This is a genomic window from Paracoccus sp. (in: a-proteobacteria), assembly GCF_030604785.1.
Classification (GTDB): domain Bacteria; phylum Pseudomonadota; class Alphaproteobacteria; order Rhodobacterales; family Rhodobacteraceae; genus Paracoccus.
Genome location: NZ_JAUVVF010000020.1, coordinates 1 through 57,291 on the forward strand (window position 1 = coordinate 1; position 57,291 = coordinate 57,291).

A 57,291-nucleotide genomic window follows, 5' to 3' on the forward strand; every position below is an offset into this window, starting at 1 on the left:
GAGGCTCGATCGAGGACTACAACGACAACCACCCGCACTCAGGGCTGAGAATGCGCTCGCCCCGCGAGTTCATCGCAGCCCAAACCGCAACCGCCTGAGTGTCCGGTGAAACGGGGGCAAGACCACCTTCCGCTATAAGAGTCGCGGAAACACGGCTATCGTGGGCCGCCACGCGGCAGTTTTCGAACAGGGGCGTTTCAGGCTTCGGAGTTGGCCGGCCTGGATGCTATGGGCGATAATCCATGTCTATCTCCTGGTCGGGTTCCGGAACCGGTTCCTCGTCTCAGTGCAGTGGCTTTGGCGCTACCTCACCTTTGAACGCGGCGCTCGCCTGATTACGGAACACGTGAGTGGGACAATGGATTGCGCAACTCGATCTCTAGGTGATCGCGCGAACCCGCGCGCATGTTGCCAGATTGATGGTCGGGACAGTGATCATCAATGCAAGCGTCCCGAACCACACTAGTCTGTCGGGTCAGGGTGCTATGCCAAGTCCCCCAACCGGTACGTTGAGCGTTTTGCCTGCTAACGTGGCACAAAACTGGCGTCTGAAGCCTCTTCCGCGGAGATAAGATGCGTTAGCAGATGGTGCTTGTGCCGAGCCATCTATCAAAATGGATCCCTCGGACCAGTACCGCGCGCGTCAGGCACGGTGCAGATGCGCCACCAACCTTTCCGGCGCCTTTTGATCCGGCGGTGCATTCGCTCTGCAGCTCACATCCCCGAGGTGTCTCTGATGGTTGATTTGCAGGGAGCTCTGCAAATCAACCTTGAAGCTAAGTCACCCGATTCACCACAGTGTCTCTTCCCGGTCATAGTAGCGGCGCGAGGCGGCAGCGACGAAGCCCGCGGCATCCAGCGGCACGACCCCCGCGTCGCGCGTCACGCCCGCCGCCTCAAGCAGCGCGTCGGCAGTCTCGTCCGCGCCGATGGCCTTGGAATGGGCGAAGGCGTCCGAGACGAAGTCAATGGCCGGCTTGTAGCGGGACAGCGCCTCGGAATCCTCGGCCGACAGCGCCAGCGCCACCGCGTCGAAGAAGACCGAGGGTTGACCGGCCAGCTGTTCTTCCGCTCGGCCGCGCTGCTTGTGGATCAGCACGGCCTTTGCACCAGCCTCGGCGATTGCGGCACTCAGCGCCTCCAGCCGCGCCTCGTCCGGCGCGTCGCCGACGAGGATGCCGACCTTTCGGCCCTTCAGGCTGTGATGCGCCCGCTTGGCGATGGACAGCGCATCCGAGGGCTCCATGTTCACCGGCTCCTTTGCAGGGATTGCGGCGGCAGGCAGATCTTCGGCCAGGCCCTCGGCCACGGCCTCGGCCAGATCCTCGTCGATCACCCGCAGATGGGACAGAACGCGGCTGACGATATGCGGCAGCGTCACCTTGGACAGCTCGAAGGTGATGGCGTCCGCTATGTGGCGCTGCTCGGTCTGCGTCTGGCTGTGATAGAACAGCCGCGCCTGGCTGTAGTGATCGGCGAAGCTCTCGGCCCGGACGCGCAGCTTCTCGGTCGGCTCGTTGCCCAGCTCGGTCATGTGCCGGTAGGTCGCAAAGCCCTTCTCCGAGGCGCGGGGGCCGGGGTCCTCGCCTGCCTCGGCCAGGCTGTTCGGCTCGTAAGTGGCGCGGCCCCGCGGCACCGCCATCTGCATCATCCCGTCGCGCTGGAAATTGTGCATCGGGCATTTCGGCGCGTTCACCGGGATCTGGTGGAAGTTCGTCGTGCCGAGCCGCGACTTCTGCGTGTCGAGATAGCTGAAGAGGCGCCCCTGCAGCAGCGGGTCCTCGGTGAAGTCGATGCCGGGCACGACGTTCGAGGGCAGGAAGGCTACCTGCTCGGTCTCGGCGAAGAAATTGTCCGGGTTGCGGTCCAGGACCAGCCGACCGACGATGCGGACGGGGATGTCCTCCTCGGGGATCAGCTTGGTCGCGTCGAGGACGTCATAGGGCTGGGCGGCCGCCCAGTCCGCGTCAAAGGTCTGGATGCCCAGCTCCCATTCCGGGAAGTCGCCGGATTCGATGGCCTCCCACAGGTCGCGGCGGTGATAGTCGGGATCGGCGCCGGCGGTCTTGACCGCCTCGTTCCAGACCTGGCTTTGCAGGCCCAGCTTCGGCTTCCAGTGGAACTTGACGAAGGTCGAGCGGCCCTCGTCATTGACCAGCCGGAAGGTGTGGACGCCGAAGCCTTCGATCATCCGCAGGCTGCGCGGCAGGGTGCGATCCGACATCGCCCACATGATCATGTGCATGGATTCCGGCATCAGCGAGACGAAGTCCCAGAACGTGTCATGGGCGCTGGCGGCCTGCGGATAGCCGCGATCCGCCTCCATCTTCACCGCGTGGATCAGGTCGGGAAACTTCAGCGCGTCCTGGATGAAGAAGACGGGGATGTTGTTGCCGACGAGGTCCCAGTTGCCCTCGTCCGTGTAGAACTTGACCGCGAAACCGCGCACGTCGCGGGGCGTGTCGACGCTGCCCGCGCCGCCGGCGACGGTCGAGAAGCGCACGAAGACCTCGGTCCGGCCGGGCTTGGCCAGCACTCCGGCGCGCGTCAGTTCGGGGATGGGATTGGTGCATTCGAAATAGCCATGCGCCCCCGAGCCGCGGGCATGGACGATACGCTCGGGAATGCGCTCGTGGTCAAAGTGGAAAATCTTTTCCCGCAGCACGAAATCTTCCAGCAGCACCGGCCCCCGGGCTCCGGCCTTGAGGCTGTTCTGGTTGTCCGAGATCGGCACGCCGTGATTGGTGGTCAGCGCCTCGCCGCCCCGTTGCTGCGTCTCTCCGCCCTTGCCCTGCTTCTGGCTGATGTCGGTCATGTGCCTTTCCCCTGCTGGTGCCGGACCCCATGCCCGCGCGACCTAGCCGAACCCCTGCCGCGCCGTCGCGTTCCATCACAGCGGGAGATTAAATCCGCGAAAGACCGAGTTCCGACCATCAGGACAAGGCAGAGGATCCGCAGGGCTTTCGGCGGTTCTGCCGACGATGCATCTAGCTATAATTGGCGTCAGGATCCATTGCTCAGCATGAAGCTGTCCTTCTGGCGCGAGCCGAGCCCGCGGAACGACGGGGATGATGATGGAGCAACCTTTTCTGGCTGACCGACGCGTGGATGGAGCGGTTGAAGCCGATCTTTCCAAAGAGCCATGCCAAGCCAAGGGTTGCCGGCCGGCTGGTTCCAAGCAGGGTAATCTTCACCAATTCTGTCCGAAGACAGCCTCTGTCACCCGTCAGATATCAATGGGCATAACCATAACCCAACGACCCTTTGTGAACGCGTCCGCGACCAGCACCATCGGCGCCAGATCGACATCGGACGCGCCCGCACGCACCAGTTCCGCCATCCGGGCGTAAAGCGCCGGATATTCCTGCATGATGTCCTCCTGACCCTCTGCGGGCTGGCCGCCGATCTCGAGGACATTGCCCCCCATTCGCAGCGCCACAGGCCCGGCATCGGTCTCAAGCTCGATGTCCCAGGTCTGCGGGCCGGTCTGGAGGAAGTCGAAATCGGCCTCGATCCCGCCCGACAGGGTCAGCCGCGCCGCGATGGGCGCCTGGCGGTTCTCGGGGAAGTCCAGCTCGGCTGCTTGCAGATGGACGCGCGTGGGCAGAATCTCGGTCAGGATCGACAGGGCGTTGATGCCCGGATCGAAGACGCCCATGCCGCCCGACTCCAGAATCCAGTCTTGGCCCGGATGCCAGTGCCGGATATCCTCGCGCCAGGTGATCTTGCCGCTCTGGACCCGCTTGTCCGCCAGCCACTGCTTCGCCGCCGCCACGCCGAGCGCCATGCGCGAATGCCAGGTGGCGTAGATCGTCACCCCCGCCTCGCGCGCCATGGCTTCCAGTGCGTGGACCTCGGACAGGCTCGCGCCGGGGGGCTTCTCCAGCATCAGGTGACGGCCCGCGCGCAGCACCGCCTGCGCCGCCGCAAAGCGCGGCACGGGCGGCAGGCAGAGGCTGACCGCCTCCACATCCGGCCGCGCCGCCAGCATCGCCTCGATGTCGGTGAAGGCGTCCACCCCCTCCACCGTGCCGCGACGGGACACCGTCGCTGCCAGCTCCCAGTCCGGGCTGGCAGCCAGCGCCGGCACATGCTGGTCCAGCGCGATCTTCCCGATGCCGACGAGCGCGAGTTTCATCAGTGGCTGTCCTTCCCGACCGCGTTGCCCCGGCAGCCCTTGAGGAAGTCCATGTCGGCCCCGGTATCGGCGCCCATCACATGCTGCTGGTGCAGCCAGGCGTAGCCGCTGGCCGGCTGGTCGGGCAGCGGGCGCCATTCGGCCAGACGCGCGGCCAGCTCATCGGCCGGGATGTCCAGGTGCAGGCGGCGGTTCGGCACGTCCAGCTCGATCATGTCGCCGTTGCGGACCACCGCCAGAGGGCCCCCGGCCGCCGCCTCGGGCGAGGTGTGCAGCACGACGGTGCCGTAGGCCGTGCCCGACATGCGCGCGTCCGAGATCCGCACCATGTCCGTCACGCCCTTGCGCAGCACCTTGGGCGGCAGGCCCATGTTGCCGACCTCGGCCATGCCGGGATAGCCCTTGGGTCCGCAATTCTTCAGGACCATCACGCAGGTCTCGTCGATGTCGAGCGCCTCGTCGTTGATCTTGGCCTTGTAGTCGTCGATGTCCTCGAAGACGACCGCCCGACCCCGATGGACCAGCAGGTGCGGGCTGGCCGCCGAGGGTTTCAGCACCGCCCCGTTGGGCGACAGGTTGCCCTTCAGCACCGCGATGCCCCCTTGTGTTGTCAGCGGGTTGTCGACCGGCCGGATCACGTCCTCGTTCCAGTTGACGACGTCGCGGACCTCGTCCCAGATAGTCTGACCGCTGACGGTCAACGCGTCCTTGTGCAGCTGCCCCGCCTCGCCGAGCCGCTTGATGACGACCGGCAACCCGCCGGCATAGAAGAACTCCTCCATCAGATACTGGCCCGAGGGCATCAGGTTCACGATGGTCGCGACGTCCCGCCCGCAGCGGTCCCAATCGTCCAGCGTCAGGTCAATCCCGACGCGGCCCGCCATTGCCAGCATGTGAATAACCGCATTGGTGGACCCGCCGATGGCGCCGTTCACGCGGATCGCGTTCTCGAAGGCCTGCCTCGTCATGATGTCCGAGGGTTTCAGGTCGTCCTTGACCATCTGCACGATCCGCCGCCCCGACATCTGCGCCATGACGCGGCGGCGCGAGTCCACCGCCGGGATCGCGGCATTGCCCGACAGCGCCATGCCAAGCGCCTCGGCCATCGAGGCCATGGTACTGGCCGTGCCCATCGTGTTGCAGGTGCCGCTCGACCGGGACATGGACGCCTCGGCATCAAGGAACTCGTCCTGCGTCATCAGCCCGGCCTTCACCGCTTCCGAGAACCTCCACAGATGCGTGCCCGAGCCGACCCGCTCGCCGCGGAAATAGCCGTTCAGCATCGGCCCGCCCGTGACCACGATGGACGGGATGTCGCAAGACGCCGCCGCCATCATCAGCGAGGGCGTGGTCTTGTCGCAGCCGACCATCAGCACCGCGCCGTCCATCGGCTGGCCGCGGATGGTTTCCTCGATGGCCAGCGCCGCGAGGTTGCGGAACATCATCGCGCTCGGGCGGAAGGTGTTCTCGGAGGCGGAAAACACCGGCACCTCGACCGGGAAGCCCCCGGCCTCCCAGATCCCGGCCTTCACCTTCTCGGCCAGCTCGCGCAGATGGCCGTTGCAGGGAGTCAGGTCCGACCAGGTGTTCAGGATGCCGATGATCGGCCGCCCGTCGAACAGGTCATGCGGGTAGCCTTGGTTCTTCAGCCAGCCGCGGTGATAGATCGTGTCGCGCGACGTGCCGCCATACCATTCCTGGGATCGCAGCTTCCGGGGCCAGGGAGCGGGGGTGAAGGTCATGCGTGTCTCACAGCGCGAGGACGGGCACGGGCGCCGGATCGGCAGCCTCGACCGTCAGGGGGTTGGTCAGCGGCAGGCCGAAATCCGGGCAGGCGATGCGGAACCGGTCACCCGCCTCGGTGCTGATCCCGTCCGCGAAGCTGAGCGTCGCGGTGCCGAAGAAATGCACGTGCACGTCGCCCGGCCGGCGGAAGAGACCGTACTTGAAGTGGTGATGCTCCAGGTTCGCGAGGCTGTGCGACATGTTCGCCTCACCCGACAGGAACGGCTTTTCCCAGATGGTCTTGCCGCCGCGGATGAGGCTGCTGGTGCCCTCGACATGCTGGGGCAGATCGCCGACCAGCATCTCGGGGCCGTAGCTGGCGGGACGCAGCTTGGAATGGGCGAGCCACAGGTAATTCCCGCGCTCGGTCACGTGGTCCGAGAACTCGTTCGCCAGCGCAAAGCCGAGCCGCACCGGGCGGCCGTCCGGCGCCACGATGTAGAGGCCCGCGATCTCCGGCTCCTCGCCCGCATCCAGCGCGAAACCCGGCGAGGCCAGCGGCTGGCCCGGCGCGACGGCGTTGTAGCCGTTGCCCTTCCAGAACCATTCGGGCTGCGCACCGATGCGCCCCGCCTCGGGCTTGCCGCCTTCGAGGCCCATGCGGAACATCTTCATGCTGTCGGTCAGTTCGCCCGCGTCCATCGACTGGTGCATCTTGTCCCGCGCCGAGGCGCTGCCCAGATGCGTCAGCCCCGTCCCGGTCAGATGCAGATGCGCCGGGTCCTCGTGATCCAGCGGCAGCAGCAGCCGCCCCTCCTCCAGCGCGGCGGCCAAGTCGACCGAGATCCCGGCGCCGCGCGCCTCCACCTCGGCCTGAAGGCCCCGGCCTGCCTCCAGCGCGGCGAGCGCCAGCTGGCGGGTCGTCTCCACCCCCGGAACCAGATGGGCGGAGTTCCCGGTGCGGGCGGCGACGGCGCGGCGGCCGTCCTTCAGCGTCAGTTGCGACAACCACATGGCTCAGCCCTCACGGTTCTTGTTGTAGACATCGAAGAAGACGGCAGCCAGCAGCACCAGCCCCTTGATGACCTGTTGGTAGTCGATGCCGATCCCCATGATCGACATGCCGTTGTTCATCACGCCCATGATGAAGGCGCCCACGACCGCGCCGACGATCTTGCCGACGCCCCCCGACATCGAGGCGCCCCCGATGAAGACGGCCGCGATCACGTCCAGCTCGACCGCGAAGCCCGCGCGGGGGGTGGCGGTGTTCAGCCGCGCCGCGAAGACCAGCCCTGCCAGCGCCGCCAGCAGCCCCATGTTCACGAAGACGAGGAAGGTCAGCCGCTCGGTTCGGATGCCGCTGAGTTTCGCCGCCTTGGCGTTGCCGCCGGTGGCATAGACGCGGCGGCCGATGGTGGTCCGCTCGGTCAGGAAGACGTAGATCACCGTCAGCACGACCATGGACAGCAGCACGTTCGGCAGGCCCCGGAACCAGGCGAGCTTCCATGTCACGAACAGAAGCGCGGCGGCGATGATACCGTTGCGGACGAGGAACAGGGCGAAGGGCTCGTCCTCCATCCCGTAGCGCAGGTTGCGGGCGCGGGCGCGCAGGCCGATCCACAGGATCAGCAGGACCGACAGCACACCCACCGCCAGCGCGAGGCCGTTGGGGCGGTCAAAGCCGAAGGGGTCGGCGATGAAGCCGGTCGAAAGCTGCTGGAAGCTCTGCGGGAACGGCCCGACCGATTGCCCGGCCAGCAGCCACAGCGAGAGGCCCCGGAAGACCAGCATCCCCGCCAGCGTCACGATGAAGGAGGGGATCTTCCAATAGGCGATGAAATAGCCCTGCACCGCGCCAATCGCCATGCCCGTGACGATGCAGACCGCCATCGCCTGCCAGACCGGCATCTGGTTCTGCACGATCATCACGGCGGCCAGCGCCCCGATGAAGCCCATGACGGACCCGACCGACAGGTCGATATGGCCCGACACGATCACCAGCAGCATGCCGAGCGCCATGATGATGATGTAGCTGTTCTGCAGGAAGAGGTTGGTGATGTTCACCGGGCGCAGCAGCACGCCTCCGGTCACGATCTGGAAGAAGGCCATGATCGCGATCAGCGCGAACAGCAGCCCGTATTCGCGGATGTGCCGCGCCACATATTCGCCCAGACCCGTGCGGGGCCCGCTTTCGGTGCGTTCCACCACGCTGTCCTCCTATTCCCTGACGATCAGCGACATGATCGCTTCCTGACTGGCCTCTTCGGCCGTCAGCTCGCCCACGAAGCCGCCCTGGTTCATCACATAGATCCGGTCGCACATGCCCAGAAGCTCGGGCATCTCGGACGAGATCATGACGACGGCGCGGCCCTCGCGGCTCAGATCGTTGATGATGTTGTAGATTTCGTATTTCGCGCCGACGTCGATGCCACGCGTCGGCTCGTCCAGCACCAGAACGTCGGGCGCGGTAAAAAGCCACTTGGCCAGCACGACCTTCTGCTGGTTGCCGCCCGAGAGGTTCATGACCTTCTGAAAGACCGAGGGCGTCCTGATCCGCAGCGCGCTGCGGTATTTCTCGGCCACCTCGGTCTCGCGGCTTTCGTCGACGATACCGCGGGTCGAGACCCCTTCGAGATTCGCCAGGATCGTGTTGCGCCGGATCGTCTGTTCCAGGATCAGGCCAAGGGTCTTGCGGTCCTCGGTGACATAGGCCAGCCCCGCCTTGATCGCGCGGTCCACGGTCGAGACGTCCACCTCCTGCCCGCGCACGAAGGCCTGCCCGCTGATGTTCCGCCCATAGGAGCGGCCGAAGACGCTCATCGCCAGTTCCGTCCGGCCCGCACCCATGAGGCCCGCAATGCCCACGACCTCCCCCGCCCGCACGGTCATCGAGACATCACGGATCATCTGCCGCTCGCGCTGCTCGGGATGCCAGACATTCCAGTTCTTCAGCTCGAAGACGACCTCGCCCGCGCGCCGCTCGCGCTCGGGATAGCGGTGGGCCATGTCGCGGCCGACCATGTCGCGGACGATCTTGTCCTCGGTCAGGCCCTTGGCATCCAGCGTCGAGATCGTGGCGCCGTCCCGGATCACCGTCACCCGGTCGGCCACCCGGCGCACCTCGTTCAGCTTGTGGCTGATGATGATCGAGGTGACCCCCTGCCCTTTCAGCTCCAAGAGCAGGTCCAGCAGCGCCTGGCTGTCGCTTTCCGACAGCGCGGCGGTCGGCTCGTCCAGGATCAGCAGCCGCACGTTGCGCGACAGGGCCTTGGCGATCTCGACCAGCTGCTGCTTGCCGACGCCCAGCTTGCCGACGATGGTCCCGGGGGTCTCCTTCAGGCCGACCTTGGCCAATAGCGCCTCGGTCTGGCGGAAGGTCTCGGGCCAGTCGATGACGCCGCCTCTCGCGCGCTCGTTGCCCAGAAAGATGTTCTCGGCAATGGTCAGAAGCGGGATCAGCGCCAGCTCCTGATGGATGATGATGATGCCCTTCGCCTCGCTGTCGCGGATGCCCTTGAAGGCGACCGCCTCGCCGTCATAGGTGATCTGCCCGTCGTAGCTGCCGAAGGGATAGACACCCGACAGCACCTTCATCAGCGTGGACTTGCCGGCCCCGTTCTCGCCACAGATCGCGTGGATCTCGCCGGGGGCGACGTCGATGCTGACATTGTCCAATGCCTTTACGCCGGGAAAGGCCTTGGAGATGCTTTGCATTTGAAGAAGGGCGCTCATCGGGACGTTCCTTGCCTGGGCACACCTTCAGGGGGCGGCCGCAGGGCGACATGGACCGCCCGCTACCCGCACGGGTAGCGAGCGGCCAGCACTGTTACTGAAGCTGCTCGAGCGTGTAGTAGCCGCTGCCCACCAGAACCTCTTCCCAGTTCGAGGCATCCACGGGCACCGGCTCAAGCAGGAAAGCCGGCACGACCTTGACTCCGTTGTCGTAGGTCTCGGTGTCGTTGATCTCGGGCTCGGTTCCCTGAAGGACCGCGTTCACCATGCCGACCGTGACACGGGCCAGCTCGCGAGTGTCCTTGAAGATGGTCGAGAACTGCTCGCCCGCGATGATCGACTTGACCGATTGCACCTCGGCGTCCTGACCCGTCACGATTGGCCATTCCAGATCGCCCGAACCGTAGCCAACGCCTCGGAGCGACGACAGGATGCCGATCGAGATGCCGTCATAAGGCGACAGCACCCCGTGGATCTGTTCCTGCGTGTAGTTCGCCGAGAGCAGGTTATCCATCCGCGCCTGGGCGGCCGAGCCGTCCCATCGCAGCGTGCCGACCGTGGCCATGCCTTCCTGACCCGAGAGAATCTGGATCCTCCCCTCGTCGATCAGCGGCTGCAGGATCGACATGGCGCCGTCATAGAAGAAATAAGCATTGTTGTCGTCAGGGCTGCCGCCAAACAGTTCGACATGCCACGGGTTCACGTCGCCGAACCGCTCCTCCAGCCCCTGCACCAGGCTGGTCGCCTGCTGGACACCCACCTGGAAGTTGTCGAAGGTCGCATAATAGCTGACATCGGGTGAGTCGCGGATCAGGCGGTCATAGGCGATCACCGGGATGTCGGCGGCGGCGGCATTGGCCAGCGCATTCGACAGCGTGGTGCCGTCGATGGCGGCGATGACCAGCACATCGACCCCCTGGCTGATCATGTTCTCGACCTGCGCCAGCTGGTTCGGAATGTCGTCCTCGGCATATTGCAGGTTGGTTTCAAACCCTGCGGCCTCGAACTGCTCGACCATGTTGGCCCCGTCCGCGATCCAGCGGGCCGAAGATTGCGTGGGCATCGAGATGCCGACGGTCTGTGCCGAGGCCGCGACGGCCAGCATCGATACGCCGATCGCCAGCGCGGCGGTCTTGATGGTTGTCATGTCATCCTCCCCTGGGGCGCCCTCCCCGGCGCCGATAGATGCAAGGAAGACCCTAGCGCAGCCGGAAGATAACCGTAAAATGATATTACGGCACTTGGTCATAGCGGATTTGATATGTCATACCCCCTTACCCGGCTGCATCTGAAGCCCGCGCAGCTGCGCCTGATCCTGCGGATCGCCGAGACGGGCCGGTTGCAATCCGCCGCCGATGCCTGCGCGATGACCCAGCCCGCCGCCTCTCGCATGCTGGCCGAGACCGAGCGGCAGCTGGGCGCACCCCTGTTCCTGCGCCAGCCCTCGGGGATGCACCCGACCGAAATCGGCATCGCGGTTCTGCGGCGCGCCCGCACCATCCTGCGCGAGATGGGCAACATGGCGGCCGACGTCACCGCCCTGCGCGGCGGCCATGCGGGTTCCGTCCTCGTGGGCGCGGTGACGGGGCCGGCGGTCAGCCATCTGGTCCCCGCCATCCGCGAGATCAAGCACGAGATCCCCGAAGCCGACATCACCGTCGAGGTCCTGCCCTCGCGCGATCTGATGCAGCACCTGATCGCCGGCGAGATGGATTTCGCCCTGGCCCGGATCCTGCCCGAATTCGACAGCCGCGATTTCGAGATCCTGCCCATGCGCGACGAAAAGGTCGCCTTCTGCACCCGCGCGGGCCATCCGCTGGCCCGCGCGCCGATGGTCACGCTGACCGAGCTTTGCGAATACGAATGGATCATGCAGCAGCGCGGCGCCCCCATCCGCGAGGCGACGCTGGAAGCCTTTGCCTCGGTCGGCCTGCCCGAGCCGCGCAACATCGTCTCGTCGGCCTCGATCGTCTTCACCATGGCCTATCTGGCCGAAAGCAACGCGGTGGCCTCGGTCTCGGAAGAGGTCGGGCTGCTCTTGCGGCGGGCGCCGGTCGGGGCGGGCTTTGCCCTGCTGACCGTCCAGCGCGACATCCGCGTGGCGCCCTACTTCCTGCTGAACCTGCGCCACCGCCCGCTGTCGCAACTGGCGCAGCGCGTCCGGGCGAAGGTGATCGAAAAGACCGGGCTGTCGGGCTAGGGCCGCAAGGTCAGCACCGCCGGGATCAGCCCGCGCAGCGCGTTGCCCATCATCAGCCCAGGCCCCGTAAGATCGTCCCGCGTCAGGGTCTCTTCCCGCGCACGGCCGGCCGCGATCAGGCTGGCGCGCAGGACTCCCGGCAGAAGCCCGGCCGAAAGCGGCGGCGTCAGAAGCACATCGCCGCGGTCCAGAAACAGGCTGGTGATCGTCCCCTCGCAGGGCGCGCCCGACCGGTTCAGCAGGATCGCCTCGTCGATGCCCGGCGGCAGGTCGGCGCGGGCGGCTTCATAGACCGGGCGGTGCGAGGATTTGACGCCAAGCCAAGGGTCGCCCGCATCCAGCCTGTGATCCGAGATCATCACGCGCCATGCGGCCGGGTTCGGCGGCAGGGGCGCATGCGTCAGGGACAGCGCGCCCGCCGCATCGACGGCCAGCCGCGCGCGCAGCACCTGCCCGCGCGGCAGCCCCGCCAGCGCGGCCATGACGCGCGGCTCGTCGAGCGGAAAGCCCAGGGCCGCACAGCCGCGCCGCAGCCGCGCCAGATGCAGCGGCCACAGCGCGATGCGGCCATCGGCCTCTGCGCGCATCGTCTCGAAGACGGTCAGCCCGTCGGGAAATGGCCCAGGAATGCGGATTTGCACAGAGCCTCCTCCCATTCGGACCCGGCCTCGCTGTCATGGACGATGCCGCCGCCCACATTCAGCCGCAAGCGGTCCGGCGCGCTGAACCAGGGCGAGCGGATCGCCACGTTGAAGCGCATCGGCCCGGCCGGATCGACCCAGCCCACCGCCCCGCAATAGACCTCGCGCGCGGCGCCCTCGAGTTCGGCGATGATCTCCATCGAGCGGATCTTGGGCGCCCCGGTGATCGAGCCGCAGGGAAACAGCGCGCCCAGGATCTGTGCTAGGCCCACGCCGGACAGCAGCCGCCCCTCGACGGTGGAAACCATCTGATGGACCGTGGCATAGGTCTCGATGGTGAACAGGTCCGGCACGCGCACGCTACCCGGATGGCAGATGCGGCTGATGTCGTTGCGCAGAAGATCGACGATCATCAGGTTCTCGGCGCGGTTCTTGTCGGACAGGCGCAGGCCTTCGGCGCTGGCATGGTCGCTGGCCGGATCCTCGCCCCGCCGCGCGGTGCCCTTCATCGGCCGCGTCCGGATCGTGCCCGCGTGATCGACGGCAAAGAACAATTCGGGCGAGCGAGACAGCACGACCGGCCCGCCCAGATCGACAAAGGCCCCCTCGCCCACCGGCTGGCGCGCGGCCAGCGCCGCATAGACGGCCAGCGGATCGCCGCTGACCTCGGCCTCCAGCGGGAAGGTCAGGTTGATCTGGTAGGTGTCGCCCGCCTCGATATAGCGATGCACCGCGCCCAGCGCCCGGTCATAGCGCGCCCGGTCCCAGAGCGGTTTCGGCACACCGATCCGGACGCCATCCGGCGCAGGCAGGGGCGGCGCCGGCCGGGGCGCGTCGAAGACCCCCATCAGGATCAGCGGCATCCGCCGGTCGGTGGGCATCAGATCGAACAGGCGCGGCGTCAGCGCATGACCCAGCTCATAGGAGAGATAACCCGCCAGCCAGCGCCCGCGCGCCGTCGCGGCCTGCATCGCGGCCAGGGCCGGGCCGACCCCTTCGGGCGTGTCGGCGCGGATTACCGCCTCGGGGGCTGCGAACAGCGTGCCGTCCCCAAGCGGGCCGGTATCGAAGCGGATCAGACCGGCGCTCATCCCTTGGCCTTTCCGGCGGCGCGGCCTTCGCGGATCTTGGCGGCCAGATCGCGGGCCACGGCGAAGGCGCCCTTGATCCGGTCGGCATCGGTGGCGAAGTCGCGTTTCAGCACAACCTTGTTGTCGATGACCTTCGCATTGCCGCGCTCGTCCGACAGGTATTCGACCAGCCCGGCCGGGTTCGGGAACTTGTCCATGTGGAACTGGACCGTGACGCCCTTGGGGCCGACATCCAGTTTCGAGATGTTGGCGCGCTTGGCCATCGCCTTGATGCGGATGACCAGAAGCAGCGTGTTCACCTCGCGCGGCAGCGGGCCGAAGCGGTCGATCAGCTCGGCCGCGAAGCCCTCGAGCTCGACCTTGGTGGTCAGCTCGGCCAGACGCCGGTAGAGGCCAAGCCGCACATCCAGATCGGGTATGTAGCTCTCCGGGATCGTGACCGGCACGCCCAGGTTCAGCTGCGGCGCCCATTCGTCCTCGGGCGTGCCCTCGATCTCGCCCGATTTCAGCTTGGCGATCGTCTCCTCCAGCATCTGCTGGTAGAGCTCGAAGCCGACCTCCTTGATGTGGCCCGACTGCTCCTCGCCCAGAAGGTTGCCGGCGCCGCGCAGGTCGAGGTCCTGACTGGCGAGGTTGAAGCCCGCGCCGAGCCCGTCGATGGACCCCAGGAACTTGAGCCGCCGCATCGCCTGCGGCGTCAGCGGCACGCGCGGCTTGGTGGTCAGATAGCAATAGGCCCGGGCCTTGGACCGGCCGACGCGCCCCCGGATCTGGTAGAGCTGCGCGAGGCCGAACATGTCCGCGCGCCAGACGATCATCGTGTTGGCGGTGGGGATGTCGAGGCCCGATTCCACGATGGTCGTCGCCAGCAGGACGTCATGGCTGCCGTCGTAGAAGGCGTTCATCCGCGCGTCCAGATCGCCCGCCGCCAGCTGGCCGTGGGCGACGATGTAGTTCAGCTCGGGCATGTTCTCCTGAAGCCAGTGCTCGACATCCGGCAGGTCCGTCAGGCGCGGGACGACGAAGAAGCTCTGCCCGCCGCGATACTTCTCGCGCAGCAGCGCCTCGCGGATGGTGACGCTGTCGAATTCCGACACGTAGGTGCGGATGGCGAGGCGGTCCACCGGCGGCGTGCCGATGACCGACAGATCGCGGACCCCGGTCAGCGACAGCTGCAGCGTGCGCGGGATCGGCGTCGCGGTCAGGGTCAGCACGTGGATGTCCGAGCGCAGCTCCTTCAGGCGCTCCTTGTGGGCGACGCCGAAATGCTGCTCCTCGTCGATGATCAGCAGGCCGAGGTTCTTGAAGCGCACGCCCTTGGCGAGGACCGCGTGGGTGCCGACGACGATGTCCACGCTGCCGTCCGACAGGCCGGTGCGGGTGGCCGCCGCGTCCTTGGCGCTGACGAAGCGCGACAGCGGCCGGACGTTGATCGCGGTGCCGCGGAAGCGTTCGGCGAAGGTCTTGAAGTGCTGGCGCGCCAGCAGCGTGGTCGGCGCGACCACCGCGACCTGCATCCCCTGGCTGGCGGCGATGAAGGCCGCGCGCATCGCGACCTCGGTCTTGCCGAAGCCCACGTCGCCCACGACCAGCCGGTCCATCGGGCGGCCGGCGGCGAGATCCTCGGCCACGTCCTCGATGGCCGACAGCTGGTCGTCCGTCTCGCTGTAGGGGAAGCGGGCGGCGAATTGCTGCCATTCGTGATCGTCGGGCTCGAGCACCGGGGCGGGCCGCAGCAACCGCTCGGCCGCGACGCGCATCAGCTTGTCGGCGATCAGCTTGATGCGTTCCTTGAGCCGCGCCTTGCGCGCCTGCCAGGCGCCGCCGCCCAGACGGTCCAGCAGGCCTTCCTCGTGGCCATAGCGGGACAGAAGCTCGATATTCTCGACCGGCAGGAACAGGCGGTCGCCTCCGGCATATTCCAGCGCCACGCAGTCGTGCGGCACCTTCATCGCCATGATGGTCTCGATGCCCATGTAGCGACCGATGCCGTGTTCGACATGGACGACCAGATCGCCGGGGCTGAGCGTGGTCGTGTCCTTGAGGAAATTCTCGGCCTTGCGGCGCTTCTTCGCGCCCCGGATCAGGCGGTCGCCCAGCACGTCCTGTTCCGAGATGACGGCGATCCGGCCTAGGGCGCTGCCATCGGCCACGAACCCCTCGTCCAGGGGCCAGACGGCCAGGCCGATGGAACCCGGCCGGTCGGGCAGGTCGCGCAGATCGGCGATGGCGGTCGCGCCCGCCAGCCCCTCATCGGCCAGAAGACCCGACAGGCGTTCGCGCGCCCCGTCCGAGAAGCTGGCGATCACCACCCGATGATCGCGGGCCAGATGGCGGACATGGTCGGCCAAGGCCGAGAACAGGTTGATCTGCTCGGCCTGCCGCTCGGGCGCGAAGTTTCGGCCGACGCGCCCCCCCGCATCCAGCACGCCCGGCCCCGGAGGCCGGTTCAGCACCGACAGCCGCAGCACCCGATGCGCGTCCAGCCAGCCCTGCCACTCCGCCGGCGTGGGGAACATCGCGTCGGGCGGAACGGGTTTATAGACGCTGTCGGCGCGGCCCTTGGCGGCCATGGCGGCGCGGCGGGCCTCGAACTGCTCGTCGATCATGCGGCGGCGCGCCTCGGCCACCTGTGCCAGATGGTCGTCCAGCATCAGGGATGCGCCGGGCAGATAGTCGAACAGGCTCTCCATCCGCTCATGGAACCAGGGCAGCCAATGCTCGGCCCCGGCCGTCTTTCGGCCCGCGCTGACGCTTTCGTAAAGCGGGTCGTTCTGACCGCCGCCATATTCGGCCCGGTAATTCTGGCGGAACCGCGTGATCGATGGCTCGTCGAGGATCACCTCGGACATGGGAGCCAGTTCGACGCGGGTCAGCGTCTCGGTGCTGCGCTGCGTCTCGGGGTCGAAGCGGCGCGCGCCGTCCAGCACGTCGCCCCAGAGGTCCAGCCGCACCGGCCCGGCGCCGCCCGGCGGGAAGATGTCGATGATCCCGCCCCGGATCGCGTAATCGCCCGGCTCGGTCACGGTCGGGCTTTGCTGAAAGCCCATCCGCACGAGGAAGTCGCGCAAGGCGGCCTCGTCCACGCGGCTGCCCACGCTGGCCGAAAAGGCGGTGGCGCGGACCAGATCGCGGGGCGGCACGCGCTGCATCACCGCGCTGAGCGTTGTCAGCAGGACGAATGGCCCCTTGATCCGCCCCTGCGCCAAAGCCGCCAGAAGACCCATCCGCGCCGCCTGGATCTCTGGCTGGGGCGAGACGCGGTCATAGGGCGTCGTGTCCCAGGCCGGAAAATCCAGCACCGGCAGGCCGGGCGCCAGAAAGGCCAGGGCCGCGCGCATCGCGGCCATGCGACGGTCGTCGCGGGCGATGTGGATGACGGGCGCGCCGCCGTTTTCGGGGCGGGCGGCCTCGCGGGCCAGAAGCGCCGCGTCATAGCCCTCGGGGGCGCCGGACAGGATGATCTGCTGGGTCATGCGCGCTGACCTAAGGGGCGGGTTGGCGGTGTCAAGGCGTCCTCAGAAACCGAAAGGCCGGATCAGCATCCACAGCATGCCCCAAAGCAGCGTGACAAGCACCGCCGCGACCGACAGCGCCATGTGCAGGATGCGGTGGCGGACCATATGCCGCACCGCCCCGCTGACCGCTTCGGGCAGGGGAAGGCTGCCTTCCTGCGCGTCCGAGAGGATCGGGGCAAGCCGGCGGGCCAGCCGCACACGCAGCCAGAACAGCAGCCAGAAGGGCACCGCCACCAGCGTCAATGCCTGCGCCAGTTCCAAACCGAAGCCGAAGCCCAGCACTGCCAGCGAGGTCAGCCCGAAACTGGTCACACCCAGAAACACCACGCCTTCACGCGGGCCGAGCCGCCAGCGCGGCAGGGTCAGCGACAGCCAGTCCATCAGCGTGATCGCCTCGGGGCCGTCGGGGGCGTCGCGGCGCAGGGCGGTGCGCGCGCGGGCCAGAACCTCGACCGGGACGCCCAGCACGGTGCGCCCGGCCGCCGACCACATGCCGATCAGAGCCAGCCAGAACCAGATCGTGCTGAAGGACCGGCTGGCTAGCACCCCGATCAGGCTGTCGAATGGCGGCAAGAGGCTGTTCCTTGTCCTTGGGCGCCCGTGACCTTAGAACGGGTTTCGGCCGAGGAAAAGCGCCCTGCCGCACCCGCGCGCCGCGTCGAGAAGCCGCCACCAGCAGCAAGGAAGTCCCATGGCCAGCCCGATCATCGCCCCCTTCCCCGCCACGCGCCTGCGCCGGCTGCGCCGCACCCCCAATATCCGCGCCATGGTGGCGGAAACGAACCTGACCCCCGCCAACCTGATCTGGCCGATCTTCGTGACCGAGGTGGCGGGCGCCGAGGGCGAGATCGCCTCGATGCCGGGCGTCGAGCGGCTGACGCTGGACGGTGCGCGCCGCGCGGCGGAACGGGCGGCGCGCCTGAACATTCCCGCCATCTGCATCTTTCCCCATTCCGACCAGGCGCTGAAGACCGAGGGCTGCGAACGCGCCTGGGACCCCGACAATATCGGCAACCTCGCCATCCGCGCCGTCAAGGAGGTGGCGCCGGATCTGGTCGTGATGACCGACATCGCGCTGGACCCCTACAACGCCAACGGCCATGACGGGCTGGTCGTCGATGGCGAGATCCTGAACGACGAGACGGTCGAGGCGCTGGTCCGCATGGCGCTGGTCCAGGCCGAATGCGGCGCCGACGTGCTGGGGCCTTCCGACATGATGGACGGCCGCATCGGCGCCCTGCGCCGCGCGCTGGAGGAAGCGGGCCACAAGCATGTCTCGATCCTGTCCTATGCCGCAAAGTTCGCCAGCGCCTTCTACGGCCCGTTCCGCGATGCGGTCGGGGCCTCGGGGCGGCTGGTGGGCGACAAGAAGACCTATCAGATCAACCCGGCGAACCGGGGCGAGGCGATCCGCTGCGTCGCCCGCGATCTGGCCGAAGGCGCCGACATGGTCATGGTCAAGCCCGGCATGCCCTATCTGGACATCTGCCGAGCGGTCAAGGACGAGTTCGGCGCCCCCACCTTCGCCTATCAGGTCAGCGGCGAATACGCGATGCTGGAACAGGCGATCCGCAACGGCTGGCTCTCGCGCGAGGCGATGCTGGAAAGCCTTCTGGGCTTCCGCCGGGCGGGCTGCGACGGGGTGCTGAGCTATTTCGCGCCCACCGTCGCCGAGATGCTGGCGTGATCCCTCGGCAATCGCTATCCTTTCGCGCCAAGGGGGCCGGCCAGAGCCTCCGCAACCAGAGAGGCGACAGATGAGCCATTCCCCCACCCTGAGCCGCCGGGGCCTTCTGGCCGGTGGCGGCGCGGCGCTGATGCTGGCGGGCTGCACCAACGCGGTCGGCAGCAACGCTGCGGCGCAGCTGGATGCGCGGGTCGACCAGACGCACCAGTTCCTGATCTCGAACTATCCTGCGGCCGCGCCCCTGGTCCAGCAGGCGCGCGGCGTGCTCTACATGCCGCTGATGACCGAGGCCGCGCTTGGCTTCGGCGGCGCCTATGGCCAGGGCGCGCTGCGCATCAACGGGCAGACGGTCGACTACTATTCGGCCACCCGCGCCACGGTGGGCTTTCAGGCCGGCGCGCAGCAATATGCGCATGTGCTGATCTTCCAGACCGACGAGTCGCTGGCCGCCTTCCGGGGCGCGCCGGGCTGGGTGGCGGGCGCAGGCGCCTTCTACGCGATCCCCGCGGGCGGCATGGCGGTCGGTGCGGACACGTTCAGCGCGCAATTCCCGGTGGTGGCGATGATCTTCGGCCAGGCCGGCCTGATGGCCGGCGCCGCGATCGAGGGCACGAAATACAGTCGCGTCATCCCCTCGACCCTCGCCGATATCCGCTTTGGCGGGACGGGCCTGCCGCAGGGCTGACCGCGGGGCGCAGTTTGGGCTAGCCGCGCCCGTCCGGCCCGGTCAGATGGCGCAGGCCATGGGTCACATCGGCCCGCACCGCCAGCCGCAGCGCAGGCTCGTCGCCCGCGCGCAAGGCTGCCAGGATCATCCGGTGATGGCGCGGCGGCTCGTTGCGTTTGACGCGCCCGTAAAGCGCCCGCATCGTGGGGCCAAGCTGCAGCCAGATCGTCTCCAGCACGGCCAGCATCGCGGGCGCCTGGGCGCGCAGATACAGCATCCGATGGAATTCCAGATTGCAGCGGATATAGCCTACAGCGTCATTGCGCTCGACCGCGTCGGCGATGCGGCCGTTCATCGTCGCCAGCCGGTCGATCAGCGCGAAATGGGCGCGCGGCAGGGCGCGGGCGGCCAGTTCCGGCTCGATCAGGGCGCGCAGGGCGGCCAGTTCCTCGATCCGTTCGTCCGACAATTCCGGCGTGGCCACCCGGCCCGAGCCCGACAGCGTCAGCGCCCCCTCGGCCACCAGACGGCGGACGGCCTCGCGCGCGGGGGTCATCGACAGGTGGTATTCCTGCGCGATGCCGCGTAGCGTCAGCGGCTTGCCCGGCGGCAGCTCGCCCAGCATGATGCGCGAGCGCAGGCCTCGGTAGAGGCGCTCATGGGCGGCGGGATCGGCGGGGCGAAGAACGGTCATGCGGGCAAGCTGTGATCACGAATCCGCGCCGCGTCAATCGTGAAAGCGCCACAGCATCAGCGCGCCGCCCTCGGATTTCAGCCAGGCGCGCTGCGATGCGTGGTCGGGCAGCAGCGTCTCGACCGTGGCCCAGAAACGCGGCGAATGGTCCATATGCGCCAGATGCGCGACCTCGTGGGCGGCGACGTAATCCAGAACCTCGGGCGGCGCCATGGCAAGGCGCCACGAGAACATGAGCCGCCCGTCATGGTTGCAGCTGCCCCAACGCGAGCGCGTGTCGCGCAGCACCAGCGCCCGCCACGGCCGCCCCAGCCGAGCGGCATGCCGGTCGCAGGCGTCGCGCAGCCGCGTGGCGGCCAGAACCCGCAGCCAGGCGGCGGTCACAGGACCCGCCGGCCGCGCCTCGGGCACCAGAAGCGTATCGCCACTGACCTCGACCGCGCGCAGGGGGGCAGGTGTGATCCGCAGTCCCCGCCCCTCGACCGGCAGGACCGCGCCTGCGGCCACGATCTGCGGCAGCGGGCGGCGGCCCATCGCGGCGCGCAGCCAGTCTGCGCGCTCGCGGACAAAGGCGATGCCGTCGGCGGCGGCGGCGCGTTGCGGCAGGGTCAGGACGGGGGCGCCGCCATCGCGCGGAACGCGCAGCGTCATGCGCCGCGCCCGCGCCGAGCGCTTCAGCCGGACGGTCATCCCGTCATCGATGGTAAAGGTTGTCTCCACGCTCTTGCCTTGGGTGACGGAGCCTGCCAGATAAAGCCTTTGACACCCTCAGGCCGCTGTGGCAGGGGGGCGCCGGATTTCCCCTAATCGCGGCTGAAGGAGATTACCATGCCCAAAGAGGAATGGGGCACGAAACGCCTGTGCCCGACCTGCGCCACGCGCTTTTACGACCTGCGCAACGACCCCATGACCTGCCCCGCCTGCGGCCACAGCTTCACGCTGGAAAGCATGAACGAGGGCCGGGGCAAGGCGCTGGTCAGCGAGAAGACCGCCGCCCGCGACGACGATGATCTGGTCGATGACGAGGACGACATCGCCGACGATGCCGGCGAGCTGGACGATGATCTGCTGGAAGAGGATGATGACGACGGCGACGTGTCGCTGGACGACATCGCCGATGTCGCAGGCGACGACGAGGAATAAGCTGCAGGGGTCACGGGAAACCGTGGCCCTTTCTTCTTTCGTGAAGCGGAGGCAGCCCGATGCCGGCCAAGGGGCCTCCCGATGCGAGTGAGCGGGCAGTGCCGAGCGTCCTGGAAGAGCATCAGCGGGATCGTCGGCGCGTCCGCAGGCCAGGCAGCCGGACGCGCCGAGAGGTTCCGATGGGGCCTAAACCGCTGGACGTTGCGTCTTGCGATTTCTGAGCCCGGACGCTGCGCCGCTCAGATACGATGCATCTGCGCGTCCAGCGCGGCGGCGACTTCGCGGCGGATGACGATGCGGAGGTTGCGCGAGAAGCGCTCGCCCAGTTCGCCGAGCAATTCGCCCCGGATCATGTCCGACAATTCCGCCCGGATGCCGCCCTCGATCGCCTCGCGAAGGCTGCCCTGCAATTGCTGTCGCAAGAGGCCGGCCAGATCGCCCTCAAGCTCGTGGCGCACGCCTTCACGGACCTGGTCGCGCAGACTGCCCTCGATCAGCGCGCCCAGACGCTCGGTCACGGCGGTGTCGCAGGTCGTCCTGACCGCCTCGTCCATCTCGGCGCGGATCTGGGGAAGCGTATGTCCCAGTTCCTGACGGATGCGTTCGGGCAGATCGCTCTCGATCTCGGTCTGCACGGTCTCGCGCAAATCGCCCAGAACCACGTCGCGCAGACCCTGCTTCAGCTCGGACGCGATGCGGTCGGGCAGCGAGGCGTCGATCTCGGCCTGAGCGATCGCGGGCAGCGAAGACAGCATGTCGGCGCGCAGAAGCGCGGCGTCTCGGGTCAGGTCTGCGCGCAGACCCTCGGCCGCCGCATCGAACCGGGCCTCGAGCTGCGCCGACCCGGCCAGCAGATCCTGGCGCAGGCTGTCGCGCTGTGCCGACATCTCGGCGCGCAGATCCTGCTTCGCCAGGACCAGATCGTCGCGCAGCGCTGCGCTCCTGTCGGCCAGTTCGGCCCCAAGGGCGCCTGTCGCACGGACCAGATCGGCGGCTGTCACGAAGCCTTCGCCGAATTCCTCGCGCAGCGCCCGCGACAGGCGGGCCAGATCTGCCTCGATCCGCGCCGGAAGATCGTCGGACAGCGCCGCCTGCAACCGCGAGTCGAGGCTTGTCTGCATCTCGGCCAGCGCGCGTTCCATCCGCTCCAGCGCCTCTCTCGTCTCGAGGCGCAGGTCGCCCTGCATGGCCGATCCGATGCCGGCGATGCGCGCCTGATCCAGATGCGCGTCAAGCGCCGGGGCCAGATCGGCCGCGATCTGGTCACGCACCATCCGGGACAGCAGGTCGCGGATCTGCGCCTCTTCGTCGTCGCCTGCCGGGTCATCGGCGACGCCCGCGGGTGCGTCCTCGGCAAATGCCAGAGGCTCGGGCGTGGCGGCCAGAACCGTCTCGAAATCCGCCAGGATCGAACCGCCATCGGGTCCGGGCTCGGTAAGGTCTTCGGTCAGTTCGTCGAAGAGGCTGCCAAGGCGGCGGGGCAGATCGTTTCGCGCGGGCTCGGCGCGCGCCAGCGTCGGACGCGGCGCGTCGGGCGCATTGGCCAGCGTGCCCAGAGGCCACTGATCGGACGGCAAAGGATTTGTTGTCGTCGTCGCGCCGCCCATCAGGTCCGAGACGATCTCGGCCCCGGCAAGCTGCCGGGCCAGCGCCGCGTTGCCGCCATGGCGGCGGGCCAGGAACTCGGCCGAATCCTCGTGTTCGACCTGATCGCGCAGCAATTGCAGGCGGTCCCGGGCGGCAGCCAGGGCATCATCCTCGGCAATCATGCGGCGGATGTTGTAGAGCGTCTCGCCCAGATCATCGGACCGGGCAGAGACGCGGGAACGGGGGTCAGTCATGGTGCCCCCCGCAGCAGGGGGCGGGATCAGTTGTCCCGGCCGATGGCGCGCAGAACGCGATCGAGGCTTTCGCCCTGCTTGCTGGTATGCGGCGCGTTGCGGACCGCGTTGTAATACTGCGTCGGGTCATAGGTCGGGATCCCCAGGTTCAGGTTTTCTACCGTCAGGAGACCCATAGCAGCCAAAAGTTGATAATGTGCTAATTGCAGATTGCTCTCGGCCGTGATGCGGTTCGCCCGCGCCTCAAGCAGCGCCTGCTCTGCATCCAGCACGTCCAGCGTCGTGCGCGCGCCCAGCAGCGCCTCTTCGCGCACGCCTTCATAGGCCTGCTGGGCGGCGCTGATCTGCTGGTCGATGGCGCGGATCTGCGCGCGTGCGACATCGATGTTCGCCCAAGCCTCGCCCACCTGAAGCACCACCTGCCGCGAGGTGTTCAGCAAGGCCGAGCGGACCTGATCGCGCTGCGCCATCGCCTCGCGGTGGAGCGAGGGCAGCCGGCCGCCGGAATAGAGCGTCTGGCGCATCTCGATCCCGACCGAGGAGGAATTGCGCGTGTCGTAATCGCCCGTGAACTGATTCGGGCTGCGCGAGACGCCGATGCCGGCATTCCCGGTCAGCGTCGGATTGCGTTCCGCGGCGGCGGCGGCCACGGCGATCTCGGCGGCGGCGGCCTGCCGCTGCGTCTGCTTGATCGCGGGGTGGTTGCGCTGCGCCAGGGCGCGTGCCTCGTCCAGCGTGGCGGGCAGGCTGGGCAGAGCGGGCGGCGCGGCCAGCGTGCCCGCACGCAGGCCGGTGACGGTCGCATAATTCTCGCGCGCGATCTCGAGCTGGCCCTGCGCGGCGGCAAGGCTGGCCTGCGTCGCGGCAAGCTGGGCATCGGCCAGCGCGACGTCGGTCACGGTGATCTCGCCGACCTCGAAGCGGTCCTGCGCGGCCTGACGTTCGCGGCCCAGAACCTCGACCGAGTTCTGTTGCAGCGAAACCTGCTGCGTCGCTTCGCGCAGGCTGAAGAAGGCCTGCGCCGCCGACAGAAGCACGTCCTGTTCGACCCCGACCAGCGCCTCGCGGGTGGCGAGGACCTGTTCCTTGGCGCCGTCGATCGCCAGCCGCGAGCGGCCGAAATCGAACAGCGTCAGCTGCGCGCCGAGCGTCAACGAGCTGCTGCGCGTGGTCGTGCCGCCCTCGGGGCGCTGCGCCGAATGGCTTGCGACCCATTGGACGACCGGACGCAGCGCCGAAACCGATTGTGCGACATCCTCGTCGGCGGCGCGCAGCACGGCGCGGTTCTGTTCCAGCAGCGCGGAATGGCGATAGGCGGCGACCATCGTGTCGGCCAGCGATTCGGCCAGAACGGGCGCTGCCGGCGCCAGCGCCAGAACCGCCGCCAGCGTCAGGCGACGCAGCGCGCTCACAGGCTGAACCCGGGGGCGCGGCTGAAGCCGTCCAGAACCGGGGCCTTTGCGTTGAAGGCATAGCGCCAGGACAGGCGGCCATTCACCTTGTGTCCGATCCGCACGACGCCCAGAGCGCCCTCGACGAAGACCGCGCCGATGCGGCCGCCATCGCGAAGCTGGTCGGTGATCGCGTCGGGGACATGCTCGACCGCGCCCTCGATCAGGATCACGTCATAAGGGCCCTGGCGGGGGGCGCCCTCAGTCAGCGCGGCGCAGAGGACGGCGGCATTGTCCACCCCGGCCTCGGACAGGCGCTGCTCGGCTTCGGCGACCAGTTCCTGTTCGGCCTCGATCGCGACGACGGCCTGGGCCAGACGCGCGATCACGGCGGCCGAATAGCCGTAGCCGCAGGCCAGATCCAGGACCAGCTCGTCGGGCTGGATCGCCAGCGCGTCCAAGAGCTTGGCCAGCGTGCGCGGCTCCAGCAGGACGCGGCCATGGCCGATGTTCAGGTTCTCGCCCGAATAGGCCACCGGGCGCATCGCCGGAGGCACGAATTCCTCGCGCGGGACTGCCAGCATCGCGGCGATCACGGGAAGGCTGGTGACATCACTGGGGCGCACCTGGTTGTCGACCATCATCGTGCGCCGCGCGGCAAAATCGGTCATGTGGGGGACCCTCTGCTCGACCATTTCGGGCGTATTGCCATGTTTCCCCGGCATCGGCAACGCCGCTTGTTGCGCTAGGCGGGCCGATGCCCGTTCGCTTGGCATCTTGCACCGGCCCCGGCTTTGGTCTAGACGAGGCGCACTCTCGACGGCGGTGGGTTGGCGGAGAGGTTACGCACCGGATTGCAAATCCGTGAAGACCGGTTCGATTCCGGTACCCACCTCCACGATTTCCGACGCGAGGGTTGCGCCCCCATGATCTATGCCGCCACGACCCGCATCGCCGAGGCCGCCTTGCGCCTGCGCGCGCATGTGGGCGGCAGTGCGGCGCTGCGTCAGCGGCTGGCGGTGGATGCGCTGCCCGGCCCGGCGACGATCTGGGTCCATGGCGCATCGGTGGGCGAGCTGAACTCGGCCCGGCCGGTGATCGTCGCCCTGGCCGAGCGCATGCCCTTGCAGATCACCGCCAACAGCGAGACGGGTCGCGACCTGGCGGCCGGGTGGGGTCTGCCCGCGCGGCTGGCGCCCCTGGACCTGCCGGGCGCGCTGGACCGGTTTCTGGGCGCCGTCCGCCCGCGCCTGCTGCTGACCGTCGAAAGCGAATTCTGGCCTCTGCGCTCGCGGCTGCTGGCGCAGCGCGGCATCGCCCATGCGATGATCGGGGCGCGGATGTCGGAGCGCTCGGCCGCGACCTGGTCGAAGCTGCCGCGCATCATCGGGCCGATGCTGGGGCGCATCTCGGCGCTGTCGGCGCAGGATCAGGCCAGCGAGGCGCGGCTGCTGCGGCTGGGCCTGCCCGCGGCTGCGCTGCTGCCGCGGCTGGACCTGAAGCTGATCGACCCCGCCCGGATCGCGCCCCCGCCCCATGACGCGGCGCGCGACGCAACGGTGCTGGCGGCCTCGACGCATGAGGGCGAGGATGCGCCGATCCTCGACGCCTTTCTGCGGCTTCGCGCCGATCATCCCGGCGCGCGGCTGATCCTGGCGCCCCGCCATCCCGACCGCGGCGAGGCGATCGCGGTGCTTGCGGCATCGCGCAGCCTGTCCCTGGCGCGCCGCAGCCAGGGCGCCGATGCCGCACCGCAGGGCGGGGTTTTGCTGGCCGATACGTTGGGCGAGATGGATTTGTGGTATTCCGCAGCGGGGATCTGCCTCGTCGGCGGATCTCTGGTCGAACGCGGCGGCCATACCCCTTGGGAGCCCGCCGCCTATCGCTGTGCCCTGCTGCACGGCCCCCATGTCGAGAACTTCCGCGAAGGGTTCGACCATCTCGACGCCCATCGCGCGGCGCAGGAGATCAGCGCGGACACGCTGGCCGCGACGCTCTCGGACCTGCTGTCCCGGCCGCAGCGGATGCGGGCGATGGGCGATCAGGCGCGGGCCGCCCTCGACGGGCGCGCGGGCGATCCGGGCCCACTGATCGCGCATCTGGCGGGTCTTGCCTCGGGCGGGGAGGCGCCCGATATGAAGCGCATGTGACAGGAGCTTTCGCATGATCCGCTATGCCATGCGCTGCGACAAAGGGCATGAATTCGACGGCTGGTTCCGGTCGTCCGACGCCTGGGAGACGGCGCGCAGGGCCGGTGCGCTGTCCTGCGCCCATTGCGGCAGCAGCCAAGTCGAAAAGGCGCTGATGGCACCAAACGTCGCCTCAACCGAGGATAAGCCCAGCCTGACCGCCCCCCGATCCGAGGCCGAGGCCGCGCTGGAAAAGCTGCGCCGGCATATCGAGACGAATTCCGATTACGTCGGCCTCAGCTTCGCCGACGAGGCCCGCGCGATGCATGAGGGACGCAGCCCGTCCCGCGCCATCCACGGCGAGGCGCGGCCCGACGACGCGCGCAAGCTGATCGAGGACGGCGTGCCGGTCGCCCCCCTGCCCTTTCTGCCGCGACGCAAGGCGAACTAGACCCGCCGCCTCTTGCGGTTTTTCACGCCCGCCCCTAGAAGCCCGCCCAATGGTCAACCCCTGGGCAGGAGGCTCTGCATGCCCCTTCTGGTGATGAAATTCGGCGGAACGTCCGTGGCCGATCTGGATCGGATCCGGAACGCCGCCAAGAAGGTGCAGCGCGAGGTCGAGCGCGGCTATGACGTCATCGTCATCGTCAGCGCCATGTCGGGCAAGACGAACGAACTGGTGGGCTGGGTCGAGCAGACCTCGCCGCTGTTCGATGCGCGCGAATATGACGCGGTGGTCAGCTCGGGCGAGAACGTCACCGCCGGCCTGATGGCCCTGACGCTTCAGGAAATGGGCGTGCCCGCGCGCAGCTGGCAGGGCTGGCAGGTGCCGATCAACACGACCTCGGCCCATTCGGCGGCGCGCTTCGTGGACATCCCGCGCACCAATATCGACCAGAAATTCGCCGAAGGCATGAAGGTCGCCGTCGTGGCGGGCTTCCAGGGCCTGTCGCCCGAGGGCCGCATCACCACGCTTGGTCGGGGCGGGTCGGACACGACCGCCGTGGCCTTTGCCGCCGCATTCGAGGCCGAGCGCTGCGACATCTACACCGATGTGGACGGCGTCTACACGACCGATCCGCGCATCACCTCCAAGGCGCGCAAGCTGCCCCGCATCGCCTTCGAGGAAATGCTGGAACTGGCCTCGCTTGGCGCCAAGGTGCTTCAGACGCGCTCGGTCGAACTGGCGATGCGTTACAAGGTGCGCCTGCGGGTGCTATCCTCGTTCGAGGACGGGGACGAGACGTCTGGCACGCTGATCTGCGATGAGGATGAAATCATGGAATCGAAAGTCGTCAACGGCGTCGCCTCTTCGCGCGACGAGGCCAAGATCACGCTGGTCACGGTCGAGGACCGGCCCGGCATCTCGGCCGCCATCTTCGCGCCTCTGGCCGATGCGGGCGTCAATGTGGACATGATCGTCCAGAACATCTCGGAAAAGGATTATGACGATCACCCCGGTTCGGTGACGGACATGACCTTCTCGGTGCCGATCAACCAGGTTGAGCGCGCCAAGCGCGCCATGGAAGAGGCCCGCCAGGCCGGCACCATCGCCTATGACGAACTGGTCGTCGATACCGAGGTCGCCAAGGTCAGCGTCGTCGGCATCGGCATGCGCAGCCATGCGGGCGTCGCCGCCAAGATGTTCAAGGCGCTGGCCGACGAGAACGTCAACATCAAGGTCATCTCCACCTCCGAGATCAAGATTTCGGTGCTGATCGACCGGAAATACATGGAACTGGCCGTGCAGGCGCTGCATGATGCGTTCGAACTGGAGCAGGCGTAAACCCTCAGGGTTTTCCTGATGTCGAAAGGCGCGCCCCGTCGCAAGGGGGCGCGCGCGGTCAAGGGGCGGGCAGGCGATGCAGGATCGCACCGATGGCGACTCGCGCAGGCTGCTGCGGCGGCTCAAGGAAATCCTGTCGGCGCCCGGTGACGGGCAGGACCGGCTGGACCGGATCACCCATCTGATCGCGGATTCGATGGGGACCGAGGTCTGCTCGATCTATCTGTTCCGCGATCCCGAGACGCTTGAGCTGTGCGCCACCGAGGGCCTTCGGGCCGAGGCCGTCCACCAGACGCGGATGCGCCTGGGCGAGGGTCTGGTGGGGCGCGTGGCCCGGACCGGGCGCAACGTGAACACCGCCAATGCCCCCGCCGAGCCCGGCTTCCGCTTCATGCCCGAGACCGGCGAAGAGGTCTTTCCCAGCTTTCTCGGCGTGCCGATCCAGCGCGTCGGCGAAAGGCTGGGCGTGCTGGTCGTGCAATGCCGCGACGCGCGCCTGTTCAGCGAGGACGAGATCTACGGCCTCGAAGTCGTGGCGATGGTGCTGGCCGAGATGACGGAACTGGGCGCCTTTCAGGGCGACCAGGCCGACTCCATGCCCCGCGCTCACCGCTTTCCGCAGATGTTCCGCGGCGCGACCGGGCAGGAGGGCGCGGCAGCCGGCCATGTCTGGCTGCACGAGCCGCGCGTCGTCGTGGCCAACCCTGTCGGCGACGATCCCGAAAAGGAGCTGGCCCGCCTGCATGAAGGCGTGGACCGGCTGCGCAGCACCGTCGACAAGATGGTCGCCGCCGCCGATATGGGCGGCGAGGGCGACCACGCCGCCGTGCTGGAAGCCTATCGCATGTTCGCCCATTCGCGCAGCTGGCTGCGCCGCATGGAAGAGGATATCCGCCTTGGCCTGTCCGCCGAGGCCGCCGTCGAGAAGGAACAATCCGCCGCACGCGCCCGGCTGGAAATGGCCGCCGACCCCTATCTGCGCGACCGGCTGCACGATCTGGACGACCTGTCGAACCGCCTGCTGCGCATCCTGACGGGACAGGGCCACGATACCGGCGCCGAGATGCCCGCCGATCCGATCCTGGTGGCGCGCAATATCGGCCCGGCCGAACTGCTGGAATATGGCCGCCGCCTGCGCGGGGTCGTGCTGGAGGAAGGCTCGGTCGGCAGCCATGCCGCCATCGTCGCGCGCGCTCTGGCCATTCCGCTGGTGATCCACGCCGCCCGCATCACGACCGAGGCGCTGAACGGCGATCCGATCCTTGTCGATGGCGATCAGGGCGTCGTCCATCTGCGGCCCGAGGAAAGCGTCGCCAAGGCGTTTCTGGACAAGATCGCCATGCAGGCGGCAGCGCAGGACCGCTATGCCAGCCTGCGCGACCTGCCCGCGACCTCGACCTGCGGCACGAATGTGCAGCTCTACATGAATGCCGGGCTGATGGCCGACCTGCCCTCGCTCGAGGGGTCGGGGGCCGAGGGCGTAGGCCTTTTCCGCACGGAATTGCAGTTCCTGATTCGCAGCCACGTCCCCAAGCGCGCCGAACTGGCCGGGCTTTACCGCCGCGTGCTGGACAGCGCGCAGGGCAAGCCCGTGCATTTCCGCACGCTGGATATCGGCTCGGACAAGGTGCTGCCCTACATGAAGCCGCAGGACGAGCCCAACCCGGCGATGGGCTGGCGCGCCATCCGCGTGGGTCTGGACAAGCGCGGCATCCTGCGGATGCAGCTTCAGGCGCTGATCCGCGCCAGCGTCGGGCGTCCGCTGCATGTGATGTTCCCCTTCATCACCGACATCACCGAATACGAGGCGGCCTACCGCATCCTGATGCAAGAAATGGCGCGCGAGCAGCGGCTGGGCCACGACATGCCTAGCGACATCCGCGTGGGCGCCATGCTCGAGACCCCGTCGCTGGCCTTCGCGCCCAGGAAATTCTACGAGATGTGCGACTTCATCTCGGTCGGCGGCAACGATCTCAAGCAGTTCTTCTTTGCCGCAGACCGCGAGAACGAACGCGTGCGCCGCCGTTACGACACGCTCAGCCTGTCCTTCCTGACGCTGCTGCGCCAAATCGTGGAACGCTGCGACGAGGCTCGCGTGCCCCTGTCCTTCTGCGGCGAGGATGCGGGCCGACCCATCGAGGCGCTGGTCCTGGCCGCCCTGGGCTTCCGGCGGCTGTCGATGCGTCCGGCCTCGATCGGGCCGGTCAAGCACCTGATCCGCCGCGTCTCGCTGATCGAGCTGCGGCAGGTCATCGACGAGGCCATCGAGGCGGGCATGCCCACCGTGCGCGGCCCCGTGACGGCCTGGCTGGCCCGCCAGTAGCGGCCTGCCCTGCCCGCGCGCGGATCGGGCCTTTCCTTGCCGATCGGCTCAAGATCGCGGCAAGGGCGCTTGCTGCGCTGCGGCGGCAGGCTTATGATACGGAAAGATTTTCGGAACATCGGTGAGATGAAGCGTCGTCAATTCCTCAATGCAGCCACTGCGATGGCTGCCGGTGGTGCAGTTCTGGCCGGGTCGGCCGGTGCCGAACCTGCGGCCGATCCCGCCGCCATCGGTCCCCAGCCCTTCGGCTTCGAACATGTCGCGGCGATCGCGGCGGAACGCGCGACGCGGGTCTATCAGCAGCCGATCTCGCAACTGGTGGGCAGCTTCGCCAATCTGAACTACGACCAGTATCGCGCCATCCGCTTTCGCCGCGACCGCGATCCCCTGGGCGCCGGCGGCGCCTTCGGGATGGACCTGCTGTCGCCGGGCATGATCTTCTACGAGCCCGTCCAGATCAGCATCGTGCGAAACGGCGTTGCGCGGCACCTGCCCTTTGACCCGGCGATGCTGGAATTCGACCCCTCGCATTTCCCTGACGGCGCGGACCTGTCCACGGTGGGCAATATGGGCTGGTCGGGCTTTCGCATCCGCACGGCGCTGAACCGCCCCGACGTGATGGACGAGTTTCTGGTCTTCCAGGGGGCCAGCTATTTCCGCGCGGTGGCGCGCGGCACGCTCTACGGGTTGTCCGCCCGCGGGCTTGCGATCAAGACCGGCAGCCCGGATGGCGAGGAATTCCCGCTTTTCACCGATTTCTGGATTCACCAGCCCGAACCGGGCGACAATTTCGTGCGAATCCACGCGGTTCTGGACAGCCGGTCAGTTGCAGGGGCCTACGAATTCACCGTCCATCCCGGCGCGACGACCATGGTCGAGACGCGCATGGCGCTGTTCCCGCGCGTCGATCTGCGCGAGACGGGGCTGGCGCCGCTGACCTCGATGTTCTGGTTCAGCCCGGCCTCGCGACGGGTGGTCGACGATTACCGCCCCGCCTGCCACGACAGCGACGGTTTGCAGATGCATACGGGCGCCGGGCAGGCGCTGTGGCGGGGGCTGATGTCGCCGCGCAATCTTCAGATCAGCAGCTTCGTGGACAACAACCCTCGCGGCTTCGGCCTGATCCAGCGCGCCCGCGACTTCGAGACCTATCAGGACGCCGAGGCGATGTATCACCTGCGCCCCTCGACCTGGATCGAGCCGGTCGGCGATTGGGGCGAGGGCGAGGTCCGGCTGGTCGAGATCCCGGTCGAGAATGAGTTCAACGACAACATCGTCAGCTATTGGGTGCCCAAGGCGCCGATCACGCGCGGGCAGCGGCACGAATACCGCTATCGCATGGGCTTTTCGGCGCTGCCCCCCGACGACATGCCGCTGGCCCGCGTGCGTCAGGTGCGCTCGGGGCGGTCGATCAATGTCGAGACGACGCGCAGCTTCATCATCGATTACGAATTGCCGATGTTCCGCGACGAACTGCCCCAGATCCAGGTCAAGGCCTCGGCGGGCAATATCGTGCATGCCTATCTCAAGCGGCTTCCCGACCAGCAATCCCTGCGCCTCGCCTTCGAGTTCGAGCCGGGTCGCGCCCAGCTGGCCGACCTGCAGGCCGTGCTGACCGATCCCGAGGGTCGCGCGCTGTCCGAGACCTGGCTGACGCGCTGGACCGCATGACAAGGCCGCAGATGATGAGCGGAAAGCCGCTTCACGCGGCCGCGCGCGACATGGCATCCGCCATGCCGCCCGAGGCGCCTCTGGCCATGCCGGTCCAGGATTTCCGGGCGGCCCATCGCGGCGGCCCTGCGCGGCAGATGAACTCGATCCGCGTCTGGGCGGCGCGGCTGGTGGCCTTTGGCGGCACGGCGGCGATCGCGGTTCTGGGGTTCCGGCAGATGCTGGCGACCTTCGGCGCCGATCCGACGCTGATGCAGATGGCGTTCCTGGCGCTGTTCGTTCCGACCTTCGCCTGGGTGGGTTTCTCCTTCTGCGCGACGGTCGCGGGCTTTCTGGCGCCGCGCCTGACCACGCCCGAGGATGCGGGCAATGCCCGCCTGGCCGTGGTGATGCCCATCTATCACGAGGATGCCTCGGCCAGCATCAGCCTGCTTGTGGCGCTGGCGCGCGAACTGGCCGCCGAGGGCATGGCCGAGCGCACCGAGATCTTCGTTCTGTCAGACAGCCGCGATGCCGCGATCGCGGTTCAGGAAAGCCAGGCGCTGGCCGCCGCGCGGGCGCTGTCGCCGCTGCCGATCTGGTATCGCCGCCGCGCCGACAACGAGGACCGCAAATCCGGCAACATCGCGGAATTCCTGCGTCGATGGGGCGGCCGCTTTGACCAGCTTGTCGTGCTGGACGCCGACAGCGTCATGAGCGGCCAGACCATCCGAGAATTGTCCGCGCGCATGGCCGCCGACCCCGCCATCGGGCTGATCCAGACCATGCCCATGCTGGTCGGAGGCGAGACGATCCTGGCCCGTCAGACCCAGTTCGCCGGTCGCGTCTACGGCCCGATGATCGCGCGCGGCGTCTCGGCCTGGTCGGGCGATACGGGGAATTACTGGGGCCACAACGCCATCATCCGCGTCGAGGCCTTCGCACAGGCCTGCGGCCTGCCGCGCCTGCCGGGCCGTCCGCCCTTTGGCGGCACGATCCTCAGCCACGATTTCGTCGAGGCTGCGGCGCTCTGCCGGGCGGGCTGGAAGGTGCGGCTGGATCACGACCTGCGCGGCAGCTACGAGGGCTGCCCGCCCACCCTGATGGACATGGCCGCCCGCGAGCGCCGTTGGGCGCAGGGCAACCTGCAGCACGCGCGGCTTCTGGGCATGAACGGGATGCGCGGGATCAGCCGGGCGCATTTCATCATCGGCATGATGGGCTTCCTGATGAGCCCGATCTGGCTGGCACTGATCCTCGTGGGCCTTGTCCTGTCGGCGACGGTGCTTCTGTCCACACCCGAATACTTCCCGAACGCCTATCAGCTTTTCCCCGAATGGCCGGTCTTCGACAGCCGCCGGATGCTGTGGCTGTTCGCCATCGCGATGGCGCTGCTGCTGCTGCCCAAGTTCATCGCGACCTTCCGGGCCTGGGCGCGGCCTCTGGCGCGCAATTCGGGCGGGCGCGTGCGGATATTCGCCAGCGCCATCTTCGAGACGGTGCTGTCGGCGCTGATCGCGCCCGTGCAGATGCTGGTCCAGACCCGCCAGATCGCCGAGATCCTGCAGGGCCGCGACAGCGGCTGGAACCCGCAGATCCGGGCCGGCCATGTGCCGGGCTGGGGGCTGGTGCTGCGCCATCACTGGTCCCATGTGCTGCTGGGGCTGGGAACGCTGGTCGTGCTGTGGCAATTCTCGCCGCCGCAGCTGATCTGGCTGTCTCCGATCCTGGCCGGGCTGATCCTGTCGCCGCTGACGGCGCGGCTGTCGGCCAGCGCGGTGCTGGGCCGCTGGACGCGGATGCGCGGCCTGCTGGTCACGCCCGAGGAACGCGACCCGCCCTCGATCCTGACCGAGGCCGCCGCCATCGCCCGCGCCCTGCCCGCGCCTGTCAGCGGCCGCGAGGCGCTGCTGCGGCTGGGGCGTGATCCGCAGGTGATGCAGAACCATCTGGCCGCCCTGCCCCCCTCCGAGGGCGATCTGCCGACGGCGCTGGCGCTGCTGCGCGTGACGGCGGGCGCCAAGATCGACCATGCCCGCAGCCAGTCCGAGGCGCTGGATTATCTGGACCCGGCGGAAACCGACGCGCTGGTCTCGGACCGGGCGCTTCTGGCCCGCTGGAGCGCGCTGCCCGCATGAACCGCCTGATCACGCTGGACATGCTGCGCGGCTATGCGCTGCTCAGCATCATGGTCAACCACATGCCGGTCTCGGTCATGCGGGGGGTGACGCTGCCGAACTTCTCGATCTTCGACGCATCCGAATTGTTCGTGCTGCTGTCGGGGTTCCTGGTCGGAATGGTCTGGCTGTCGGTCGAGCGGCGCGAGGGACAGCGCAGCGCGCAATGGCGCTTTGCCCGCCGCGCCTTCGAGGTCTGGCGCGCGATGATCCTGATCGGCGTGCTGATGGCGCTGCTGTCTGCGGCGCTTCTGGCGGCGGGGATGAAGCATACCGCGATCTGGAACCAATACGCGGTCTGGGTGATCGAGAACCCGCTTGGCTATATCGGCTCGCTGGCCTCGCTGTGGTTGCAGCCCAACATCGTCGACGTGCTGGCAGTCTATGTCGTGCTTCTGGCGGTGACGCCGCTGATCGTGCCGCTGATGCTGCGCTGGCCGTTGATCATCGCCGTGGCCCTGGTCGCGATCTGGTGGCACGGGCCAGAGCTGAACAGCCTGCTGCCGAACCATCGCCGTCAGGGCGGGCTGCTGTTCAACCCCTTCGGCTGGCAGCTTCTGTTCTTCTCGGGCGTGGCGATGGGCCTTTTCCGGGACAGGATCATGGCCGCGCTTCTGCCGCGCCGGCATCTGGTGACGGCGCTGGCCCTTGGCATGTTCGCCTTCGGTTGCGCCATCGTCATCGCGGCCCGCATCGGAGAACCCGCTCTGGCCGTCAGGCAGGCGATGCGGATGGTCTATGGCACGATCGACAAATGGAACCTCGACGGCACCCGCTATCTGGCGATCATGGCGGCGACCTGGCTGGTCGTGGTGCCGCTTGGCCCGCTGATGGCGCGGATCGCCGCCAGCAGGCCGGGCGTCTGGATGCAGCAGATCGGGCGCGGCGGCCTGTGGTCCTTTGGCGCCTGCGTGCTGCTGTCGGTGCTGGGCGACGCCCTGCAGATGAACCCCGAAGGGCAGTCTGTCGCCGCCCGGCTGGCGGTGGATGTCTGGGCCTGCATCGCCCTGTGGTGGCTGTCCGTCCTGTGGCTGCGCCACGGCGATCCCTGGCGGCGGGCGCAAAGGGCCCGCCGGGCCGAACGGCGGCTGGCGCGGGCCGCGGCTCGGGCGGCGTCACGCGGGTGACGCAGCGGGGGTGACGGGCGCAAGGGAATCGTCTAAAGCGCCTTCACGAAACGGTCACATCAGCTGACGACGGGTCACGAGAAGGCGCGGCATCGCCCGCCACCGCACCGGAGGAGGAGCCGAGTTGCTGGACGATACCCTTATCCGCCGCGAGCTTGCCGCGCATTACGACCTGGCCCCGTCCGAGACGCTGGCCCGCGAACTGGCGCATCTGCACGCCCCGATGGCGAGGGTGATGCCCTTTCCCGACTGGGTCATGGCCGCGCCTTGGGTCGCCGCGATCAACCGGCTCAAGGCCGAGCGCGGCGCGGTCGTGCTGGCGCATAACTACATGACGCCCGACATCTATCACGGCATCGCGGATGTCGTGGGCGACAGCCTGCAACTCGCCATCGAGGCCACGCGCGTCGAGGCGCAGGTCATCGTGCAATGCGGCGTGCATTTCATGGCCGAGACCTCGAAGATCCTGAACCCTGCCAAGACCGTGCTGATGCCGGACATGGAGGCCGGCTGCTCGCTGGCCGAATCGATCACCGCCGAGGGCATCGCCCAGATGCGCGCGCGCTACCCCGGCGCCATGGTCGTCAGCTACGTCAACACCACGGCCGAGGTGAAGGCCGCATCCGACATCTGCTGCACCTCGTCAAACGCGGCGCAGATCGTGGCGGCCATGCCAGGCGACACGGTCATCATGACGCCCGACAAGTGGCTGGCGCAGAACGTCGCCAGGCAGGTGCCGCAGAAGCGCATCGTCTGGTGGGACGGGGCCTGCATCGTGCATGAGCGCTTCACCCCGCAGGATCTGCGCGATTTCCGCGAATGGCATCCCGGCATCCGCATCATCGCCCATCCGGAATGCCCCCCCGACGTGGTGGCCGAGGCTGATTTCGCGGGCTCGACCAAGCACATCATCGACTGGGTGGGCGACAATCGCCCGGAAAAGGCGATGCTGGTCACCGAATGCTCGATGGCCTCCAACATCGCCGACGCCCATCCCGAGGTCGAGTTCCTCGGCCCCTGCAACATGTGCCCCTACATGAAGAAGATCACGCTGGAAAAGGTCCTGTGGTCGCTGCACACGATGACCGGCCAGGTCGAGGTGGACCCGGCCATCGCCGCCCCCGCCCGCCTTGCGGTCGAGCGGATGATCGACCTGTCGCGCCAGCTGGCGGCCTGATCCGATGATCCCCAATGACCGCGTGGTGATCGTCGGCGCGGGGCTTGGGGCGCTTTACGCGGCGCTGGCTCTGGCGCCGCGCCCGGTCCTGATGATCTCGCCCGATCCTCTGGGCCAAGGCGCCAGTTCGGCTTGGGCGCAGGGCGGCGTCGCTGCCGCCATGGCGGCCCCGGACAGCCCCGATCTGCATGCCGCCGACACCGCAAGGGCGGGCGCGGGCATCGTGGATCCCGCCGTCGCGCGCATGGTCGCGGATGAGGCGCGGGCGCATATCCTTGCGCTGACCGATCTGGGCACGCCCTTCGACCGCGATGCCGATGGCGGCTATGTCATGTCGCGCGAGGCCGCCCACAGCCTGGCCCGCGTGGTGCGGGTGCGCGGCGATCAGGCCGGGGCCGAGATCATGCGCGCCCTGATCGCCACGGTGCGCTCCACGCCCTCGGTCCAGCTGCTGGAGGGCTGGGTGGCCACGGGCCTGCGCCGCGACGGAGACCGCATCATTGGGATCGAATTGATGCTCGCCACCGGGTCGGCCACGCTCGCGCTGGCCGCACCGGCTGTGCTGATCGCGGGCGGCGGCGCGGGCGGGCTTTTCGCCATGACGACCAACCCGCCGCGCATCCGGGGCGAGGCGATGGGCATGGCCGCCCGCGCGGGTGCGGTGATCGCGGATGCCGAATTCGTGCAGTTCCACCCGACTGCCATCGCCACAGGCGCCGACCCCGCGCCGCTGGCGACCGAGGCCCTGCGCGGCGAGGGCGCCGTGCTGGTCAATGCGTCGGGCACGCGCTTCATGCGGGGCATGCACCCCGATGCCGAACTGGCACCCCGCGACATCGTGGCCCGCGCCGTTTATGCCGAGACGCAGGCCGGCCGCGCCCCCGCGCTGGATTGCCGCGCCCTGCCCGATCTGGGCCGGCATTTCCCCGCCGTCTTTGCCGCCTGCATGGCCGCAGGGATCGACCCCGCGCGCCAGCCGATCCCGGTCGCGGCGGCGGCGCATTACCATATGGGCGGCATCGCCACCGATGCCGAGGGCCGGTCCAGCCTGCCGGGACTCTGGGCCTGTGGCGAGGCGGCCTCGACCGGGCTGCATGGCGCGAACCGGCTGGCCTCGAACGGTCTGCTCGAAGCGCTGGTCTTTGCCCGCCGCGCCGCGCTGTCGATGGCCGGGGACCTGCCCCTGCGCGACGCGCCGCCAGTCCAGCTGCCGGAACCGGCCCCCACGCCCCTGCCCGACCCCGCCCTGATCCGCCGCCTGCGCGCTGCCATGACCGAAGGCGCGGGCGTCATCCGCGACGCCGCGGGCCTGACGCGCGCCCTGCGCCGGATCGCCGCCATCGAGGCCGAAGGCGCGGCCCATCCCCAGATCGCCAACATGACCGCCGCCGCGACGCTGATCTGCGCCGCCGCCCTGCTGCGCCGCGAAAGCCGGGGCGCGCATTGCCGCAGCGATCACCCCGCCCCCCTGCCCGAGGGGGCGCGCAGCAGCCTGACGCTGTCCCGGGCGATGGCCCTGCGCGCCAGTCTCGAACCCGAACCGGAGCCGACATGATCCCGCCCCTGCCCGACATGATCCTGGAAAACCTGATCCGCGCCGCCCTGATCGAGGATCTGGGCACGAACGGCGACATCACCACCCGCACCGTGATCCCGGCGGGCATCCGCTACAGCGCGCAGATCCGCGCGCGCGAGGCCGGCGTGGTATCGGGGATGCAGCTTGCCGCGCTGGCCTTCCGGCTGATCGACCCCGCCCTGCGCTTCGACGCGCTCTGCCCTGACGGAACCGCGTTCCAAGCGGGCGAGACGCTGGCGCGGATCGAGGGCGAGGCCGCCTCGATCCTGTCGGCCGAGCGGGTGGCGCTGAATTTCGCGGGCCGCCTGACAGGCATCGCCACGATGACGGCGGCTTTCGTGGCAGAAACGCGTGGCACGGCCGCGCGCATCACCTGCACCCGCAAGACGACGCCGGGCCTGCGTCTGGTCGAGAAACAGGCCGTGCTGCATGGCGGCGGCTTCAGCCATCGTGTGTCGCTGTCCGATGCGATCCTGATCAAGGACAACCACATCGCGGCGGCAGGCGGCATCCGCCCGGTCCTGCAGGCGGTCAAGGCACGCGCCTCGCACATGATGCGGGTGGAAATCGAGGTGGACCGGCTGGACCAGCTGGCCGAGGTGCTGGACGAGGGCGGCGCCGATGTCGTTCTGCTGGACAACATGGACACCCCGACCCTGCGCAAGGCCGTGGCGATGGCCGGTGGAAGCGTGGTGCTGGAGGCCTCGGGCAACATGCGCCTCGACCGCATCGCCGAGGTCGCGGCGACGGGCGTGGGCTACATCTCGGTCGGTGCGCTGACCCATTCCGCGCGGACGCTGGATCTGGGTCTGGATTTCTGAAGTGGTCGAGGGGCGCGCGGCCCCTCAGCTGTCCATCTTCAGCGCCTGGATAAAGGCCGTCTGCGGAATCTCGACCTTGCCGAATTGCCGCATCTTCTTCTTGCCGGCCTTCTGCTTTTCCAGCAGCTTCTTCTTGCGGGTCGCGTCGCCGCCATAGCATTTGGCGGTCACGTCCTTGCGCATCGCCGACAGCGTCTCGCGCGCGATCACGCGGGCGCCGATGGCGGCCTGGATCGGGATCTTGAACATGTGCCGCGGGATCAGGTCCTTCAGCTTTTCGACCATCGCGCGGCCGCGGCTTTCGGCGCGGTCGCGGTGGACCATGATCGCCAGCGCGTCGACGGGTTCGTCATTCACCAGGATCGACATCTTGACCAGATGATCCTCGCGATATTCGCTGATCTGGTAGTCGAAGCTGGCATAGCCCTTGGTCACCGACTTCAGGCGATCATAGAAGTCGAAGACCACCTCGGCCAGCGGCAGATCATAGACCACCATCGCGCGGCTGCCCGCATAGGTCAGGTCCAGCTGGATGCCGCGCCGGTCCTGGCAGAGCTTCAGCACGTCGCCCAGATAATCGTCCGGCACCATGATCGTAGCCTTGATGCGCGGCTCCTCGATATGGTCCACATGGGTCAGGTCGGGCATGTCGGCGGGGTTGTGCAGGTCGCGCACCTCGCCGTCGCGCATATGCAGCTTGAAGACGACGCTCGGCGCGGTGGTGATCAGGTCCAGATCGTATTCGCGTTCCAGCCGGTCGCGGATGACCTCCAGGTGCAGCAGCCCCAGGAAGCCACAGCGGAAGCCGAAGCCGAGCGCGGCCGAGGTCTCCATCTCGTAGCTGAAGCTCGCATCGTTCAGGGCCAGCTTCTCGATCGCGTCGCGCAAAGCCTCGAAATCGTTGGCGTCGACGGGGAACAGGCCGCAGAACACGACCGGCTGCGCGGGCTTGAAGCCCGGCAGGGCCTGCGCGGCGGGCTTCTTCTCATGCGTGATCGTGTCGCCCACGCGCGTGTCGCGGACCTGCTTGATCGAGGCGGTGAAGACGCCGATCTCGCCCGGCCCCAACTCCTCGATATCCTTCATCGCGGGCGTCAGGACGGCCAGCTTGTCCAGCCGGTAGGTCGCGCCGGTCTGCATCATCTTGACCTGATCGCCCTTGCGGATCACGCCGTCCATCACGCGGATCATCACGACGACGCCCAGATAGGGGTCGTACCAGCTGTCCACCAGCATCGCCTTGAGCGCCGCGTTCCGGTCGCCCTTGGGGGCGGGCAGGCGCGTGACGATGGCCTCCAGCACGTCCGGGATGCCGAGGCCGGTCTTGGCGCTGATCGGAATGGCTTCCGAGGCGTCGATGCCGATCACGTCCTCGATCTGGGCCTTCACGCGGTCGGGCTCGGCCGCGGGCAGGTCGATCTTGTTCAGGACCGGGACGATGTCGTGATCGGCGTCGATGGCCTGATAGACATTGGCCAGCGTCTGCGCCTCGACCCCCTGCGTGGCGTCCACGACCAGCAACGATCCTTCGACCGCGCGCATCGAGCGGCTGACCTCGTAGGCAAAGTCCACATGGCCGGGCGTATCGATCAGGTTCAGCACATAGGTCCGCCCGTCCTTCGCCGGATAGGCGATGCGGACGGTGTTGGCCTTGATGGTGATGCCGCGCTCGCGCTCGATATCCATGCTGTCCAGCAGCTGGGCCTTCATGTCGCGTTCGGCGACAGTGCCCGTCAACTGGATCAGCCGATCGGCCAGCGTGGATTTCCCGTGGTCGATATGCGCCACGATCGAAAAATTGCGGATGAGGTCAAGCTCGGTCATGGCCGGGCTATACAGGGGCGCGGGGCGCGCGAAAAGAGGGTTTCGCGGCCCTGCGCGCTTTGGTGTCAGGGCATTGCCGGGCGATGCGCCGCCTCAAGCATCAGCCGGGCGACCTCGGCCGACGAGGCGGGGTTCTGGCCTGTCACCAGCCGCCCGTCCGCGATGGCAAAGGACTGCCAGTCCGGACCGCGATGATGCTCGGCCCCGGCTGCGGTCAGGCGGTCGGCCAGCAGAAACGGCACGACATCGGCCAGGCCCACGGCATCCTCCTCGCTGTTGGTGAAGCCCGCCACGCGGCGCCCGGACACCAGGGCCTGACCATCGGGCAGGCGCGCCGCCAGAAGGCCGGCGGGACCGTGGCAGACCGCCCCGATCACCGCGCCGGCCTGCCATGCATCGGCCAGCATCCGCCCCAGTGCAGCCGATTGCGGCAGGTCCCACATCGTGCCGTGCCCGCCGGGCAGAAACACGATGTCACAACCGCTTACGGTCACATCCTCGACCTTGGCGGTGTGGCGCAGCCGGTTCATCGCGGCATCGTCGGCCATAAAGCGGCGGACAGCGTCGTTCAGCGCGTCCCCTTCGGCCGAGGCTGGATCGGCGGGCGGCTCGCCCCCGTTGATGCTGGCCAGCTCGACCGTCCAGCCCGCGTCGGACAATGCCCAATACGGGGTGGCCAGCTCCTCCCAGTAAAAGCCGGTCGGCTTGCCGCTATCTCCCAGACGGGCATGCGAGGTCAGTACGAACAGTGCGCGAGGCATCGAAATCTCCTTGGGTGAGGGTTGCCCCCACAACCGAAGCCGCCCGCACCGGGTTCCCCGCCGTGCCCCGCGGGCGTTCCGCGCGCGCGGCCCAAGGCCGCGCAGCCGGCAAGGCCCCTCGATGGGGCCGCAGCCGGCTTCCCCGCCAAGGATCGGCGCTAACCCTTGCGCGCCAGCCGGTCCGCGGCGACCGCAGCCGGGCGCCGCCCGCGCCCCTCGCGCCACATCGCATATCCGCCCGCCAGCGCGATCAGCGCTGCTCCGATCAGGGTAAGGTTGTCCGGCCGCTCACCGAAGACCACCATCGCGACCAGCAGCGCAAAGCCCAGCCGCGTATACCGGAAGGGCGCCACGACCGAGGCCTCGCCCAGCCGAGATGCCGCGACCAGTGCCCCGTAGCCCAGAACCCCGAAGAGGACCGTCCCCGCCAGAAGCGCCAGATCGAGGGGACCGGGCCAGACGACAGGCTGCCCGGCGACCAGCGCCAGCGCCAGCCCCGCAGGCACCATCGCCCCATAGGCCGAGGCCGACAGCTGGTCCGAAGGCACATCCGCCGGAATGCGCCGCGTCGCCAGATCACGCAGGGTCAGCCCCGCCACGCCCAGAACCGCCCACAGCATCGAGGGGTCGAACGCCGCCCCGCCCGGCCGCAGGATCAGCAGGACGCCCCCGAAACCCACCGCGACCGACAGCCAGCGCCGCCAACCCACGGCCTCGCCCAGAAACAGGGCCGCGCCCATCACGATGGTCAGCGGCAGGACCTGAAGGATCGCCGAAGTCACCGCCAGATCGCCCTTGGCCAGAGCCGCGACGAAGCCGAAGGCGCCCACGACCTCACCCAGATTGCGCGCGACGACCATGGGATGCAGCAACGCGCCCGTCCACAGCGCACGCCTGCGCTGCACCAGACGCAGCCAGAAGACCAAGGCCGCGCAGAAACCCGTCATCGCGAGCAGTTGCGGCACGGGCAGGCTGACCGTCAGCGTCTTGATGAACGCATCCTCGATCGCGAAGAAGCCCATAGCCGCCGTCATCAGCAGCGCGGCGCGTCCATTCTCGGTCATGCCGCGCCCGCCTCGATCCGGGCCAGCAGCTCGGGCAGGCCGCCCAGATCCGGCAGTTCGTGCAGACGCGGATGCTCGGGCGCCTCGGCATGTTCCATCGCCCAGGTCTGGTGATGCGGCACGAAGACCCCCCAACCGCCCAGTTCCAGCACCGGGATCACGTCGCTTTTTATCGAATTGCCCGCCATCAGGAAACGCTCGGGCGCGATGTCCTGCGCCCAGAGGATGCGGGCATAGGCCTCGGGCGTCTTCTCGGCCAGGATCTCGACCGAGGCGAAGCGCTCGGCGAGACCGGAAGCCGCGATCTTGCGCTCCTGATCCATCAGATCGCCTTTGGTGATCAGGATCAGCCGCCGCCCCGCCATCGCGTCCAGCGCCGCCTCGACCCCCGGCAGCAGATCGACCGGATGGGCCAGCATCTCGCGGCCCAGATCCAGGATCCGCCCGATCGTGTGGCCGTCGACGCGCCCGTCGGTCAGCTGGATCGCGGTCTCGACCATCGACAGCATGAAGCCCTTGATGCCGTAACCATAGCGGGCCAGGTTCGCGCGTTCGATGTCGAAAAGCCGCGCGGCGATGGCCTCGGGCTCGACATGCTCGGAAAGCAGGGCACAGAATTCCGCCTCGGTCAGGCGAAAGAAGCTCTCGTTTTCCCACAGCGTGTCATCGGCGTCCAAGCCAATCGCATCAATCATCGCCCGCCCTCCGGCCTTGCCCGATCCGTCTCGATCATGCGGCCACACTTTTGTCAAACCACCGCGTCGCCCCCGGTGATTGAGCAGCCCCCCGTTTTTTGCTATGGCTGGGCGCCGAGGGCCATCCAGACCGGGCAAACCGGCGCAGGCCCCGCGAATGCGAGGATCAGGACCGGCACAACCGGAAACCCGAGGAGACAGTCCATGCAAAGGCAGACCATCCTGAACAGGCTGATGATCGCGGCTGCCGCCGTGGTGATGACCGCGCCCCTGGCCGTGGCCGGCCCCATCGACAGCGCCTGCGTGCGTTCCGACCGGGCGCGCGGCAATGCGGCCCTGTGCGGCTGCATCCAGCAAGTCGCCAACCAGACCCTGTCGCGCGCCGATCAGCGCCGAGCGGCGCAGTTCTTCCGCGATCCGCATCGCGCGCAGGAGGTCCGCACCTCCAAGCGCAACGGCGACAGCGAATTCTGGCGCCGCTACCGGCATTTCGCCTCGCAGGCCGAAACGCTCTGCCGCCGCTGATACGGGCTTCTGCCTTGCGTTGTCCTCGCCCCTTGGGGCCGGGGCGCGCGCTCAGCCGATGCGGGTGAGGATTTCGTCCACCAGGGCCGCGATCTCATCGCGGGCAGCGCCGGCGCTGCTGCGTTCGACCACGCCAAGCCCCTGCCCCAAGGTCTCGGCATATGCCACGCGGTTGGCGACCCGCGTGTCGGCCACCGCCGCGCCCAGTTCCGCCGCCCGTTCGGCCACATCGGCCGACAGGCGCGTATTGGGACGGGTCCGGTTCAGCACGACCAGCACTTCGGCCTTTTCGCGCCGCGCCAGATCCAGCACGCCCTCGGTCGCCCACAGATCGACATGGCTGGTTGCCACCGGCACCAGAACCAGATCGGCCACCCGCAGCGAGGGGCGCAGATCGCTGTCGATCTTGGGCGGCGTGTCGATGATGACGAAATCGAACCGCTTCTTCAGCTTCTCCGATTCGTAGCTGGCGCCCCAGGCCGACGAGGTCGAGAAATCCAGCGCCTCGTCCTCGCCCTGCGCGGCCATACGTTCCATGAACCAGCGGCCCATGCTGCCCTGCGGATCGGTATCGACCAGCGCCACCGAGTGGCCGCGCCCGTGCAGCGCCACCGCCAGATTGACCGCCATCGTCGTCTTGCCGCTGCCGCCCTTCTGCTGGGCCACGGTGATGATCCGCCCCGCCATGGAAATCCTCCGGTCCGTTTGATGCAGCCTAGAAGGCGCGGGGCGCGAATGCACCATCTTTCTGCATGTGCAGCATCAGGGATGGACCGACTGCACCTCGTACATCACGGGCTCGAAGCTCTTGCACATGGCGTGGATCTCGCGATTGCGGCGACGCATCTCCGGGTCGCGCAGCATGGCCTGATAATCGCGCCGGTCGCGCCATTGCGAATAGGTGGCGATGCGGGTCTGGGCGTCGTTCAGATGGATCGCGCCACCAAGGCAGCCGGGCTGGCGGCTGATCACTTCGGCCCAGGCCGAGGTCAGCAGGTCCAGCACGTCATGCGCGCTGCCGGGCGTGACCTCGAAGGTCGTGATGACGGTCTGGCCGTCGAAATCGGGCGTGATGCTGGGCATGGGGCTGGCCTTTCGCTGGCTGATGCGTCCAGCCTAACGTGCCCCGGCGCGCGCGCAAAGCGCATTGCGGGCGGCTTGCAGGATGTGCATTCTGCCGCCGAACCGACCGGAGCCTTGCCATGATCCCCGTATTCGACGGCCATAACGACACCGTGCAGCGGCTTGTGGCCGCCGGACCCGATGCCGCAAGGCTGTGGCAGCAGGGCGACGGCGCAGGCCATCTGGACCTGCCGCGCGCCCGTGCGGGCGGTCTGGTGGGCGGATTCTTCGCGATCTGGGTCCCCTCGCCAGCCCATCCCGATGAGGCGGCCCATCTGCACCAGATGGAGAACCCGCCCTTTGCCCTGCCCCTGCCGGCGGAAGTCGCGCCAGAGGCCGCGCTGCCCCCGGCCTTTGCCCAGGCCGCCGCGCTACACCACCTGAACCGCGAGGGCCTTCTGACCATCGTCACGCGGGCTGCGGATCTGCGCGCCACCATCGCGGCGGGCGGCTTCGCGGCCGTCATGCACATGGAAGGGGCCGAGGCGATCCGCGACGAGGACGCGCTGCATCTATGGCACGCGATGGGGCTGCGCTCGCTCGGGCCGGTCTGGTCGCGGCCCACGCGGCACGGACATGGCGTGCCCTTCGCCTTTCCCTCCTCGCCGGATCTGGGCGGGCCGCTGACGCCGGCCGGGCGCGCGCTGGTGGCAGCCTGCAACCGCCTGGGGATCATGCTGGACCTGTCGCATCTGAACGAGGCCGGGTTCGACGACATCGCGCGACTGTCGGATGCGCCGCTGGTGGCAAGCCACAGCGCCGTCCATGCGCTGTGCCCCAGCAGCCGCAACCTGACCGACCGGCAATTGCGCCAGATCGCCGATAGCGGAGGGCTTGTGGGTCTGAACTTCGCCTCCAGCTTCCTGCGGGCCGACGGGCGGCGCCTGCCACTCGAGGATATCGGCGTGATGCTGCGCCACCTGGATCACCTGCTGTCGATCCTGGGCGAGGAAGGCGTGGCTTTGGGCTCGGATTTCGACGGCGCGCTGATGCCGCGCGATCTGCCCGACGCGGCCGCGCTGCCGCGCCTGATCGCGGCGATGCAGGATCACGGCTATGGCAACGCGCTGATCCGGCGCATCGCCTGCGATAACTGGCTGTCGGTGCTGGAACGGACCTGGCGCTGAGGGCCGATCACTCGGCCGCCGGCTGCTCGGCGCTGGCGACCGAGACGATCTGCGCCAGTTCGGGATCGGCGTTCAGATCGGCCAGCGCGAAACGCTCGGTCAGGCTGGCGGGCGCAAGCTCGATATTGCTGACGACCTGGGCGCCGGGCGCGACCGGGCCGTAGGTCTGGCCGTTGACCGCGAAATAGACCGCGCCGGAATTGCCGGTCCGCAGGCGCGGCGCCTCTTCCAGCTTGGGCAGGGCGAAACGCTCGCCCGCATCCATGATCTTCTCCAGCAGGACGGTGCCATCGGCGGATGTCACACGCACCCAGGCCGGACGGGCGGCCAGCAGTTCAAGCTGCGGCGCGTCGGGGGCCAGCGTGCGGACGCCGCCTTCGGCCGGGACGGCATCGGCGACCATGGTCGCGATATCGGTCGACAGCGCCAGATCGGCGGGCATCAGCGGACCGAAATCCGCCACCTGCGTCGCCGCCTGCGAGGGTTGCGGCATCGCCACACCGCCTGCCCCCGCAATCGCGGTCGTGGCGGTCTCGGCCAGACCCGGATCGATCGCGGCGATCGGACCGTCGCGCGCCGTCAGGACAGGCGCTTCGAGGATCTGCGGACGATAGAGCCGGTCCAGCGCCTCGGGCTGGGGCAGCCGGCGGGCGATCTCGGCCGGATCGCGCGCTTCCAGATCGGGACCGGCAAGGCCCGCGCCCTGCGTCGGATCAAGCTCGGTGACAAGCTGCGGCAGGTCGTCGCCCGGCATCAGCGTCACGCGCTGCACCTCTTGCAGCAGCGCATAACCGCCATAGGCCAGCCCCGCGATCAGCGCGATCAGCACCATCAGCGCGCCGATGGCCCGCGGCTCGAGATCGGCCCAGAAGCTGCGTTCCTGCGGGATGAACAGCGCGCGCGGATTGGCAAGGGCCTCGGCCGGGTCCGAGGGACGACGGACGGGTTTCGGCCCGGCGGCCGAGGGCGCCATCCCATGCGTCGGCTGGAAGCCCGATTCCGTGCAGAAGCGGCGGAAGGTCCAGTCGGGGTCCATGCCCAGATAGCGCGCATAGGACCGCACATAGCCGGAGATGAAGCTGGGCGCGTCAAAGGCCGAGATGTCGCAATTCTCGATGGCGGCGACATACGAGGCACGGATGCGCAGCTCGCGCTGAACGTCCAGCAGCGATTTGCCAAGCGTGGCCCGTTCGCCCCGCATGATATCGCCGAGGCGAGTATCATCGTTCAGGAAATGCTGAACATCCCCGATCTGAACGACATCCTCTGCCGGGTGTTGCGCCCGCAGCCTGCTCATCCGAATTGCCTCTTACGCCCGCCAGTCGGGCGGTCCGAATCACCGCCCCTGTCTCTTCTTTACCCGGACGTTATCACGCGGGCGAGAGCAGTTCATCCAAGAACGGGATCAGGCGCTCAATTCGGCGCGATTCAGCGCGCAGTGCGACCAGAGCCGATCCATCGCCCGAACCAAGTGGTCGATCTGCTTGGGATCATGCACCGGCGAGGGCGTGAAACGCAAGCGTTCCGTACCGCGCGGTACAGTCGGGAAATTGATCGGCTGCACATAGATGCCGTGGTCGCGCAGCAGCATGTCCGACAGCGCCTTGCAATGGACCGGATGGCCCACATGCACGGGCACGATATGGCTGCCATGGTCGATGATCGGCATCCCGAGCGATTTCAGCCGCATCTTCAGGATGCGCGCGTGCAGTTGCTGGGCGTCGCGCAGCTTCTGCCCCTCGGGCGTCTTCAGCAGCGCGATCGATGCCGCAGCCCCTGCCGCGACTGCCGGCGGCAGCGAGGTGGTAAAGATGAAGCCCGGCGCATAGGACCGGATCGCGTCGCACATCTTGGCGCTGGCCGCGATATAGCCGCCGAAGACGCCGAAGGCCTTGCCGAGCGTGCCGTTGATGATGTCGATGCGGTGGGCCAGCCGGTCGCGCTCGGCCACACCGCCGCCGCGGGGGCCATACATGCCGACCGCATGAACCTCGTCCAGATAGGTCAGGGCGCCGAATTCGTCGGCCAGATCGCAGATTGCGGCGATGGGGCCGAAATCGCCATCCATCGAGTAGATCGATTCAAAGGCAATCAGCTTGGGCGCGGCCGGATCGTCGGCCTCGAGCAGCTGGCGCAGATGGGCCACGTCGTTGTGGCGGAAGATCCGCTTTGCCCCGCCATTGCGCTTGATCCCCTCGATCATCGAGGCGTGGTTCAGCTCGTCCGAATAGATGATCAGGCCGGGGAACAGCTTGGGCAGGGTCGAAAGCGTGGCGTCGTTGGCGATATAGGCCGAGGAAAAGACCAGCGCGGCCTCTTTCTCGTGCAGGTCGGCCAGTTCGGTTTCCAGCCGCTTGTGATAGACGGTCGTGCCGCTGATGTTGCGCGTCCCGCCCGACCCGGCGCCGGTCGCGTCCAGCGCCTCGTGCATGGCCGAAAGGACGGCCGGATGCTGGCCCATGCCCAGATAATCGTTCCCGCACCAGACGGTGATTTCCTGCTGTTCGCCATCCGGACGGTTCCAGACGGCCTGAGGAAAACGCCCCTTGGCACGCTCGATATCAATGAAGGTGCGATAGCGCCCTTCATCGTGCAGACGAGCGATGGCCTGGTCGAGGGCGGCATCATAGTTCATTGCGGGCGTTCCCTTGCATAGCTGGCTGGGTGCAATCATTGTCAGATCACGCGCGGCCCGACATTGATAGAGGTCAAGGCACGAAAAGGACAGGCCAAAAACGTCGAACTAGACGAAAGAAGCATGTCCAATCCCAGCGGATACCCAAGGAAAGATAGGAAAAATGACGGATTCGACAAGACTGGCGGACATCCTGACGCAGCTTGATGCGGACCGGGATGCGGCGCTTGAAAGGCTGATGCAATTCCTGCGAATCCCTTCGATCTCGACCGATCCGGCCCATGCGGGCGATGTGCGGACTGCCGCGGAATGGCTGGCGCGCGAACTGACCGAACTGGGCTTCGAGACGCGGATCCATGACACGCCCGGCCATCCGATGGTGGTCGCCCGCTCGGCCCCCGGCGGTGCGCGCAGTCTGCTGTTTTATGGCCATTACGACGTCCAGCCGGTCGACCCCCTGGCGCTGTGGGACCGCCCGCCCTTCGAGCCCGCGATCGAGGACACGCCTTCGGGCCGGGTGATCCGCGGACGCGGCGCCTCGGACGACAAGGGGCAGCTGATGACCTTCATCGAGGCGTTCCGCGCATGGAAGGCCGTCCACGGCGCCCTGCCCTCTGACCTGATCCTGCTGTTCGAGGGCGAAGAGGAATCCGGCTCGCCCTCTCTGCGTCCGTTCCTGCGCGATCATGCGGGCGATCTGCGCGCCTCGCTGGCGATGATCTGCGATACGGGGCTATACGCCGATGGCCGTCCGGCGATCACCACGCAGCTTCGCGGCCTTGTGGGACAGGAGGTCGTGATCCATGCCGCCGACCGCGACCTGCATTCGGGCAGTTTCGGCGGCCTCGCTGCAAACCCGATCATGGTTCTGGCGCAGGCGCTGGCCGCCCTGAAGGACGAGACCGGGCGCGTCACCCTGCCCGGTTTCTACGACGGCGTCGAGGATCTGACCCCCGAACTGGCGCGCGACTGGCAGGCGCTGGATTTCGATGCCGCCGCATTTCTGGGCCGTGTGGGCCTGTCGCAGCCCGTCGGAGAACAGGGCCGCACCCCGCTGGAAATGGTCTGGAACCGTCCCACGGCCGAGATCAACGGCATCGCGGGCGGCTATGCGGGCGACGGCTTCAAGACCGTGCTGCCGGCCGAAGCCCGTGCCAAGGTCAGTTTCCGCCTGACAGGCCGACAGGACCCGCAAGCGATCCGCGCCGCCTTTCAGGACCATGTCCGCCGCTTCGTGCCCGCCGATTGCCGGGTCGAGTTCCACGACCACGGCGCCAGCCCGGCCAGCGTCATGGATGTGTCGGACCCCGCCTTTGGCTTGGCGAAAGAGGCGCTTGGCGCGGAATGGGGGCGCGAGGCGGCCTTTATCGGAGCGGGCGGCTCGATTCCCATCGCGGGCGATTTCAAGGAGCTGCTGGGGATGGATTCCATGCTGATCGGCTTTGGCCGTGACGACGACCGCATCCATTCGCCGAACGAGAAATACGATCTGGAAAGCTTCGCCAAGGGCGCGCGGTCCTGGGCGCGCATTCTGGCGGCGCTGCGCTGATTCAAAAGGGCGCGCGGCCCTGCGGCTCGCGCGCCCCTCAGGCTTCGTCCGTGGTGACGCTCAGGCGCCGCCGCGGCAATAGCTTTGGGACGAGGTCCAGGCGGCGATGTCGGCGCGCTTGGAGGAATTGCGCAGCGGCGCCCAGTCCCGCGCAACGCCGCGCCAGCCGCTTCCGTCATGGGCCACCGCGTTGTCGCGCCCGACCTGGCGCGACATGATCCGCACCGCGCAGGACATGTTGTCCGCACCGTTGCGGATATTGCCGGTGCAGCCGTAATGCCGCCAGGTCGCGGGCGCGATCTGCATCAGGCCCAGCCAACGGCCACCACCGCCGGCGGCATTCGGGTTGTAGGTGCTTTCATGCTTGGCCACCGCCGACAGCAGCCCCGCCCAGAAGGCGCGGCGCCCGGTCTCGTCCAGCGCGGCATATTGCGGGCAGAAGGTCTGAACGTCTTCCGGCACGCGCGACATGATCGTGGCGCCCTCGCGGTCCAGCGCGGCCAAGGTCGCGCGGGTCCATTCATCCGATCCCTGCCTTGCACCCCACCGCATCGGCGGGGTCGATGCCAGCGACATCTGCCGTGCCTCGGCCTGAGCGCGGGCCTCGGTCTTGGCGGCCGGGGCGCAGGCGGCGATCAGGGCAACGGCGGCAAGGGCAAGCGCGGTGCGCATCGAGGGCTCGTGAGGTTGTTTCAGCTTGGAACCCGATGCGGCGCTTTCCGCATTCGCGCAATGGCGACGCGCCAAGGGGCTGGCGGATCGGCAGAATCACGCCACAAGCCCGCCGGGCGGATGGGGGATTTCCGCCGATCCGGCTCGGATTCACGGCCGGTGCGCCAAAAGCGCATACATATCAGGCAATTCCAGCCCGTGGGGGGCGATTCGTGTGCCCGCTGTCCGGCTGCCGCCTCGTGACAAGACCCGCAGCCTGTCCTACAAGGCGCGAAAGACCGGAATGACCGATGAAAAGGCCCGCGCGATGCTTGACCACCTGACCTATGCCGCACCCCAGCCCAAGGTGATCCAGGGCGCCAAAAGCGATTGGGAACTGGTGATCGGCCTTGAAGTCCATGCGCAGATCGCCTCGAAGGCCAAGCTGTTCTCGGGCGCCTCGACCGAATTCGGGTCCGAGCCCAACAGCAACGTGGCTTTCGTCGATGCCGCCATGCCCGGAATGCTGCCGGTCATTAACGAATTCTGCGTGGCCCAGGCCGTTCGCACCGGCCTTGGCCTGAAGGCGGCGATCAACCTGCGCTCGGCCTTTGACCGCAAGAACTATTTCTACCCGGACCTGCCGCAGGGCTACCAGATCAGCCAGCTCTACCACCCCATCGTGGGCGAGGGCGAGGTGATCGTGGATATGGGCCCCGGCATCGCCCGCCGCGTCCGGATCGAGCGCATCCACATGGAACAGGATGCCGGCAAGTCGATCCATGACATGGACCCGAACATGTCCTTCGTGGACCTGAACCGCACCGGCGTCGCCCTGATGGAGATCGTCAGCCGCCCCGACATCCGCGGCCCCGAAGAGGCCGCAGCCTATGTCGCCAAGCTGCGCCAGATCATGCGCTATCTGGGCACCTGCGACGGCAACATGCAGAACGGCAACCTGCGCGCCGACGTGAACGTCTCGGTCTGCAAGCCCGGCGATTACGAACGCTTCATGGAAACCGGCGATTTCGGCCATCTGGGCACGCGCTGCGAGATCAAGAACATGAACTCGCTGCGCTTCATCCAGGCGGCGATCGAATACGAGGCGCGCCGCCAGATCGCCATCATCGAGGATGGCGGCACGGTCGTGCAGGAAACCCGCCTCTACGATCCCGACAAGGGCGAGACGCGCTCGATGCGGTCCAAGGAAGAGGCGCATGATTACCGCTACTTCCCCGATCCCGACCTTTTGCCGCTGGAGATCGATCAGACCTGGGTGGATGACATCGCCGCAGCGATGCCGGAACTGCCCGACGAGAAGAAGGCCCGTTTCGTCAAGGATCTGGGCCTGTCCGAATACGATGCGGGCGTGCTGACCGCCGAGGTCGAGAATGCCGATTACTTCGAGGCCGTGGCCGCCGGCCGTGACGGCAAGATGGCCGCGAACTGGGTCATCAACGAACTCTTCGGCCGCCTGAACAAGGAAGGGCTGACCATCGCGACCTCGCCCGTTACGGCGGCGCAGCTGGGCGGCGTGATCGATCTGATCGCCAAGGGCGACATCTCGGGCAAGATCGCCAAGGACCTGTTCGAGATCCTGTGGAACGAGGGCGGCGATCCCGCCGCCATCGTCGAGGCGCGCGGCATGAAGCAGGTCACCGATCTCGGCGCGATCGAGGCGGCGGTGGACGAGATCATCACCGCCAATCCCGCGCAGGTCGAGAAGGCCCGTGCCAATCCCAAGCTTGCGGGCTGGTTCGTGGGTCAGGTGCTCAAGGCCACGGGCGGCAAGGCCAATCCGGCGGCGGTGAACGACCTCGTCGCGCAGAAACTGGGTCTTTGACCCGAAGGGCGCGGCACCGGGTCGCGCCCGCCTTCCGGCCCATCACCACAAGGACAGCCCGATGCGCTATGAATATGCCGTGATTCCCGCGCCGACCCGGGGCGAGAAGGCCCGCGACGCCAAGACGCCGACCGACCGTTATGCGCTGGCGCTGGCGGCGGAACTGAACCGCATGGCGGCCGATGGCTGGGATTACCTGCGCGCTGATGTCCTGCCGAGCGAAGAGCGCAGCGGCCTGACCGGGCGCAGCACCGTCTATCACAACGTCCTGGTGTTCCGCCGCCTTCAGGCCGAACCGGCGGCAGCGCCCGTCCCCGTGATCGCGCCCGAACCCGAACCCGCCCCCGAAACCCGGGACGAGTGACCGGCTCAGGCAGCGGCGCTCAGCGCCTGCGGATCGAAGGGCGCGATATCGAAGCGCTCGCCCTCGAAGACGCAGAAGCTGCCGGGCGGAACCTCCTGCCAATCGGCCTCGTCGGTCTCCAGCGGCTCTGACACGACGGCCCAGCCCCGGCGCGTGGCGGACCAGCGGTGATAGAGCGACGGCGCCTGATCGTCGCTGCTGTAGCGCAGGACATAAAGCCGCTGCCCGTCCGACAGGGCACAGGCCGCGCGGACATGCGGCGCCTCGCCCCGCTGACGCGCCAGCGCGCCCAAGCGCCCGACCGCGCGCTCCATCGCGCCGCGCGGATCGTCGTCTAGCCCCTCGCCCAAGGCGATCAGGAACAAAGCCTCGCTGTCGGTGGCGCCCTTGCGATGGGGATAGAACTCGTCCCGGATCAGCACGTCGGCATGGCGGCGGAAACCATCATATCCGCCGAACTGGCCGTTATGCATGAAGCTCCAGCGCCCGACGGTAAAGGGGTGACAATTGTTGCGGCTGGTCGCCGTGCCGGTCGAGGCGCGCACATGGGCCAGAAACAGCCCCGACCGGACCTGTCCGACCAGGCTGCGCAGATTGGGGTCCGACCAGGCGGGCATCACGTCGCGGTAAAGTCCCGGCTCGGGCCTTTCGCCATACCATGCGATGCCGAACCCGTCGGCATTGACCGGTGTGTGGCAGCGCATGGCGCCCTGGCTCTGCCGGATCAGCGAATGCGCCGGCCGGCTGACGATGTCTTCCAGAAAGATCGGTTCGCCCAGATAGGCGGCCCAACGGCACATGCCCTGCCCCTTTGCGTCACTTTTGCGACAGGGTTAGCATGAAAACCCAAAGATTTCATCTATTCCGTCGCGGGAGGGACCTCTTCCACGATCACGAGGTCGCGTTCGCTGGCCCCTTTGGCATGGGCCAGCGCGGCCTGGTATTCGCTGCTGTGATAGCAGGCAACCGCCGCATCCAGCGAGGGGAAGCGCGCGACCACGTGACGGGCGCGATCCGCGCCTTCCAGCACGTGATAGCGCCCGCCCCGCGCCAGAAAGACCCCACCATGCGCGGCGATCGCAGGCCCGGCGGCCTTGGCGTAAAGGCCATAGGCGTCGGGGTCGGTCACATGAACATGGGCAATCCACAAAGCCGTCATTTGCTGTCCTCGATGATCCTGCGCGCGTCCTGGAATGCGGTTTCCGCGGCCGCAAGCGAGGGGGCGCCCCCCTGCGCGCGGTCGGGGCGGCCGCCACCGCCCTTGCCGCCAAGCGCCGCCGTCGCGGCCTGAACAAGCGCCACCGCGCTGATCCGCCCGGTCAGGTCCGGCGTCACCCCGGCGGCGACCGTCGCCTTGCCGCCATCCTCGGCCAGCAGCAGCACCGCGCCGCTGCCCAGCTGCGCCTTCATCTCGTCGACCAGCGCGCCCAGTTCCTTGCCGCCAACGCCCTCGACCTGACGGGCGATGAACTTCACGCCCGCGATTTCTTCGGCCTGGGCCCCGCCGCCGCTGCCCATGGCAAGCTGGCGCTTCAGCTGCGCGACCTCGTTGGCCAGCGCCTTGCGCTCATCGGCCAGCGCGCGGACACGGTTCACGATATCCGCCGATTGCGCCTTGAGAATGCTCGCAACCTCGCCCAGCCGGCGGTCGGCGTCGCGCAGATGATCCAGCGCCGCCTGTCCCGTCAGCGCCTCGATCCGCCGCACGCCGGCGCTCGACGCCCCGTCGCCCAGCAGCACGAAGGCGCCGATATCGCCGGTGCGCGCGACATGCGTGCCGCCGCAGAGTTCCAGCGAATAGGTCGCGCCATCCGCGCCCTTGCCGCTGCCCGGCTGCGCGCCCATCGAGACGACTCGGACCTCGTCGCCATACTTCTCGCCGAACAGCGCCTGCGCCCCGAGCGCGCGCGCATCGTCGGGCGTCATGATCCGGGTCTCGACCGGGCTGTTCTGGCGGATGTAGGCATTCACCTCGGCCTCGATCTGCGCCATCTCGTCGGGCGTGACCGCGCTGTTATGGCTGAAATCAAAGCGCAACCGGTCAGGCGCGTTCAGGCTGCCCCGCTGCGCGACATGTTCGCCAAGCGCCCCGCGCAGCGCCTCGTGCAGCAAATGCGTGGCCGAATGGTTCGCCCGGATCGCGCTGCGCCGGTCATGGTCCACCGCCAGCTGCGCGCCCTGCCCGTGGCTGATCGTTCCGGACGTGACCTCTGCCTGATGAACGAAGATTCCCGCGATCTTCTTCGTGTCGGTGACGCGCGCCGCGCCAGTCTCGGTCTTGATCAGACCGGTATCACCGACCTGCCCGCCGCTTTCGGCGTAGAAGGGTGACTGGTTCACCACGATGGCGACCTTGGCGCCCTCGCCCGCCTCGGCCGCCTCGGCGCCTTCGATCACCAGGGCCATGATCTGGCCCTCGGCCTCTTCGGTGTCATAGCCCAGAAACTCGGTCGCGCCGTGCTTCTCGAACAGTTCGAACCAGACCTTGGCATCCGTAGCCTCGCCCGAGCCCGACCAGGCCGCCCGCGCCATGCGCTTCTGCTCCGCCATGGCGGCGTCGAAACCCTCGATCTGCACGCCGCGGCCCTTTTCGCGCAGAGCGTCCTGCGTCAGGTCCAGCGGAAAGCCGAACGTGTCATACAGCTTGAAGGCTGCCTCGCCCGGCAGATCCGCCCCTTCGGGCAGCTTGGCCAGCTCGTCGTCCAGAAGCCGCAGCCCCCGGTCCAGCGTCTGGCGGAAGCGCGTCTCCTCCGACCGCAGCGTCTCCTCGATCATCGCCTGCGCGCGGGTCAGCTCAGGGTATGCCGCGCCCATCTGCCGGACCAGCGCCGGCACCAGCTTGTGCATGACCGGATCCTGCGCGCCCAGCATATGCGCGTGACGCATCGCCCGGCGCATGATCCGCCGCAGCACATAGCCGCGCCCTTCGTTCGAGGGCATGACCCCGTCCGCGATCAGGAAGCTGGTCGAGCGCAGATGGTCGGCGATCACCCGGTGATGCACCTTGCCCGGTCCGTCGGGATCGGCGCTGGTCGCATGCGCGCTGGCCTCGATCAGCGACCGCATCAGGTCGGTGTCGTAATTGTCGTGCTTGCCCTGCAGAAGCGCGCCGATCCGTTCCAGCCCCATGCCGGTATCGATCGACTGCATGTCCAGCGCACGCATCGAGCCGTCCTCGAACTGCTCGTTCTGCATGAAGACGAGGTTCCAGATCTCGATGAACCGGTCGCCATCCTCGTCCGCCGAACCCGGAGGGCCGCCCCAGATCTTGTCGCCATGATCGAAGAAGATCTCGGTGCAGGGGCCGCAGGGGCCGGTCGGGCCCATCTGCCAGAAATTGTCGCTGGTCGGGATGCGGATGATCCGGTCGTCCGTCAGCCCCGCGACCTTCTTCCAGATCTCTGCCGCCTCGTCATCGGTGTGATAGACGGTGACCAGCAGCCGGTCCTTCGGGATGCCGAATTCCTTGGTCAGCAACTCCCAGGCAAAGGGGATGGCACCTTCCTTGAAGTAATCGCCAAAGCTGAAATTGCCCAGCATCTCGAAGAAGGTGTGGTGCCGCGCGGTATAGCCCACATTGTCCAGATCGTTGTGCTTGCCGCCCGCCCGCACGCATTTCTGCGCCGTGGTCGCGCGCTGGTAATCGCGCGTCTCGACGCCGGTGAACAGGTTCTTGAACTGCACCATGCCGGAATTGGCGAACATCAGCGTGGGATCGTTGCGCGGCACCAGAGGGCTGCTCTCCACCACGCGGTGGCCGTTCTTCTCGAAATAGCCAAGGAAGGTTTGGCGGATGTCATTCAGACTGGGCATGGCGGGCCTTCATCGCAAAACGGGTCTGTCCGGCATCGCCGGCCTGCGCAACGGTCTAACCGCGCCCCGCAGCGCTGTCCAGCA

The 57,291-nt window shown here is 67.9% G+C and carries 47 protein-coding genes, 1 tRNA gene and 2 pseudogenes; 22 read left to right on the plus strand and 28 right to left on the minus strand.

Features of this window, described 5'->3' with window-relative positions; all coding sequences use genetic code 11:
• Positions 1-154 precede the first annotated feature (154 nt).
• Positions 155-466, plus strand: a pseudogene (locus tag QAR72_RS15655) (hypothetical protein); the annotation flags it as partial.
• 324 nt (positions 467-790) lie between these two features.
• Here the strand turns inward: QAR72_RS15655 and QAR72_RS08215 are convergent.
• A complete protein-coding gene (locus tag QAR72_RS08215; protein WP_304616886.1) occupies positions 791-2,815 on the minus strand; it encodes a catalase in 2,025 nt (674 codons plus the stop codon).
• A gap of 293 nt (positions 2,816-3,108) precedes the next feature.
• On the opposite strand from QAR72_RS08215, the pseudogene QAR72_RS08220 reads away from it, so the two are divergent.
• A pseudogene (locus QAR72_RS08220) lies at positions 3,109-3,198 on the plus strand (IS5/IS1182 family transposase); the annotation flags it as partial.
• Positions 3,199-3,226: 28 nt separating this feature from the next.
• Here the strand turns inward: QAR72_RS08220 and QAR72_RS08225 are convergent.
• From QAR72_RS08225 to chvE, 6 genes are all read right to left on the minus strand, one after another.
• Positions 3,227-4,138 (minus strand): Gfo/Idh/MocA family protein, encoded by a 912-nt coding sequence (locus QAR72_RS08225; protein ID WP_304616887.1) that lies wholly within the window; start codon positions 4,136-4,138, stop codon positions 3,227-3,229.
• Complete coding sequence (araD, locus tag QAR72_RS08230; RefSeq protein ID WP_304616888.1) at positions 4,138-5,880, minus strand: L-arabinonate dehydratase; 1,743 nt, start codon at positions 5,878-5,880, stop codon at positions 4,138-4,140. Before araD ends, QAR72_RS08225 begins: the two co-directional genes overlap by 1 nt.
• Before the next feature lie 7 nt (positions 5,881-5,887).
• Complete coding sequence (gene araD1, locus QAR72_RS08235) at positions 5,888-6,877, minus strand: AraD1 family protein (protein WP_304616889.1); 990 nt, start codon at positions 6,875-6,877, stop codon at positions 5,888-5,890.
• 3 nt (positions 6,878-6,880) lie between these two features.
• On the minus strand, positions 6,881-8,068 hold the full coding sequence (gene mmsB / locus QAR72_RS08240; protein WP_304616890.1) for a multiple monosaccharide ABC transporter permease: 1,188 nt from the start codon (positions 8,066-8,068) through the stop codon (positions 6,881-6,883).
• 12 nt (positions 8,069-8,080) lie between these two features.
• Positions 8,081-9,595: a multiple monosaccharide ABC transporter ATP-binding protein gene (gene mmsA, locus QAR72_RS08245; protein WP_304616891.1), complete on the minus strand. Its 1,515-nt coding sequence runs from the start codon at positions 9,593-9,595 to the stop codon at positions 8,081-8,083.
• A 94-nt stretch (positions 9,596-9,689) separates the two neighbouring features.
• The gene (gene chvE / locus QAR72_RS08250) at positions 9,690-10,700 is read right to left on the minus strand and encodes a multiple monosaccharide ABC transporter substrate-binding protein (RefSeq protein WP_442953567.1); all 1,011 of its coding nucleotides are present in this window, start codon (positions 10,698-10,700) and stop codon (positions 9,690-9,692) included.
• 156 nt (positions 10,701-10,856) lie between these two features.
• On the opposite strand from chvE, the gene QAR72_RS08255 reads away from it, so the two are divergent.
• Complete coding sequence (locus tag QAR72_RS08255) at positions 10,857-11,795, plus strand: LysR family transcriptional regulator (RefSeq protein WP_304616893.1); 939 nt, start codon at positions 10,857-10,859, stop codon at positions 11,793-11,795.
• On the opposite strand, the gene QAR72_RS08260 is transcribed toward QAR72_RS08255, so the two are convergent.
• The 4 genes from QAR72_RS08260 to QAR72_RS08275 are packed head-to-tail and all read right to left on the minus strand — an operon-like array spanning position 11,792 to position 17,618.
• Positions 11,792-12,436, minus strand: a complete 645-nt coding sequence (locus QAR72_RS08260; RefSeq protein ID WP_304616894.1) for an aminotransferase class IV family protein — start codon at positions 12,434-12,436, stop codon at positions 11,792-11,794. The genes QAR72_RS08255 and QAR72_RS08260 overlap by 4 nt on opposite strands.
• Complete coding sequence (locus tag QAR72_RS08265; protein ID WP_304616895.1) at positions 12,397-13,527, minus strand: aminodeoxychorismate synthase component I; 1,131 nt, start codon at positions 13,525-13,527, stop codon at positions 12,397-12,399. Before QAR72_RS08265 ends, QAR72_RS08260 begins: the two co-directional genes overlap by 40 nt.
• Positions 13,524-17,003: a transcription-repair coupling factor gene (mfd, locus tag QAR72_RS08270; protein ID WP_304616896.1), complete on the minus strand. Its 3,480-nt coding sequence runs from the start codon at positions 17,001-17,003 to the stop codon at positions 13,524-13,526. Before mfd ends, QAR72_RS08265 begins: the two co-directional genes overlap by 4 nt.
• 42 nt (positions 17,004-17,045) lie before the next feature.
• Positions 17,046-17,618, minus strand: coding sequence for a hypothetical protein (locus tag QAR72_RS08275; RefSeq protein ID WP_304616897.1), 573 nt, complete (start codon positions 17,616-17,618; stop codon positions 17,046-17,048).
• Positions 17,619-17,736: 118 nt separating this feature from the next.
• Here QAR72_RS08275 and hemB point away from each other — a divergent pair, with 118 nt between their 5' ends.
• Positions 17,737-18,732, plus strand: coding sequence for a porphobilinogen synthase (gene hemB / locus QAR72_RS08280; protein ID WP_304616898.1), 996 nt, complete (start codon positions 17,737-17,739; stop codon positions 18,730-18,732).
• Between the two features lie 70 nt (positions 18,733-18,802).
• Positions 18,803-19,417, plus strand: coding sequence for a YSC84-related protein (locus QAR72_RS08285; protein WP_304616899.1), 615 nt, complete (start codon positions 18,803-18,805; stop codon positions 19,415-19,417).
• A gap of 19 nt (positions 19,418-19,436) precedes the next feature.
• Here the strand turns inward: QAR72_RS08285 and QAR72_RS08290 are convergent, their stop codons facing one another.
• Both QAR72_RS08290 and QAR72_RS08295 read right to left on the minus strand, forming a co-directional pair.
• Positions 19,437-20,093: a GntR family transcriptional regulator gene (locus QAR72_RS08290; protein WP_219830000.1), complete on the minus strand. Its 657-nt coding sequence runs from the start codon at positions 20,091-20,093 to the stop codon at positions 19,437-19,439.
• 33 nt (positions 20,094-20,126) lie between these two features.
• The gene (locus QAR72_RS08295) at positions 20,127-20,783 is read right to left on the minus strand and encodes a M48 family metallopeptidase (protein WP_304616929.1); all 657 of its coding nucleotides are present in this window, start codon (positions 20,781-20,783) and stop codon (positions 20,127-20,129) included.
• 138 nt (positions 20,784-20,921) lie between these two features.
• Here QAR72_RS08295 and QAR72_RS08300 point away from each other — a divergent pair, with 138 nt between their 5' ends.
• Complete coding sequence (locus QAR72_RS08300; RefSeq protein WP_304616900.1) at positions 20,922-21,236, plus strand: TIGR02300 family protein; 315 nt, start codon at positions 20,922-20,924, stop codon at positions 21,234-21,236.
• Between the two features lie 239 nt (positions 21,237-21,475).
• Here the strand turns inward: QAR72_RS08300 and QAR72_RS08305 are convergent, their stop codons facing one another.
• From QAR72_RS08305 to QAR72_RS08315, 3 genes are read right to left on the minus strand one after another with little or no spacing between them, the layout of a single operon-like run.
• Positions 21,476-23,077: a hypothetical protein gene (locus tag QAR72_RS08305; protein ID WP_304616901.1), complete on the minus strand. Its 1,602-nt coding sequence runs from the start codon at positions 23,075-23,077 to the stop codon at positions 21,476-21,478.
• Positions 23,078-23,103: 26 nt separating this feature from the next.
• Positions 23,104-24,480 carry a TolC family outer membrane protein gene (locus QAR72_RS08310; protein WP_304616930.1) on the minus strand — a complete coding sequence of 459 codons (1,377 nt, stop codon included), beginning with the start codon at positions 24,478-24,480 and terminating at the stop codon, positions 23,104-23,106.
• A gap of 5 nt (positions 24,481-24,485) precedes the next feature.
• On the minus strand, positions 24,486-25,139 hold the full coding sequence (locus QAR72_RS08315) for a protein-L-isoaspartate O-methyltransferase family protein (RefSeq protein ID WP_304616902.1): 654 nt from the start codon (positions 25,137-25,139) through the stop codon (positions 24,486-24,488).
• A 153-nt stretch (positions 25,140-25,292) separates the two neighbouring features.
• Between QAR72_RS08315 and QAR72_RS08320 the strand changes: the two genes are divergently transcribed.
• The 11 genes from QAR72_RS08320 to nadC all read left to right on the plus strand — a co-directional run bounded on the left by QAR72_RS08320 (position 25,293) and on the right by nadC (position 39,234).
• Positions 25,293-25,366: transfer RNA gene (locus tag QAR72_RS08320), tRNA-Cys, on the plus strand.
• Between the two features lie 28 nt (positions 25,367-25,394).
• Positions 25,395-26,618: a 3-deoxy-D-manno-octulosonic acid transferase gene (locus tag QAR72_RS08325; protein ID WP_304616903.1), complete on the plus strand. Its 1,224-nt coding sequence runs from the start codon at positions 25,395-25,397 to the stop codon at positions 26,616-26,618.
• Between the two features lie 13 nt (positions 26,619-26,631).
• Positions 26,632-27,048 carry a DUF1178 family protein gene (locus tag QAR72_RS08330; protein WP_304616904.1) on the plus strand — a complete coding sequence of 139 codons (417 nt, stop codon included), beginning with the start codon at positions 26,632-26,634 and terminating at the stop codon, positions 27,046-27,048.
• Positions 27,049-27,126: 78 nt separating this feature from the next.
• Positions 27,127-28,383, plus strand: coding sequence for an aspartate kinase (locus tag QAR72_RS08335; protein WP_304616905.1), 1,257 nt, complete (start codon positions 27,127-27,129; stop codon positions 28,381-28,383).
• Positions 28,384-28,459: 76 nt separating this feature from the next.
• Positions 28,460-30,706 (plus strand): phosphoenolpyruvate--protein phosphotransferase, encoded by a 2,247-nt coding sequence (gene ptsP / locus QAR72_RS08340; protein ID WP_304616906.1) that lies wholly within the window; start codon positions 28,460-28,462, stop codon positions 30,704-30,706.
• A 126-nt stretch (positions 30,707-30,832) separates the two neighbouring features.
• Positions 30,833-32,377 carry a glucan biosynthesis protein gene (locus QAR72_RS08345; RefSeq protein ID WP_304616907.1) on the plus strand — a complete coding sequence of 515 codons (1,545 nt, stop codon included), beginning with the start codon at positions 30,833-30,835 and terminating at the stop codon, positions 32,375-32,377.
• Between the two features lie 14 nt (positions 32,378-32,391).
• Positions 32,392-34,494, plus strand: a complete 2,103-nt coding sequence (mdoH, locus tag QAR72_RS08350) for a glucans biosynthesis glucosyltransferase MdoH (RefSeq protein WP_304616908.1) — start codon at positions 32,392-32,394, stop codon at positions 34,492-34,494.
• Positions 34,491-35,660 (plus strand): OpgC domain-containing protein, encoded by a 1,170-nt coding sequence (gene opgC / locus QAR72_RS08355; RefSeq protein ID WP_304616909.1) that lies wholly within the window; start codon positions 34,491-34,493, stop codon positions 35,658-35,660. The genes mdoH and opgC overlap by 4 nt, the downstream gene beginning before the upstream one ends.
• 124 nt (positions 35,661-35,784) lie before the next feature.
• On the plus strand, positions 35,785-36,837 hold the full coding sequence (gene nadA, locus QAR72_RS08360) for a quinolinate synthase NadA (RefSeq protein ID WP_304616910.1): 1,053 nt from the start codon (positions 35,785-35,787) through the stop codon (positions 36,835-36,837).
• A gap of 4 nt (positions 36,838-36,841) precedes the next feature.
• Positions 36,842-38,392 carry an L-aspartate oxidase gene (locus QAR72_RS08365; RefSeq protein ID WP_304616911.1) on the plus strand — a complete coding sequence of 517 codons (1,551 nt, stop codon included), beginning with the start codon at positions 36,842-36,844 and terminating at the stop codon, positions 38,390-38,392.
• On the plus strand, positions 38,389-39,234 hold the full coding sequence (gene nadC, locus QAR72_RS08370) for a carboxylating nicotinate-nucleotide diphosphorylase (protein WP_304616912.1): 846 nt from the start codon (positions 38,389-38,391) through the stop codon (positions 39,232-39,234). Before QAR72_RS08365 ends, nadC begins: the two co-directional genes overlap by 4 nt.
• Before the next feature lie 24 nt (positions 39,235-39,258).
• Here nadC and lepA read toward each other — a convergent pair whose 3' ends face one another.
• From lepA to QAR72_RS08390, 4 genes are all read right to left on the minus strand, one after another.
• The gene (gene lepA / locus QAR72_RS08375) at positions 39,259-41,058 is read right to left on the minus strand and encodes a translation elongation factor 4 (protein WP_304616913.1); all 1,800 of its coding nucleotides are present in this window, start codon (positions 41,056-41,058) and stop codon (positions 39,259-39,261) included.
• Positions 41,059-41,123: 65 nt separating this feature from the next.
• Positions 41,124-41,819 carry a type 1 glutamine amidotransferase domain-containing protein gene (locus QAR72_RS08380; protein ID WP_304616914.1) on the minus strand — a complete coding sequence of 232 codons (696 nt, stop codon included), beginning with the start codon at positions 41,817-41,819 and terminating at the stop codon, positions 41,124-41,126.
• Positions 41,820-41,977: 158 nt separating this feature from the next.
• The gene (locus QAR72_RS08385) at positions 41,978-42,883 is read right to left on the minus strand and encodes a DMT family transporter (protein WP_304616915.1); all 906 of its coding nucleotides are present in this window, start codon (positions 42,881-42,883) and stop codon (positions 41,978-41,980) included.
• Positions 42,880-43,578 (minus strand): HAD family hydrolase, encoded by a 699-nt coding sequence (locus QAR72_RS08390; RefSeq protein ID WP_304616916.1) that lies wholly within the window; start codon positions 43,576-43,578, stop codon positions 42,880-42,882. The genes QAR72_RS08385 and QAR72_RS08390 overlap by 4 nt, the downstream gene beginning before the upstream one ends.
• 204 nt (positions 43,579-43,782) lie before the next feature.
• Between QAR72_RS08390 and QAR72_RS08395 the strand changes: the two genes are divergently transcribed.
• Entirely contained in the window at positions 43,783-44,103 is a 321-nt protein-coding gene (locus QAR72_RS08395; RefSeq protein ID WP_304616917.1) for a hypothetical protein, read from the plus strand.
• A 51-nt stretch (positions 44,104-44,154) separates the two neighbouring features.
• On the opposite strand, the gene parA is transcribed toward QAR72_RS08395, so the two are convergent.
• Together parA and QAR72_RS08405 are read right to left on the minus strand one after the other, a co-directional pair.
• Complete coding sequence (parA, locus tag QAR72_RS08400; RefSeq protein WP_304616918.1) at positions 44,155-44,790, minus strand: ParA family partition ATPase; 636 nt, start codon at positions 44,788-44,790, stop codon at positions 44,155-44,157.
• Between the two features lie 75 nt (positions 44,791-44,865).
• A complete protein-coding gene (locus QAR72_RS08405) occupies positions 44,866-45,186 on the minus strand; it encodes an antibiotic biosynthesis monooxygenase family protein (RefSeq protein WP_304616919.1) in 321 nt (106 codons plus the stop codon).
• Between the two features lie 119 nt (positions 45,187-45,305).
• On the opposite strand from QAR72_RS08405, the gene QAR72_RS08410 reads away from it, so the two are divergent.
• Positions 45,306-46,352 (plus strand): dipeptidase, encoded by a 1,047-nt coding sequence (locus QAR72_RS08410; protein WP_304616920.1) that lies wholly within the window; start codon positions 45,306-45,308, stop codon positions 46,350-46,352.
• A 7-nt stretch (positions 46,353-46,359) separates the two neighbouring features.
• Here QAR72_RS08410 and QAR72_RS08415 read toward each other — a convergent pair whose 3' ends face one another.
• Both QAR72_RS08415 and hemA read right to left on the minus strand, forming a co-directional pair.
• Positions 46,360-47,553 (minus strand): helix-turn-helix domain-containing protein, encoded by a 1,194-nt coding sequence (locus tag QAR72_RS08415; RefSeq protein ID WP_304616921.1) that lies wholly within the window; start codon positions 47,551-47,553, stop codon positions 46,360-46,362.
• Positions 47,554-47,757: 204 nt separating this feature from the next.
• Positions 47,758-48,987 (minus strand): 5-aminolevulinate synthase, encoded by a 1,230-nt coding sequence (hemA, locus tag QAR72_RS08420; RefSeq protein WP_304616922.1) that lies wholly within the window; start codon positions 48,985-48,987, stop codon positions 47,758-47,760.
• Positions 48,988-49,150: 163 nt separating this feature from the next.
• Here hemA and QAR72_RS08425 point away from each other — a divergent pair, with 163 nt between their 5' ends.
• Positions 49,151-50,536 (plus strand): dipeptidase, encoded by a 1,386-nt coding sequence (locus QAR72_RS08425; protein WP_304616923.1) that lies wholly within the window; start codon positions 49,151-49,153, stop codon positions 50,534-50,536.
• 60 nt (positions 50,537-50,596) lie between these two features.
• Here the strand turns inward: QAR72_RS08425 and QAR72_RS08430 are convergent, their stop codons facing one another.
• On the minus strand, positions 50,597-51,208 hold the full coding sequence (locus QAR72_RS08430; protein ID WP_304616924.1) for a lytic transglycosylase domain-containing protein: 612 nt from the start codon (positions 51,206-51,208) through the stop codon (positions 50,597-50,599).
• Between the two features lie 307 nt (positions 51,209-51,515).
• Between QAR72_RS08430 and gatB the strand changes: the two genes are divergently transcribed.
• Together gatB and QAR72_RS08440 are read left to right on the plus strand one after the other, a co-directional pair.
• A complete protein-coding gene (gene gatB, locus QAR72_RS08435; RefSeq protein WP_304616931.1) occupies positions 51,516-53,030 on the plus strand; it encodes an Asp-tRNA(Asn)/Glu-tRNA(Gln) amidotransferase subunit GatB in 1,515 nt (504 codons plus the stop codon).
• 61 nt (positions 53,031-53,091) lie between these two features.
• Positions 53,092-53,394: a DUF4177 domain-containing protein gene (locus tag QAR72_RS08440; protein WP_304616925.1), complete on the plus strand. Its 303-nt coding sequence runs from the start codon at positions 53,092-53,094 to the stop codon at positions 53,392-53,394.
• A gap of 5 nt (positions 53,395-53,399) precedes the next feature.
• Here the strand turns inward: QAR72_RS08440 and QAR72_RS08445 are convergent, their stop codons facing one another.
• The 3 genes from QAR72_RS08445 to alaS are packed head-to-tail and all read right to left on the minus strand — an operon-like array spanning position 53,400 to position 57,207.
• Complete coding sequence (locus QAR72_RS08445; protein ID WP_304616926.1) at positions 53,400-54,194, minus strand: class II glutamine amidotransferase; 795 nt, start codon at positions 54,192-54,194, stop codon at positions 53,400-53,402.
• Positions 54,195-54,253: 59 nt separating this feature from the next.
• Positions 54,254-54,553 (minus strand): DUF1330 domain-containing protein, encoded by a 300-nt coding sequence (locus QAR72_RS08450; RefSeq protein WP_304616927.1) that lies wholly within the window; start codon positions 54,551-54,553, stop codon positions 54,254-54,256.
• Entirely contained in the window at positions 54,550-57,207 is a 2,658-nt protein-coding gene (gene alaS, locus QAR72_RS08455) for an alanine--tRNA ligase (RefSeq protein ID WP_304616928.1), read from the minus strand. Before alaS ends, QAR72_RS08450 begins: the two co-directional genes overlap by 4 nt.
• Between the last annotated feature and the right edge of the window lie 84 nt (positions 57,208-57,291).

Coding starts and splice junctions, on each gene's coding strand:
- QAR72_RS08215 (WP_304616886.1), bottom strand. CDS start 2,815: ATGACCGACATCAGCCAGAAGCAGGGCAAGGGCGGAGAGACGCAGCAA.
- QAR72_RS08225 (WP_304616887.1), bottom strand. CDS start 4,138: ATGAAACTCGCGCTCGTCGGCATCGGGAAGATCGCGCTGGACCAGCAT.
- araD (WP_304616888.1), bottom strand. CDS start 5,880: ATGACCTTCACCCCCGCTCCCTGGCCCCGGAAGCTGCGATCCCAGGAA.
- araD1 (WP_304616889.1), bottom strand. CDS start 6,877: ATGTGGTTGTCGCAACTGACGCTGAAGGACGGCCGCCGCGCCGTCGCC.
- mmsA (WP_304616891.1), bottom strand. CDS start 9,595: ATGAGCGCCCTTCTTCAAATGCAAAGCATCTCCAAGGCCTTTCCCGGC.
- chvE (WP_442953567.1), bottom strand. CDS start 10,700: ATGCTGGCCGTCGCGGCCTCGGCACAGACCGTCGGCATCTCGATGCCC.
- QAR72_RS08255 (WP_304616893.1), top strand. CDS start 10,857: ATGTCATACCCCCTTACCCGGCTGCATCTGAAGCCCGCGCAGCTGCGC.
- QAR72_RS08265 (WP_304616895.1), bottom strand. CDS start 13,527: ATGAGCGCCGGTCTGATCCGCTTCGATACCGGCCCGCTTGGGGACGGC.
- mfd (WP_304616896.1), bottom strand. CDS start 17,003: ATGACCCAGCAGATCATCCTGTCCGGCGCCCCCGAGGGCTATGACGCG.
- hemB (WP_304616898.1), top strand. CDS start 17,737: ATGGCCAGCCCGATCATCGCCCCCTTCCCCGCCACGCGCCTGCGCCGG.
- QAR72_RS08285 (WP_304616899.1), top strand. CDS start 18,803: ATGAGCCATTCCCCCACCCTGAGCCGCCGGGGCCTTCTGGCCGGTGGC.
- QAR72_RS08290 (WP_219830000.1), bottom strand. CDS start 20,093: ATGACCGTTCTTCGCCCCGCCGATCCCGCCGCCCATGAGCGCCTCTAC.
- QAR72_RS08295 (WP_304616929.1), bottom strand. CDS start 20,783: ATGACCGTCCGGCTGAAGCGCTCGGCGCGGGCGCGGCGCATGACGCTG.
- QAR72_RS08300 (WP_304616900.1), top strand. CDS start 20,922: ATGCCCAAAGAGGAATGGGGCACGAAACGCCTGTGCCCGACCTGCGCC.
- QAR72_RS08305 (WP_304616901.1), bottom strand. CDS start 23,077: ATGACTGACCCCCGTTCCCGCGTCTCTGCCCGGTCCGATGATCTGGGC.
- QAR72_RS08315 (WP_304616902.1), bottom strand. CDS start 25,139: ATGACCGATTTTGCCGCGCGGCGCACGATGATGGTCGACAACCAGGTG.
- QAR72_RS08325 (WP_304616903.1), top strand. CDS start 25,395: ATGATCTATGCCGCCACGACCCGCATCGCCGAGGCCGCCTTGCGCCTG.
- QAR72_RS08330 (WP_304616904.1), top strand. CDS start 26,632: ATGATCCGCTATGCCATGCGCTGCGACAAAGGGCATGAATTCGACGGC.
- QAR72_RS08335 (WP_304616905.1), top strand. CDS start 27,127: ATGCCCCTTCTGGTGATGAAATTCGGCGGAACGTCCGTGGCCGATCTG.
- ptsP (WP_304616906.1), top strand. CDS start 28,460: ATGCAGGATCGCACCGATGGCGACTCGCGCAGGCTGCTGCGGCGGCTC.
- QAR72_RS08345 (WP_304616907.1), top strand. CDS start 30,833: ATGAAGCGTCGTCAATTCCTCAATGCAGCCACTGCGATGGCTGCCGGT.
- mdoH (WP_304616908.1), top strand. CDS start 32,392: ATGAGCGGAAAGCCGCTTCACGCGGCCGCGCGCGACATGGCATCCGCC.
- opgC (WP_304616909.1), top strand. CDS start 34,491: ATGAACCGCCTGATCACGCTGGACATGCTGCGCGGCTATGCGCTGCTC.
- QAR72_RS08365 (WP_304616911.1), top strand. CDS start 36,842: ATGATCCCCAATGACCGCGTGGTGATCGTCGGCGCGGGGCTTGGGGCG.
- nadC (WP_304616912.1), top strand. CDS start 38,389: ATGATCCCGCCCCTGCCCGACATGATCCTGGAAAACCTGATCCGCGCC.
- lepA (WP_304616913.1), bottom strand. CDS start 41,058: ATGACCGAGCTTGACCTCATCCGCAATTTTTCGATCGTGGCGCATATC.
- QAR72_RS08380 (WP_304616914.1), bottom strand. CDS start 41,819: ATGCCTCGCGCACTGTTCGTACTGACCTCGCATGCCCGTCTGGGAGAT.
- QAR72_RS08385 (WP_304616915.1), bottom strand. CDS start 42,883: ATGACCGAGAATGGACGCGCCGCGCTGCTGATGACGGCGGCTATGGGC.
- QAR72_RS08390 (WP_304616916.1), bottom strand. CDS start 43,578: ATGATTGATGCGATTGGCTTGGACGCCGATGACACGCTGTGGGAAAAC.
- QAR72_RS08395 (WP_304616917.1), top strand. CDS start 43,783: ATGCAAAGGCAGACCATCCTGAACAGGCTGATGATCGCGGCTGCCGCC.
- parA (WP_304616918.1), bottom strand. CDS start 44,790: ATGGCGGGGCGGATCATCACCGTGGCCCAGCAGAAGGGCGGCAGCGGC.
- QAR72_RS08405 (WP_304616919.1), bottom strand. CDS start 45,186: ATGCCCAGCATCACGCCCGATTTCGACGGCCAGACCGTCATCACGACC.
- QAR72_RS08410 (WP_304616920.1), top strand. CDS start 45,306: ATGATCCCCGTATTCGACGGCCATAACGACACCGTGCAGCGGCTTGTG.
- QAR72_RS08415 (WP_304616921.1), bottom strand. CDS start 47,553: ATGCGGGGCGAACGGGCCACGCTTGGCAAATCGCTGCTGGACGTTCAG.
- hemA (WP_304616922.1), bottom strand. CDS start 48,987: ATGAACTATGATGCCGCCCTCGACCAGGCCATCGCTCGTCTGCACGAT.
- QAR72_RS08425 (WP_304616923.1), top strand. CDS start 49,151: ATGACGGATTCGACAAGACTGGCGGACATCCTGACGCAGCTTGATGCG.
- QAR72_RS08430 (WP_304616924.1), bottom strand. CDS start 51,208: ATGCGCACCGCGCTTGCCCTTGCCGCCGTTGCCCTGATCGCCGCCTGC.
- gatB (WP_304616931.1), top strand. CDS start 51,516: ATGCTTGACCACCTGACCTATGCCGCACCCCAGCCCAAGGTGATCCAG.
- QAR72_RS08440 (WP_304616925.1), top strand. CDS start 53,092: ATGCGCTATGAATATGCCGTGATTCCCGCGCCGACCCGGGGCGAGAAG.
- QAR72_RS08445 (WP_304616926.1), bottom strand. CDS start 54,194: ATGTGCCGTTGGGCCGCCTATCTGGGCGAACCGATCTTTCTGGAAGAC.
- QAR72_RS08450 (WP_304616927.1), bottom strand. CDS start 54,553: ATGACGGCTTTGTGGATTGCCCATGTTCATGTGACCGACCCCGACGCC.
- alaS (WP_304616928.1), bottom strand. CDS start 57,207: ATGCCCAGTCTGAATGACATCCGCCAAACCTTCCTTGGCTATTTCGAG.